We start from the raw sequence: 57,671 nt of genomic DNA, 5'->3' as shown, positions 1-57,671 counted from the left end.
TGTAACTACAGAGCTTTTCTGCGAATTTCAATGCAGGAGGCTCTTTTTTGTTCAACGAATCTCCTTCTTGACTTAAGTAAAAGAGTACCGTACAGTCAAACTAACGACCGGTAGTTAGTCAGGGGGTGTCATGCATTGTCTTATGACAAGATCAAGCAAGCAGCGATGAAGCATTTTGCACGCAGCGGCTATGAAGGAGCATCGTTGGCGGACATTGCCTCAGAGGTCGGGATTAAGAAGCCGTCTCTGTATAACCATTTCGCGGGCAAGGAACAGTTGTTCCTCTCCGTACTGGGCGATATTAGCGAAGATTATAAGAGATTTCTCTTATCCAAATTGACGCAGATGGAGCACTTGTCTCCGGAACGGCAGCTGTTCGGCATGTATCGGGCTTACATCGAGTATTTTACTTTCGACTCCGTTCGAACCGATTTTTGGAAAAGAGTAATGCTGTTTCCACCCGCCTCGCTTACCGACAAAATCGTGCAGCTTGTCGGCGAGGTGGAGCAGCTGATAGCTCCCAGGCTTGCAGCATTGTTCCGGGATGGCATAAGCCGAAGTACGATCCGGGAGAATGATCCGAATGAGCTGGTCACCTTTTTTTATTCGTTGGTGAACGGATACATGATGGGCTTAATGATGACCGGACCGCATGATTTTACGAACAAGCTGGATCGGATATGGACGATGTTCTGGCAAGGGATCGGCAGCGGACGATGGGAGACGGAGGGGAACCGGGATGGCTAAACGGAAGTTCATCGTCATCGGAGGCGGCATCGCCGGCTTATGTACGGCAATTGCGCTTCGAAACAAAGGATTTGAAGCGGAAGTGTACGAGAGCGCCGTTCAACTGAAGGAAGCCGGGGCGGGTCTCGGAGTCGGGGCGAATGCGCTGAAAGCGATGCAGCGGCTCGGCATGGGCGACAAGCTGATGGAGAGGGGCAAGGTGCTTAAGGCGGCGCGTATTGTGAACGAAAAAGGAGAACTGATAGCCAAGACGGACTCGGTCAAAGTCAGCAGCTTGTTCGGTACCGATAATATTACGATTCATCGGGCCGATCTACTCCATGTTCTTGCGAAATCGTTGCCGGACAGCTGCATTCAGACGAATAAGAAATGTGTGGGCATTAGTCGGCAGCCTGACGGGGGAGTTCGTGTCAGCTTCCAGGACGGAACGACGGCCTCCGGCGATGGGTTGATTGCCGCTGACGGCATACGCTCCTCCATCCGGCAGCAGTTGATTCCCGCAGCCGCGCCGAGATACGCCGGGTATACGTGCTGGCGGTCTGTCGTAACGGGGGTTCCGGCGGGCTATGAAGCCGGCGCATTTACGGAAACGTGGGGAAGCAAAGGGCGTTTCGGCATAGTGCCCTTGAAAGATGACCGCATTTATTGGTTTGCATGTGTGAATGCCGCTTCGCCACGCGATCCGAAGCTTGCCGGCTTTCGCACGCAAGAGCTAATCGAACATTTCTCGGGGTATCATGCGACGATTAGGGAGCTTCTTGAGAAGACGGATGACGGCGCTCTGCTCCATAACGATATTTATGACCTTAAGCCGATTCGGCGATTTGCTTTCGGTTCCGTTGTATTAATCGGGGACGCCGCCCACGCGACGACGCCGAACCTGGGTCAGGGGGCCGGGCAGGCGATGGAGGATGCCGTGTTTGTTGCGGAGTGTCTGGAGCGCTATTCGTCCGTGGAGGAAGCTTTTGCCCGGTTCGAGCAGCTGAGGCTGCCCCGTACGCGCAAAATTGTGAATACGTCATGGACACTCGGGAAAGTCGCCCAGCTCGAGTCGAAGCTTCTATGCAGTTTAAGAAACGGGCTGTTCCGAGCGATTCCGGCCAAGGTGAACGAAAGGCAATTGCGGTTCCTGCTCGATGTTCGGTTCGATATTTAGCGATAAATGAAAAAAGCACTGTCATTTCGACAATGGCTTCTCTTCGTCTTCCCGCTTATCTTTGGCTTTCTCTTCAACCGGATGATCGGGTTCATCAAACGGAATTCGGTCCTCTTCATAATACATCGGCTTGCGCACCTCCTTGTACTGAACTGTTATCAGTATAAGGCGCATTCGTTAAGCCGGTGTTAAGCCGATGTGGATCAAATGTTAAAATTCAACCTTTCATATGAGGTTGAATCGAATCCGCCAACCGAGCGGCCAATCGCTCGGGATCGCCCGTATCTGCACTCGTTAACGTGACCTTGATGCACCGTTCGTCCAAATCGAACGCTTCTTCGAACAGACCGATCAGCCCGCTCGCCCTACGGTCGATCTCGATATAGAAGTCGACCTTCTCCCGGCTTTCCGCTAAGTAATACACTTCGATCTCGTCCAGCAGGGAGCGGAGCCTCGGCTTGAACTCGAATTCCTGCACGAACGGAAACTCCGGCCGTATATGCGGTACACGGAGCAACGACACTTCCTTGAGACGGAAACCGAGCAGGCTGACCGCATCGAAAAAAGCGCCGACAATCGGATGCGGCAATATTTGCACATAGTCCCGGTCTTTCCGGTTCGGCGCCATCTCCACGTCCGCCTCGCTTTCCAACCAAACTTTCGACGAGCCAGCAGAAATCGGGGCAGAGTAGGGGATCCGGAAACGGAACGGTACCGTCCGTTCTTTCCCGGGCAGTAACGTCAAGTTCGTATCCAGCCTATAGCGGTAAATGATGCCGCTCTCTCGGACGATTTGTTTATGCTGTTCGCACATAAAGTCGGCAATGAGATGAAGCTGAATACTGTTGATTTGCTTGGAGCCGTGATCGCTTCTCAGTACGACGGCGCCCGTTAGCTCGTCTCCGACCCGAACGGCAGTCGCGTCCAGCATGGTGTTGATATGTATGCCGGCGGCGCCGGTTCTTTCCATCATCCGTATATAGATCGACATCGTCCCGCTCCTCTCTCGATATTGTAATCGTAACGAAGATGAGCTGGCGTTTCAACACATGATTAGGAAAATGCAAAAAATATCGGAAATTGATGGAACCATGTCCGTTCTTGTCCGTACATATGGATGTGCGTAATCCCGGATAGGAGAGGCGCAATCATACATTTTGTCGGGAGGTTTTACGGTATGGGATTGTTTGATATATTCAAGGGTGACAAGAGCACGGAAGGCATGACACCGCACTTCGCGTTCGCGACTTCGCTGCTGTACATGATGCAATCGGATGGAGAAATGGACCACGAGGAAGTAGGACAACTGCTCGCCGTACTTGGCGGAGAGGAACAAAACGGCGTTATCGGCGTAGGCGCGAACAATCGCCAGCTGCTGGACCGTGCCGTGAAGTACATACGGAACAATCCGATCGAGAAGTTTTTGAAAGAAGCCGCTCCGATTCTGACCGACGCCCAGAAAATGTGCATCCTGGTCAACCTGGTCGATTCCTCGCTCGCCGACGGTCAGCCCGAGCAAGAAGAGCAGCAGCTGTTCGCCAAGTTTTTGGACGGATTCGGCATTTCGGAAGAGCGGTTCACTCCATTCTTTGAAGTGATCGTGCTGAAAAACGACCGTTCCGTGTTTTTGAACCAAAATCATCCGAAAAACCAACCGGGGTACGAAGTATCGCTCCACGTTTAAAACATAAGCAATGGCTCAAGGGCTGCCTGTACGCGTGAATAGTGCGCTGCGGGCCGGCCTTTTTTTCTGCCGCTTTACAACATTTCGCCGCTTGCGTTATAGTTGGAACTGATAGTTTCACGAACGGAGGTGTATGGATGATGTCCGATAATAAAAAATCTTTAGCGGAAGCGATCAAGCAAAAACTCGCCCAGAAGAAAGAAGCGCAATCGGCTGCCAATAAGCAGCAAAAGCATGCGCCAAGCCAGAACCAGCAAATGAAAAGCCAAATTCATAAAGTGCAAAACAATCAAAAAAGACGGACAGGCGTATAATAGCTATACATGGCCCGTCCTTCGGAAGTGCGCCGCAAGAGAAGAAAGCCGATCTCCTGCCAGCGCATTTTTTGTGTCTGTTCCTACCAAATGCTTGGAAGCACTTTGATCTCCCGGTCGATCCGGGACAGGAAGGCATAGTTCGGATTGAAGGTGAAGATGCGCTTCATGCGGTGATGAAGCAGGACGACGGCGTTCAATGCTTCGTTCAAGGAAAACCGGCAATCCGGATATTCGATCAGCAGCCGCCTTGCTTCCCTTTCCAGATCGGGACCGCCGGGAATAACGGTCAGGACGTTCTGCTGCACGGCTTTGTCCACCGTATTGAGGAACATTTCCGCGTCGGCATAATCGAAATGATTGCGCAGCCATTGATGCGTCTCGAACAGGACATAGTTGGTCGTCGAGAGCGGCCGGTCCAAGTCATCCAGCTCATAGAACATCGAGCGCGCCTGCAAATAGTACGGATCTTCCGGGTTCATGAACGCCATCCATGCGGACTGCTCGAGAAACACCGATTGTGCCGAATAGATATGCTCAGGCGTATTCATCTTGGATAACCTCCGCTTCATGGGATTGCCGTCTCCGGCCGGTCAACGCATCCAATGCAAGCAGCGGGTTGCGCTCGATTTGCTCGATATTGGATTTATACATCCGTTCCGGACCTCTCAGCGCCAGCTGCTGCTTCAGCATATAGTGGACGACGGCAGCAACTGTCGTATTCCTGGCTTCGGCCAGCTGCCGGCATCGCTCGTAATAATCGGGCTCAAGCTCGACGATCGGCGAATCCGCCGTTTGATCGAGATCGCCGTCGCTGTCGTGTCCGATAAACTGGGTCGCGGCTTCTTTCCACTTTTTGAATTGGTTATGCATAAATTGTTTGGAGCTGCTCAAGGGGATCACCTTCCGCTTTGCAAGAGTTTGAACCGATTTTAGGCATTATCTCTATAACTTTCGGGGAAAAACGTCGTTTTAAGGGCGCGGTGGCGCCAATTTTTGTCGAAAGAACTCGAGGCAGCTCGTTATGAACTACGGCTGACTTTGGAGCGTTCAAGACATCATGTATAATAAGAGGGAAAGCTACTATAAAGGATGGTTCGATGATTGAAATTACGGCTTATACAGTAGAGTCCATTCCCGACAAATTCGGGATTATCCCCGGGAAACGGTATGAATTTATGCTCGAGATCGAAGTGTCCGAGGAGGATGAGTTATTTTCCGAGGGAGGCCTGTATTTGCGGGTCATCTATAAAGAGGAGGATGGCCGGACCGGCATCGTCAAGTACGAGTTTATCGAGCGAAGCACGAACAAGTATTTGGACTTCGAGCTGGAGAGCGAGGAAGTAGCTCTGGTGGAGTCGTTTTGCAAGGAGCATTATTTGGAGTCGGAAGAGCAGAATTGAGTTCGCGGCGGGCGCGCAGGGTTAACAGTCACGCTACTATTATGAAGAGGCGGGGGACGAATCGATGTCTTATCGGATGCATGCGGATATGACGCTCGGTAAAGTGAAGTTGAAAGTCAGCGATCTGCGTCGTTCGCTTGATTTTTATCTGAACGTAGTTGGCTTCCGGATTTTGAAGCAAGAGGGACATGCCGCGGAACTGACGGTAGATGGCGAGAACGCGCTAGTGGAATTGCTGGAAATTCCCGACGCTGTCGTCACCCCGCGCAGGAGCTCGGCGGGGCTGTATCATTTCGCCATCCTACTGCCGACCCGCAAAGACTTGGGGCTTCAGCTGCGCAGAATGATCGAGTCCAACATCCGCATCGGCCAATCGGATCATGGCGTGAGCGAAGCTTTGTATATAACCGATCCGGATCTGAACGGGATCGAAATATATCGCGACCGTCCGAGAGAGCAGTGGCAATACGATGAGGCAGACCAAGTCAAAATGGGAGGAGACCCGATCGACTGGGACGGTCTGCTGCGGGAGGCCGAAGGAAGCGATTGGACGGGACTTCCTTCGGGGACGACGATAGGTCACGTTCATTTCCATGCTTCCAGTATGACGGAATCCAGACGGTTTTATTGCGATTTGCTCGGCTTCGATCTGATGCTCGATGCGACGAAGGGCTTCGGAGCCATATTCATCTCGGCGGGCGGATACCACCATCATATCGGCTTGAACATATGGGCGGGAGAGGGGGCTCCGGCTGTGCCGGCTAACGGTACCGGTCTCGACTATTTCACTATCGATCTTCCGGACGACGCCGAGCTCGGCAAAATTACGAATCGGCTGGCGGAGGCCGGAGTACCGATAGAGGAAAAAAGCGGCGCCTCGTTCGTATCCGATCCTTCCGGGATCAGGCTGAAGCTGATGTCCTCGAAATCTTGATTGCTGTTACCCATAAATAAACAAAGAAAGCCTGCTCGTACTGAGAGGCTTTCTTTGTTGTCGTATTTGTTGCCGTTATCCTTCGGTGGCCGGAATCCATGCCGTCGAATCGTTCGACGATCCGACAGGGGCGGCAGCGGACAGTCCGCCGAGCCAACGGACGGAGGACGCGGACGTACCGTTCAGGACGACGAACCCGACCAGTACCATAGCCAGGCCGATTCCGGAAGCGATCCATGAACGCTGGTACGCGGTCAAGGTCGGGAGCAGCACGTTGAGCACTACATCGTCATTAAATATTTCGATACCGTATCGGGACAGGACGATATAGACGAGCGGCGACAAAATGATGCACGTCCCGCACAGCGGAAACACCACGGCCGCAGCAAATTGCAGTACGGCAATCGGAAGCTTCAACAGCCAATACAGCAGCGGGGCATACCGCTTGCTCTGTGTGAACATGTCTCTGTAACGGAACGTGTCCGGAACGGCCGGAGCGGGCAGCTCTTCGGCTGCAGCTGGAGACAGCAGGCGGCGCTGCAAATCGAGATCGAACCTCATGAATCCGTGAGCCGCCCGCAGCGTTGCGTGAAGGATCGGCAGTCCGATCCATAACGGAGTCAGAGCCAGTCCGAGCGCGGTGAAAGTTACGGTCAATACGAATCCGATAATGCTGATCGGGAGCGTGAGGAATAGCATATACAAGGTTTGTTTTCTGTAGCGGTTTAAGCTTTTCACGATTCATCCATCCTTGCGGTCGTTTTTCCCCATTGTAAAGGAAAAGCGGCCGGGCCGATACGGACTTGCGCTTTGGCAGTACCCCGACTTTGGTCCGGTTCGGAGGCTATTCACCAGGCAGCTTGGCCGGCTTATTGCCGAACCATTTCATGTACAGCTTTTCGTACGTACCGTTTTTCGTTACGTCCTCGATCGCGCTGTTCACGCTGCCGATGTAACGGTTCCGTTTCTTGCCGGCGATCGCATAGCTTTCTTTGTTCAGCACTTCCCCGACCATTTTTACTTTGCCGTTTCCGGCGCTCTGCATATATTGATGTACGTTCCGTTCATCGAAAATGACGCAGTCCACCTTATTGGCGATAAGGTCTTCATAGGCTTCGCCGATATCCGGGTAGCCCTTGACTTCCTTCAACCCCGGTATGGCGCCCGTAAAAGTATAAGCCGTTGTGTCGAGCTTCGTGGCCACCGTCTTTCCTTTCAGATCGTCCTTGCTCTTGATGTCCGCTCTATCTTGGGCCGTTAGCATAACCAATCCGGTTTGGAAGTACGGGTCGGAGAAAGCCAATTCATCCTTGCGCGCCTTGTTGACTGTCATCCCCGCTATGACCAGGTCGACCTTTCCGGATTTCAGAGCCGGAGACAGCTCCCTGGATTCCATCGGCACGAGCTCGTAACGGATGCCCGCCTTTTGGGCGATCTCCTGCCACAGCTCGACCTCGAACCCTTTGTTTTCTCCGCCTTCCGTGTAAGTAAAAGGTCGAAAATTATTTTCCATGCCCACCTTGAGAACTTTGTTCTGATTACACCCAGTCAGCACGACTATCGCAGTCAGCAGCACAACTCCGATCCATCTGCGCACTATGCAGTTCATCGCATACCCTCCTTGATCTTCCAAGAACGTTGAATAAAGGTAGGTTTTGTCAGTTTGCTTCACATTATGCATATTGGCAAACCGGAGTAAGCGCGCCTTGTTATGCTTTTTAAAGCCGGAATCGATTGTTAGTACAGGTTTAATATGGTAAAGTTATAGTAATATATGGTACCCCTTCCATCCCGGTTTTATCATTTCCTCTATTCTCACTTTAGTTTTTTTAAAGCCTCCTTGTCCTATTATGCATCCATGAACCATTCTCATATGAAGCCAAGCCGACAATTACAAAAGGGGCGTGAAGTTTATTGAAAAAATTAGTATTGGGAAGCGTTTTACTACTCGGTGTCAGCCCATTAATCGGCTGTTCGGTCTCTAAAGGCAAAGAAGCCGCGACTGTTCCGGCCGATATTAAGTCCAAAGAATTGGTTATTGTATTACAGGAAGGAACGATGGTGTCTTCCAAGTATCGTGTAACTTCGATCGAGAAGAGCGCCAAGCTTTTTGAGGAAGCAAATCCGGGGGTAAAAGTTACAGTAGAACAGATTGCATCGAAAGGGTACACAAATGCGCTCATTGAGCGTCTTACTAACAAAAAACCGCCCGATCTCGTATTTGGCAGTTTCAATGCACCACTAAATGAACGGGAGCCATTCGCTGATCTGCTTCCTTTTTTTAAAGCGGATAAAATGACGACGGACGACTTGTACGAGACGATGATCGGCATGGCGACTGTGAAAGGAAAGCTGCAGGGCATTCCAATGGCCCCGAACCCACTCGCTGTATTTTACAACAAGGAATGGTTCGATAAAGCCGGAATACCATATCCCGCCAAGGACTGGACATGGGAACAATTTATGAATTTGTCCATCAAACTGCAAGCGGCCAATCGGATTCCCGGCAAAGATGTATTCGGAAGCGCCGTTCCAATCGATGTGCAGCTATTCGAATCGTTGGCGCAAAGCAGCGGACAAAGCGTGGTTTCTCCGGATGGCAATCGGGTGAGCGGTTATTTAAACAGCAAACCGGTCGCGGAAGCATTAACCAAGCTGCTCTATCACATGAATACGAGCAAAGCGAGTAAAAGTGTGTCGAGCTATAACTCGGTTCTAACGGAATTGAATACGTTTAATGCGGGAATGGGTATAGGGATTGCGACGATGTTCTCCTTTCTGGAGGAAAACCCCAACACGGCAGGGAAGTTTGGATTTGCGGCTTTGCCGCGGCTTGAGAAAGGAGTTCGGGCCAATGCGCTCACTTTCAGTTTATTGTCTATTGCCGCAAGCTCCAAGCAAAAAGAATTGGCGTGGAAGTTTATGAAGGATGTGATCCTGAACGGCGACAGCCAGTTTCAGAAAGATTGGGGCAAGCAGGAGCTGCTAACGACGAAATCGGCGATACAAAAGTCCGGGCAGCACCTGATCCCGGGAATGAATGTCCTGATCGATGAATTTAATTACGCTTTCAAACCTATTACTTATCGGAATGCGGCCTTAAGCTCGGTCCAGCTTGCGGATAAGCGTTTGTTTGCATCGACGACCGAAGCGGAAGTGATGGCCGCCTTGGCGGATCTCGCGGAAGAAATCGATAAGCAGTTGAAGGACAAAAAATAAAGTTTAAAAGGAAAATCCAATACCAGTCCGACGTCCCGGTAGATCGTAGAATCTATCGGGATTATTTATGCCGTTAATGATCGATTGGAACCGGTATGCCTCCTTTGTCCGGACTCATACAATAGCAGTGATAGCCGCATAATCCGGGGGAGGGAATTGTTTGAGGGAGAAATACGCTTTCTTGCTATCGTTGAAAACGATACAATTTGAAATCGAGGAACTGACCGAGTATGCGAAGACGTATCCGGAATGCTGCGAGCTTCTTTGCGAGAAATTGAATGAAGTCAGCAATTTTATACGAAACGAAGACAACGAGCGGCTATGGGGAAGATGGGGAAACGATGAAGCAATCCAGCAGTGCGGCGCCAAACTGCGGGAAACGACCGCCCGAGCGCTATGTACGGTGGAGAAGCTTCAATCGATCCATACATATGGCAATCCGGTAAAGCTGTCCGATTATGGCGCCGATTTGGCCGCCTCAGTCAAGGAGGAGACGCAAGCCTTTCAGATCGGCCGCGAATCCAAAGTATTGTTCATCGGGGCAGGCTCGTTCCCGATATCGGCCATGACCATAGCGCTGGAAACCGGGGCGGAAGTGCTGTGCTCGGATATCGATGCCGAAGCGGTATGCCTTGGAAGACACATGGTGCAGCATGCAGGGTTGGAGAGCAATATCCGGTACACGGCGACGCATTGGACGGAACGCTCCTTTCTCCAGAAAGCTACGCATATCGTCATCGCTTCCCTTGTCCCTTCCAAAAGCGAAGTCATCGATAGGTTGAAGCCGCTCCTGCACGCCGAAGCGAAAATCATGGTCAGGTACGGGAACGGCTTGAAATCTTTATTTAATTATCCATTGGAGGAGGATTTGTCCGAAGCTTGGGAAGTAGATACCTATAAGAGGAAAAACGGCATGTACGACACGCTGGTGCTGGAAGCGAAAGCAAGCTTGGTCAATCTGTAATTGGAGTAGTTTGTAGGGGAACGGAACATGGGCGCAATCCATGCGGCCCTCTTCGTGCTGCCCGCTAAGTTTCGAGCAGAACTTGCCCCGTCAAGCTCGTATCGTACCCCTGCATATGGTACAAATCGTTGCGGAACCGCTCCGATCGTATGATCTGTCGGACTTGTTCGATCCATTGGAGATTGTCTGGAGTCTTCAGCATGACTAGATCATATCGTTCGTTAATAAGAGGGATAAAATCGACTCCGCCTACCAGTTGGGCGGTTTTTTCAACGCCGATTCCGATATCCGCTTCTCCGGATGCGACTTTACCGGCCACGCTCAGGTGGTTTGTTTCCTCATGCTCATATCCGTTAATACGCTGTCGGGGGATGCCATGCATGCGCATTTGCTCGTCCAGCAGTACTCTTGCTCCGGAACCCCGTTCGCGATTGACGATTCGCAGTTCGGGGCGGTTCAAGTCCGTCCAACCAGTTATTCGTTTCGGATTTCCTTGCCGCACATACAGTCCCGCCGTGCGTGATACCAGGTTTACAACCATGTAGGATAAGCCGACGAGAAGTTTGCGGATGAACGGGAGATTGTACTCGCCTGTATCGCCGTCGAGCAAGTGAGTGCTGACGATATCGGCCTCGCCGCGGTACATCGAGATCAGGCTATCCATACTTCCGACATAAGAACGAAGCGCTCTGAAGCCGGGAATGTTGCTCTCGATGTACCTGGCCAATAGATCAAGGCACACGTCCTGACCGGTTATGACGAGGGACCGATTAACCGTTCCGGAAACCGGATTGCCAATCATCGCAGAGCGTTCTATCGGACCGGAATTGAATACTGCCGGACGACCGCCTTTGGCTTGGGCTTTGTAGGTCTCCAGATCGACCGCATCAATTCGCATTTGCTTGCCTACGCGATAAGCGGGCAAAATCCCTTTTTTGATAAGATCGTAAACGGTCAATTTGGATATTTTCAATAGTTTCGCAATTTCTTCGGTCGTATAGGAAATGTCGGATGTCATGGATTCCTCCGTGCGTACGATCTTTATACTTCTCATCATAAGGCGGCAAATGATTTCTTTCAATCCATTTTGTTTACGGAAAAGGTTGGACTCATTATAATTAGTTATAGTTCGTTATATTTAATTATAATTAGTTAGTTGGATGTGTTGAGGGGATGGATCTAATGATTAGAAGTAAAGGATACGGTTATCTCGTAATTATGCTGGCTATAGGCATGCTGATAGCCGGCGGCTGTACGGCAAAACAAGAACAAGTGCGGAAGGGCGCTGAGACCGATCGAGTGGAGCTGACCGTATCGGCGGCAGCGAGTCTGACGGATGCATTGAATGAGATAAAGACCGCGTACGAGAGCAAGAACAAATCGGTCAAGCTGAACTATAACTTCGGCGCTTCCGGCGCGCTGCAGCAGCAAATCGAACAAGGAGCTCCGGCGGACTTATTTCTCTCAGCTGCAACGAAAAACATGAAAGCTCTCGTGGACAAACAGCTGATCGATCCGTCCCGGAACAAAAACTTGCTGATCAACGAATTGGTTGCGGTAGTGCCGGCTGACAGCAAGGCGCTTGTCCGCAGCATGGACGATTTGACAAAGCCGGATATCAAGCATCTTGCTGTTGGCGAACCTGCGACGGTTCCGGCAGGCACTTATGCGAAGGAAGCTCTGTCCAACTCCAAATTGTGGGACGGGCTCGCGCCCAAACTCGTGTATGCCAAAGATGTCCGCCAAGTGCTAACCTATGTGGAGACCGGCAATGCCGAGGCCGGCTTCGTCTATAAAACCGACGCGCTCGGCTCGTCAAAGGTGAAGGTGGCATTCAGCGCGGATCCGAAATCGTATACGCCGATCGAGTACCCGGCCGGCATCGTAAAAGCTACTAAGCACGATAAAGAGGCAGCCGATTTTTACGCGTATCTTCAATCGAAGGACGCTCTTGACGTTTTCGTGAAATTCGGCTTTTCCGTACCGAAATGATGGATACGATCGATTGGAACGTATTTTTATCGCCGATTGTATTGTCTTTGAAGGTTTCTCTCGCGTCCAGCCTTCTCGTATTGGCACTAGGCGGGCTATCGGCATGGGGGATGTCGCGGCGCAGCTTCAGAGGGAAGACACTCCTGGAAACGCTGCTCTTGCTGCCGCTCGTCCTACCTCCGACGGTTGTAGGGTTCATACTGCTCGTCATGCTTGGCAAAAAAAGCTGGATCGGGTACGTGATGGACAGCTTATTCCATCAATCGGTCGTTTTCACTTGGGGAGCCGCCGTAATCGCTTCGGTTGTAGTGAGCTTCCCTCTCGTGTACCAGACGATGAAAACCGGCTTTGCTTCGATCAGCGCCGATCTCCAGGATGCGGCAAGATCAATGGGGGCGGGGGAATGGCAAGTGTTCAGGATGGTTACGCTGCCGCTTGCCTGGCGTTCGGCCGTCGCCGCCTATATTTTGGGCTTCGCCCGCGGATTGGGAGAGTTCGGCGCCACGCTTATGATTGCAGGGAACATTCCGGGTAAAACGCAAACGCTCCCTACGGCGATCTACGTAGCTGTCGAATCGGGCAACCATGCGCTTGCTTGGTGGTGGACCGGCGCGATCGTGATGATTTCGTTTCTCATGCTGTTTGCGGTTTCCAATAGAAGATAGTATAAATGGTATAACATGATTATCCCCGAATAATACTCTACAGGATGCCGATAAGACGGCAAGGAGGAGTGGATATGTCCGATTCCAACAAAGCGGGGAAAGGGTCTCCGCGAGCGGTCAGAGCGATCGTAACGGGCGCTACCGGAATGGTAGGCGAAGGGGTCGTTCACGAATGTTTGAACCATCCGGGCGTCGAGGCGGTTCTCGTCATCAACCGGAAACCGTGCGGCATCACTCATCCGAAATTGAAGGAGCTCCTAGTACGCGATTTCTTCGATCTGGCCTCGATCGCAAACGAGCTGACGGGGTACAATGCGGTCTTCTTTTGCTTGGGGGTGTCTTCGGTCGGTTTGCAGGAAAATGAGTATCATCGCCTGACATACGAGCTGACTCTACATGCGGCGGAGACGTTCCTCAGATTGAATCCGGGCATCGTGTTCTGCTATGTATCCGGTTCCGGAACCGATAGCACGGAACAAGGCAAAAGAATGTGGGCACGGGTGAAAGGGAAGACGGAAAACCGGCTCCTGCAGCTCCCTTTCCGCAAAGCTTACATGTTCCGAATCGGCTATGTGCATCCGACGAAAGGATTGCATAACACGCATAAGTATTATTATGCTTTGGCCTGGCTGTATCCGTTATGGAGAGCCGTATTTCCAAACTATGTCTCCACGCTGCGGGATGTCGGAATCGCGATGATCAACACGGTGAACAAAGGGTATGATAAATCGGTGCTAGAGGTAAGGGATATTAACGCCTTGGCGAGAAAATAAGCGGCTGCCCTCCGCGCCGATGAAACGATACAAGCCTTGACCTGACAACAGGCCAAGGCTTTCTTTCATCCGATCATCAAAATGTCCCGGAGCTCCTGCTCGGTCAAGGACGATAACGATTCCCCGCCCGGCTGGATCACTTCTTCGATCAAATTCTTTTTCCTCTGCTGCAGCTCATACATTTTGTCCTCCACTGTGCCTTCGGTAATAAGGCGGATGACCTGCACGACGTTCTTCTGGCCGATGCGATGCGCGCGATCCATCGCCTGCTGCTCTACGGCGGGATTCCACCACAGATCGTACAAAATAACCGTGTCCGCTCCGGTCAGGTTCAATCCGGTACCGCCGGCTTTCAGGGAGATGAGGAACAAGTCGCGCTCACCTTCGTTAAATCGGTTGCACAGCTCTACCCGTTCGGAAGCGGGCGTTTGGCCGTCCAAATAAAAGTACGGAACCTCCTGCCGGCCAAGCTCGCGCGAGATCAACCCGAGCATCCCGGTAAATTGCGAGAATACGAGCACGCGCCGGCCCGCATTTCTGCATTCCTCCACAAGCTCCAGCAGCTGCTCGAATTTGGCCGAGCTTCCGGCATAGCCTTCGACGAACAGGGCGGGATGGCAGCACAGCTGGCGAAGGCGGGTCAAGCCCGCCAATATTTTAATGCGGTTTTTGTGAAAAGTATCCTCGTCCAGATGCTTTAATGCTTCCTTTCGAAGCTTGGCCAAATAAGCCGCGTACAGCTTCTTCTGTTCCGGAAGCAGCCCCGACGCTTGCGTCGTTTCGATTTTTTCCGGCAGCTCCTTCAATACATCGGTTTTTACCCGGCGCAGCAGAAACGGCCGCACCCGTTTGGCCACGACATCCCGAGGCATCTCGTTGAATGCTTTCCGGTCCGGGAACAGTCCGGGGAATACCGCATCGAAGATCGACCACAGCTCTCCCAGCGTATTTTCAACCGGGGTTCCGGTCAATGCGAATCGTTGACGGGCATTCAGCCGCTTTACGACCTGCGCCGTCTGGGTGGTGTAGTTTTTGAACATTTGAGCCTCGTCCAGAAAGAGCGTATGGAACGAATGTTTCGCATACAGATCGATGTCTCTGCGCAATAGTGGGTAGGAGGTGATAAGAACGTCCGTCTGCGAGATATGATTTATTGCTGCGCTTCGTTCCGTTTTGTCGCCGTCCGCGATAACGACCCGCAGCTCCGGCGCGAATTTGTCCAGCTCGTTCCGCCAGTTATAGACGAGGGAAGCCGGGGCGACGATGACGGCCGGCATACCCGACTCTCTGATTTCGGGGAGTACGGAGACGATGAATGCGATGCTTTGCACCGTCTTGCCAAGACCCATATCGTCCGCCAGAATGCCGCCGAACCGGTAGAGAGCCATCGTCTTCATCCATTGGAACCCGTATTTCTGGTAATCCCGCAGCACGGGAACGAGACTGTCGGGTACTGGGAAATCCAGATGATCCGGGTTGCGCATGTGCTCCAAGAGCCGGCGGAACGATTTGCCGAGCTTGACGGCGTGCCACTGCCTCTCCGTATCCAGCATGCGAACTCCGCGGACCACGGGTAAGTAAAATTCCGTTCCTTTGACCTCCATAGTACGGATGCCCAGCTCGTTCATGACGCGTACGATTTCTTGAAATTCCGCGCTTTCGAGCGGCAATAAGGCGCCGTTAGGCAGCCGGTAATAGTTGCGTTTCTCCTCGAGCGTTTGCAGCACTTTGCGGATTTCCGACTCCGGAATTCCTTCTATATCGAAGCGGATTTCAAGCCAGTCCGTTCGCTCATCGACATCGACCGTAATGTTCGGAGGGGAGTGCTTGACGTAAATTCTCGCTTTTACGGCCGAGGTGGCGTACACCTGCAGCAGCTTCTCCAATTCGGGAACGATATGGTACAGAAACTCGTACTCGTCGTCTTCGTCCTCCATGAAATAGCCGCTTTCCGTCTTGGCAAACGAACTCCGCTCCATAAGCTCCAATATTCGCCGCTCCTTGTCGCCATCCCGCATAATGATGCGCTCGGATCCGCCCCTCCGGCCGTTTCCTTCCAACGGGTTCAAGACGATATCGCCGTATTGAAATTCGAGAGCGGCCAGCAGCCGATCTTTTACCCGGTCCAAATACAGCTTGGCCTTAAGCGGAATATGAACGATCCGGTCGGACACCGACTGGGCGATGCGGACGGTGCCTAGTTTCATGAGGCCGGGTACGACCTTTTCCATAAAAGGCTCCATCTGCTCCTGCGGAATGTGGATCCGATTTCGGCCGGAACGCTCCAGCATTTGCTTCAGCTCCTGCAGACGGTTGCATCGGTCGGCCGGAACTTTCAGCAGCTTTCCTTCGGATACAACAATTTCGTACGACTCCAGGACCATGATGTTGTCCAACCCCCGCACATCCAACCGGTAGCCGTCAGTCTCGGCCTGGTCAAACTCGAAGTGGAGCGGAAGCGGCTCGTCGGCTATCCGGATCCCGTCGAATAGGCCTTCGCTGTACTCCAGCTGTACGGACGGAGCAGAGGCAAGCGCGGGGAGCAACGATTCCCATGAGAATGGGGGAATCCCGATCATCCGATCGCCGCTCATCCGGTTCGCCAAGGCGGAATAACCGCTCGAAGCTTCGCGGTACAAGTTCTCATTGCGAACCACTTGGATGAGCTGCCGAATAACCGCATCGTCCTGTTCTCGAAACCGATGAAGCTCGGGAACATAAGTGAAATGCTTGGAAAATGCGAAGGCTTGTCCCCGTTCGATCCTTTCCAGAAATAGTCGGAGGTGCGGAACGACGTATGTCTTTTTCGACCCGACCTTCATTTCGATGCCGAACATATATTTCCAATTGCCGTATGGATATACTCTGCAAATAAACTCCGCTTGAAGAGGCGCTCTTGTATCGAACATGGATCTCGTTCCGCTGGGACGTTGCGGTTTATCGCTGAATAAACCCATGATGCTGTTCGCCAGATGCAGATCTTCGTGCGCAAATTCGGTATGGATCATCAAAGCGGCGATATGTTTGCAATACGAAGCGGTCTCGCGATAGACGGGACAAGTACAATCCGCTTCTGCCACATCCCCGTTTCGATCCATTTCGACAAATACTTTATGGCTGCCATTATCCCTTACGACAGCTTCATAGAATAGAGCATCCTGATCGTAATGAGTGACCGCCACTTTACCGGACTCATAGCAGGCCGCTCCTTCGTTATATACGGTTTCACCGCACAGCAGCTTGATAACCCGCTGAGTCAACCGGTTGCTCATCGCTTACTCCATCCTTTGAAAGAAATTCGTTCTAGCACCGATCATGTATTTTATTATGATAACAGATTCGGGGGGAAAGAAAAGTTTTGAACGATTCAACGGACTAACAGAGTCTGTCGATTAACTCGATCTATAGGGAGTGGAAAGTGAAAAAGATACCTTCTGGCGAGTTTTGGATTTAAACCTCCAACCGCTAAATCAGTATAATCAAGGAGTTTAAAACAAGCTGTCTGAGTAAAAGAAGGTATCTTTTCACTTGGAACGGCGCGCTTCACTTCGCTAAGAAGTTAATCGACAGTCTCTAACATCCTTGTAAATGACAAACAATTCTCAATATTTCGTTAAAAAGGAGGAGAGAAGAAGGTTATAATGGGCTTGTATTGGAACAAATCGGGAGGGGATCATCGGGCATGAACGGCGGCGGGATTAAAATTTTTGCGGGGAGTATGCATAGCCAAATGGAATCGGACTAAGATCATTCTTGATATAGGCCTAAAGTTCCTTTTGTTCGCTTGTAAGGATATGGTAAAATCCATTGCGGATAGGAGGAGAGAGAAATATGATAAAACGTACGAAACTGGCACGAACAGCTGCGGCTGCCCTGCTTGCCGGCATGCTCCTGCTTGCGGGATGCGGCCAGAAGCCGGAAGATCCGGGCTCTAAACCGGCTGCGGCAACGAATGCGGCGGAACCGGCCGGGAAAGCGGATAGCGGTGCATCGAAGCCCGCCGAGTCCGCGAAGCCGCTGGCCGGTGCCGACGTGTTCGCGAAAACGATGGAGGCTGCCGCGAAGCTGGACAGCTTCACGATGACGATGAACACAAAGCAAAATGTAGAACAGGGCGCAACGAAGATGGACATTCAGTCCAAAATCGACATGGATGTGATCATGAAGCCGCAAATGTCGTTCAAGCAAGCGATGTCGATGAGCATGTCGGGTCAGGAAATGAAAATGGACATGTATATGACGAAGGACGGCTTCTTCATGAAGGAATCGACTACCGGCCAATGGATGAAGCTGCCGAAAGCCCAGATGGATCAGATGATGAGCATGATATCCGACGAACAGCTCGATCCGTCGAAGCAGTTCGCGAAGCTGAAACAGTTTGCGAACGATTTCTCCATCACCGAGAGCGGCGGCGATTACAACGTTAAGCTGTCGGCGAACGGCGAGAAATTCAATGAATTTATCAAGAACGAGATCAAGAGCAGCATGGGCAAGGATCCGGCGATGGGCGAGATGCTTACGCAAAGCATGTCCGCCATGAACATCAAAAATATGGAATATACGTTTACAGTCGACAAGAAGACGTACTACCCGAAAGGCATGAAAGTGAATATGGATCTGGAAATGGATAATCAAGGCCAAAAGATGCGCCTCGTGCAAAATATCGACGGCACTTATTCGAACTATAACGGCGTGAAAGAAATTGTCGTGCCGAAGGAAGCGCTGGATGCGAAGCCGGTAGGTGCAATGTAAATAAAGATTATAGAGCCTGGACACCGATGTCCAGGCTCTTTTCTTTTCCCCGCCACAATACCCGGTCCTAACGGTCATCGTGCAGCGGAAGCGTTATTGTAAACGTAGTCCCTTTCCATTTCTCGCTTTGGACGTCGATCGAGCCCTGCATTTTCCGGATAATGCTGAATGAAACCATCGTACCTAGTCCGGTGCCTTTATCTTTGGTCGAATAATAAGGCGTACCGAGCCGGTTGATCTGCTCCACGCTCATGCCTATGCCGTTGTCGCGGATGATCACCAGAGCGGACTTCTTATGCTTGTGCACCTCGAATTCCAGAACGCCATCCTCCGACATCGCTTCAATGGCGTTTTTGCCGATATTGATGATCGCCTGCCGCAGCTTGTACTTGTCTCCGTAAATCAGCACGTTTCGATCTTTGATCGTCGATATAATCTCGATGTTCTGATAGTTCGCATACGAATTCAAAATGTTGCAGGCATAATGGATTTCTTGCTCCAGCTCGATCACTTCATTATTTTCCGGGTCCGGCTTGGCGAGGGAGAGATAGTCGGAGATGATTTTCTGGGCCCGGTCCAGCTCTTCCAGACATATTTTCTGATAATAGATTTTCTTCTCCTGGTTCAGATCGCCGCTTCCCAGCAGTTGAATAAACCCTCTGACCGAGGTCAGAGGATTCCGGATTTCATGCGCAACGGAGGCGGCGATGTCGCTGATGATTTTGATTTTTTCGCTATTGTTCATTTTTTGTTGAATGTAGTAATTCGTTTTGAAATATTCGGTGAACCAAATGTACAGGCCGCAAAAAATGCTTTGGAATACAATCAGAAACAAAGAGGAGAAGAAATCGTTTGCAAAGAGCAACGTAATATCATCCGTCAATAGAAAATAAAACACAAGAACGAACATTCTTGTTGCAAAGCATAGTGCGATAGCGGAAGCGACTTTCTGAAATAATGTCTCGGGTTTGTAATATTTTAGGAACGAAATGATGAGAAGAGCGGTGGGAGCGATCGATAACAAATACGGGAGCGTATTGGGGACTCCCTGCAGAAAGCGGAATGCGACCATTTCTGTAAATAATAGGATCGAGACAGAAATTCCGCCCAATAAGGAGCCGATGACAACAGGAATAACTCGAAAATCAAAGATCATGCCGTTGACTTTAACCGGGAAAGACATCGTACATACCAAAGTAATCGAAAACAAGAGGAGGATCAAGAAGTTGAAGACGACCTTTTTGTTTTCTATTTTGAGCAAATGAGGGTAAAACACGATCGGAAATAGGATAAGAAAAACGTTGAGCAAAAAATCTTTAAGGTACCCGATCATTCTTCTCCCCCAAATACAATGTCGGAGCTGCTTCAGTAGAGAGTTGCTATTCCCAAAGTTTATTATAGCAAGAATGACCGCATAGTAAAGAAGTAAATAGATCGGAATTTCCGGACTTGAGATCTGTTTCATCGTGGAAAGTACATAACCTGTTATGTACCGGTAATAAAAATTTGCCAAAATGAGACAAAACCCCTTTCCAATATCGGGGTATTCTGCCAAAATAGGAGTAGTCATACCCCGATACTCACCTCAAAGCCTCTTGTACCGACTGCTCATGTAACATCATCCGGCGGGGAATGGACATGCCCGCATCCAGATTTGACCACGAAACTACCTCGTAAAGGAGGGGATTGATACTAGACCGAGCCAACCGATGTGCAGCAAGACGCGCATGAAAGAAAGAGAATATCCGGAGCGGAGTAGAAACCATCAGACTGGATAAAGGGCTGGTGGAAAATGAAGCGGTTTGCTTCCAAACGAATGTTACGATATGTTGCTCTGTACATGGCGATATTGCTCTGCTCCGGCGTGGTGACTTTTTACCCGCCAAGTACTGCCAGAGGAGAAGGTGCCGTATTGCTGAACGGAGGCTTCGAAGAGATTGCATCGGGAAGACCGAAAGACTGGACATACATAAGCGGAACGGTCACATCGACTGCAGAGCAAGTGCGGGGAGGAAGCTCAAGCGTCAAGCTTGTCGATTCGAGTGCGACTTCGTCGACGGCGCTGCGCAGCGTGAAGATGCCCGTCACAGCCGGTCAAACGTATAAGGCCTCCGTATATTCATACAACGTCCAAGGTGTTTCTCAGTTGTATCTCGAGTTCTGGGATGGAAACAACAATTACACGCAGATTTTTACGGGCACCAATTCGACTTTAAATCAGTGGGGACAAATCACGGTGAGCGGAGTCGCACCGGCAGGCACGGTTTACGCAAGCTTGCGGCTGTATTTGCATGTCGCCAATATCGGAACCGCTTACTTCGACGATGCTTCATTCGAGCAAGTGTTGACCGGTCCCCAGCCTTCGCTGTTGAACGGGGATTTGGAGCTGCTCGACAACGGGCGTCCGAAATATTGGAGCATGCCTGCGACCGCCCTATCGAGCACGGAACAGAAGCGTTCCGGTTCATACAGCGTCAAGGTTAACGACCCGACGAGTACGGCTGGAGTGACGGTTCGAAGCAATCAAATAGCGGTTACGCCCGGGCAGAAATATGACGCATCCGTATGGTCTTACAATTTGCAAGGCGTTTCGGAGCTGTACCTCGAATTTTGGGACGCGAATAACAGCTACACGTCGATCCTTACCGCAATGAACTCTACGCTCAATCAATGGAGCCAATTGCGCATCAGGGGCGTAGCGCCCAACAATACCGCATATGTAACGGTGAGGTTTTATTTACATAGCGCAAACGTCGGCACCGCTTATTTCGACGATGCGACGTTCGGTGCCGCTCCTCCCGATCCGGTGTCGAACTTGAACAACGGGAGCTTCGAGCTCGCCGTACAGAACAAGCCGGTGAACTGGACCGAGACGGACGGAGCGATCGAACAATCCGGCGATTTGGCCCGGGACGGCGCGAAAAGCGTGAAGATCGCCTATACGGGCAACGGCGCTTCTCCCGGCCTGCTCAGCCAACCGGTTAACGTTACACCGGGGGAACGCTATGATGCTACCGTTTATTCTTATACGTACATGCAGCAAGCCGTTTCCTCCTTGATTTTGGAATTTCGGGATGCGAACGGCGTGCCGGTCGGCAGCGTAACGTCGGAAGACAACGCTTACAACGAGTGGAAGCCGTTGCAGGCAGGCGGCATAGCTCCTGTCGGAGCGGCAACGGCGCGACTGAAGCTCGCGATGAAATCAGGACAACCCGGTACGGCTTATTTCGACGATGCCGTGTTCCGGCGAGCCGATACCGTAACGAACCGGAAAACGCGGACCACTTATTACACGCCTGCCAAAGTCGCCGCCGCGAGACAAAACGCGCTTCAGTACAAATGGGCGACAGACATTCGCAACAGTGCGGTTGCGAGAGCCGACAAGTATGTGGCCAAAGGGCTGCCATTTCTATGGGATCTCGTCCCGGGTCCCAACTTGCCGAGAAGCTACGGCGTGAACCAGACGCTCGGCAGTCCGATTACCGGAAGGGAAATCGATAAGTTCGGCAACTACCCGTACAAGGCGGACCCGTTGAACGAGCCTTGGAAAATCGTCGATCCGAGCAGCGGCTACAAGTTCCCGACTAACGATTTCGGAGCCTATTACCGCAGCGGGCTCGACGAGCATGGCATCTTTCAACCGAATTTGGCCGATCGCAGTCTGCTCGTCAACACGCTTTATCCGGAGAAAGGACCAACCTGGGGCGTAGACGACGGCTTCGGCTGGGTTAACGAGAAAGGCGAGCGGTATACGTTTGTCGCGTATTATACGCATTGGTTTGTCTGGTATGGATCAGGTATGATTCAGGATGCTCTATCGTCGCTTCGCGACGCGTACTTGTATACCGGAGACGTCAAATACGCGAGAGCCGGGACAGCGCTGCTCGATCGGATCGCCGACGTTTACCCGGATATGGACACGATGCTGCACGACAAGACGATCTATCTCAATTCGCACGGCGGCACCGGCTTGGGAAAGGCTGTGGGTTCGATCTGGGAAACCTCGCTGGTGAAGGAGTTCATCTCTGCATACGACGCGTTTTACCCGGCGATGGACGACTCGCAGCTTACGCAATTTTTGGACGGCAAGTCCAGGCAGTATCGCCTGACGAACAGCAAGAGCACGGCTGGCGGCATTCGCCGCAATATAGAGGACGGCATTATCCGGCAAGTATTTCCGGCCGTGAAGGCGGCGCAAATTCGCGGAAACGACGGAATGCATCAGAGCGCGCTGGCGATGGCCGCCGTCGTATACGACACGCTGCCCGAGACGAAGCAATGGCTCGATTTCACGTTCCAGACGGGAGGCAACACGTCGAATCCGCCGGGCGTAACCGGAGGAAACATTTTGAATACGCTGATCGGGACGGTCGACCGCGACGGGCACGGCAATGAGGCTTCTCCGGGGTACAACTCGCTGTGGTTGTCCACGGACCAGCTGACGGCCGACATTTTGGAAGGATACGATCTGTACCCGGGGGCCGACCTGTATGAGAACGTCAAGTTCCGTAAAATGTTTTCCGCCTTCTATCCGCTTATCTTAAGCGAGAAGTATACGGCGAACATCGGCGATACGGGATCGACCGGCAACCCGGGCATATCGGTGCTAAAGCTGGCGGATATGGTGAAGGCGTTCAACAAATTCGGCGATCCGATTTATGCGCAGTTGGCCTACTTCTTGAACGGCAATCGTGCGGACGGCATCCATTTGGATATATTTTCGGCCAATCCGAACGAAATTGCGGAGCGGATTCGCAGCGCCATTGCCGAACATGGTACGCTGAACATGGATAGCGACAATTTGACGGGGTACGGATTTACGGCTCTCCGCGACGGCAAGAACGAAGTGCTCAGCTTCGGATTGTCTTACGGGTTCCCGTCTATGGAAATCGCTTACAAGAATACGGAGGTCAAGCTGTTCGAGGCATCGGGAACGATGCAGCTCGAGGCGTCGGCACCTGGAGCCGTCGTTACTTACAGCTTCCAAGTACCGAAGACGGACGACTACGAGCTCGATCTGCTCCCGTTCCGCGCACCGTCCTATGGCATTTATCGGATAACCGTCGACGGGCAGCCGATCAAGGAGATGGACTTCTACGGTTCCAATACGAATTTGTTCGAGCCGATCGGCCGTATGACGCTTACCGCGGGTCCGCACCAGATCAGCTTCGAGGGAATCGGCAAGCAGCCGGCCTCGACCAATTACAAAATGGGCGTGCGCAGCTTGAACCTGCTTGATGAGCAGGCTCGACAGGCGCGTGACAATGCCGGTCCGCAAGGCAATACATTGCGCGACTTCTGGATGTACTACGGCCGGAATACCGGCCACGGACATAAGGATACGCTTAACTTGGGCGTGCATGCATTCGGTCTCGACCTGTCTCCGGACCTCGGGTACCCGGAATTCGCCGACAGTATAGACATGCATCGCGCGCAATGGGTCGTCAACACGATCAGCCACAATACCGTCGTGGTGGATAAGAAAATGCAGGCCAACCAATGGGTGGCCGAACCGAAGCATTTCGACGACAGCGGCAAGGTGAAGCTGATCGATGTGGAAGCGCCGAAAGTGTACCCTCAGACGGAGCTGTACAAGCGGACGACCGCCATGATCAAGATCGACGATGCGAACTCGTACGCCGTCGATTTCTTCCGGGTTAAGGGCGGCAGCGACCATTACTTCAGTTTCCATGGGGCGGAAGGAGTCGCTACGGCGGAGGGGCTCAATCTGGTCCAACAGCCTACGGGCACATATGCGGGACCCGATGTGGAATACGGCGAGCGTGTTGATGACGTTGCCGGAGCCGGATATAAAGGAAGCGGTTTCCATTACCTGAAGAACGTATCGAGGGATACGAATCCGGCCGGACAATTCAGCATCGACTGGAAGGCGGTCGACACATGGAAGGTGCTGCCGACACCTGCCGATATTCATCTCCGGTTGACGATGCTCGGCGACGTGGACGATGTGGCGCTGGCCGACGGCGTTCCGCCGCAGAATAAGCCGGGCAACCCGAAGACGCTGCGTTACTTCGTCGCCCATCGCAACGGCACGAACCTGGACAGCCTGTTCACATCTGTGATCGAGCCGTACAAGGATAACCGTACGATCGCCTCTATCGTACCTGTCCCCGTTAAAGCCGGCGGTACTGTGGCAAGCGGCAACGAGGTGAAAGCAGTGAAGGTGACTCTTACAAACGGAAGGGTCGATTATATCGTCAACGCCTTGAACACAGATACGCTGTATACGGTCGACGACAAGCTGCAATTCAAAGGGTTTATGGGCGTTTATTCGGAAAAAGACGGCCAGCCCGTATACCGTTACGTGCACGACGGATCGTATATCGCTCCGCTTGGCGAAACGGTTGCCAATGCGGCCGGCGCTTTGCAAGGAACGGTCGTGAGCTTTACTAACACTCCTTCCGTGCAAAACGAGATCGTTGTAAACATAAATGCGGCAGGTGTAAACCTGGCCGATCTGGCCGGAAGCACCCTATACGTCGCCAATGACGGTGTTCGCAATGCCGCATACCGGATTATCGGGGCGACGGACCTCGGCGGAGGACGCTACAAGCTCGATATCGGAGACAGCACCTTAATCCGATCCTTTGTCAATCCGAATGATTTCAGCAAAGGATATGTATACGATATTTCCGTCGGGGCGGCATTCCGAATTCCGTTGACGCGGGAAGCGTATCCGCTGCAAACGTCAGCAAGCGTTGCGGGAGAACAGCGCCAGGGCTGGTATACCGGTGAGGCTACCGTTACTCTGCAAGTGTACGGAAACGCAAACAGCGTCAGCTCAACGGTTTACAGCCTCAATGGCGGCGTCAGCTGGGCCGGTTATACGACGCCGGTCGTGTTGAGAGACAGCGGGGTCCACGAGCTGCAGTACCGTTCTACGGACTTGGCTGGCAACGTCGAACCTGCGAATTCGTTGACGGTCAAAATTGACCGGCTGCCTCCCGTCACGCAGCCTCATGTGAGCGGGGCAATCGGCGAGGGAGGATGGCGCATCGCACCTGTATCGGTAACGTTAAGCACGTATGATGTCCATTCCGGGGTTGCATCGACGGACTATGCATTGACCGTAATTGCGAGCACCTACGGTCAACAAAGCCACGGCTTTGTTCCTTACACCGGACCGATTGCCCTCGACGAAGGCAAATTCCGTCTGCAGTTCCGTTCTACGGATAAAGCGGGAAATGTCGAGCAGATTCAGTCCGCCGATGTGTTCGTCGATCGGACAGCGCCGGCATTTACCTTGTTCATGAACGGCGCGCCCGTCGTACCCGGGACGATTGTAGAAGACAGCCACACCGTTGCGTTTACCCTGCAGGCGAGCGACGGGATGTCGGGAGTAGCACAGCGGACTGTCCTTGTCGATGGCGCAGTCTATACGGAAGGGACAGTGATCGGCTGGGCCGGGCAGCCGGGTGATCATACGCTGCAAGTCTCGGTCCGGGATCAAGCGGGCAACCGTTCGGAGTCGGCATACACGATCACCGTGACGACAAGTCCGGCTTCCGTGCTCTCCTTGATCGCGAGCTATGTTCAAGCCGGACAATTGCAGCATTCTCTTGAGGCCAAGCTGACCAATTCGATGAGGCAGGCGGAGCATCATTGGAGCGGCGGGAGAAAGAGCCAGGCGCTGCATTTCCTGGATAAATTTCTGCAGGACATTGACGGGGATAGCGGCGTCCCGGCTTCCGTCAAGCCCGCGCTTCAAGCCGACGCCATCGCATTACAGCAGCTCTGGAATGCCGGAAGCTAAGCACGATTAAAAAGGAAGGAACCAAGCCCGTAAGGGCAAGGTTCCTTCCTTTTTTGTGCTGACGTTTTGCTGTATCCGCTTACTTTTTCATAGCCTTCGCTTCTTCAATTTTCTTGTTCGTAGCTTCTGCGGCTTCACGCAAGGCGGTGTTGATATCTACGCCCTTCGTGGCGATGTTCGTAAGCGCTGCATTCAGCTGCCCCGAAGCGACGACTTGATACTCGGTAATGTTGGACATTTTCGCATGCTTAGGGAACAAGGCGGCCACGTTTTGTCCGGTATATTTAGGCAGGTCTTTTCCGTATTGGGCATACATCTTCGTATCCGCGAGAGAAGTCGCAAGGCCCCTGGCGTTCAGCGAAGCCTGGAATTCATCGGATACGATAAACTTCATGACTTCAAAGGAAGCGTCGCGGTGTTTGCTGATCGAGCTCATATACCAGTAGTTCGGGAACGATTGCGGGCCTACGCCGCGAATATCCGGAAAATCGGGAATTTTAATGACGCCCCAATTTTTGACGCCATCGCCCGGGGTGAATCCGCAGCAGCCCGTATAGTTCGTGGCCATCGCTACGGTTCCTTTCGTGTTGAAGTTGGCAACGGTTGCTTGTGCAACATCGTGTCCCGGAATCGTCATGAATCTCGTAAGCGTTTGCACGATCTTCTTCCATGGGTCGGTTTCGAAGCTCGCTTTATGCGTTTTCGGATCGACCAGGTCCAAGGAATATTGGTTGACTTGCAAATAGCTGTTGTTGTCGTTGGCGAATCCGTAGTATTGGATGTCTCCGTCTTTGCGCGTCAGCTTGACCGCCAAATCGTACAATTCGTCCCAAGTGATGCCTTCCTTCGGATAAGGGACGGCGAATTTATCGAACAAATCTTTGTTGTAATACAAGCCGGATGTTCCGACGAAGGCGGGCAGACCGTATATTCCACCGTTAGCCATCTGCCGCTGCAGCTCGATCGTAGTCGGTTCGAATCGGTTCAGATCGAATTTATTTTTGGAGATCAGATCGGTGATGTCGTTCTGCAGGTTCAGGTTGAGAAGCGAAATATGGAAATTGGTGTACGCTCCGAATGCGATATCGAGCGGGCCCTTCGTGCCGATGTAGTCAGTAATGCTCGCTTCCGATGGGAAGTGGACCTTGAATTTGATATGCGGAAACTTCGGATACAAATATTTGCCGTACGTGTTGTCGAACCATTCCATGTTTTGGCCGCTCAGGCTGTACAAGTGCAGTTCGATCGGCTCCTGAGGTTTTTGCTGCGCTTCCCCTGATTCAGGCGACTTGGTTTGCGTTCCGGAGCTTTGGCTCCCCGAGCAGGCCGAGACTACGACGGAAGTGAGTGCAAGCATGGCGATCATGGTCCCGTAAAAAGATTTTTTTGCCATTATGGATTCCTCCTATAAGTTCTATTCCTGACCATTCGAATCTGGATTGCGGAGCGGTAATGCCGAGAACATTTCCGTTGCTTTCTGCAAGTCGACCCCTTTGTATTAACAAATTGAAACAACCTTGTGCCAAAAATCCGGGGCGCGGAAAACTTCGATGGAGAAACATACGGCCATACTCAAAGGTATGTGCTGCTGTAAGAACGCTTACAAAATTCCTCTAGTTACGGCCGATAGAGGAAATCACCTCCTTGATAGATCGTAATACATGACAAAAAGGTAGGAGTGGATGTTGCCTGTTTCGTACATGTATCTAAATCTGTGCTGATTCCATTATATTTTATTGGGAGTTAATTACAAGATGCATACTGGTATGATTTGAGTCTATAACATGTCTGTAAATCAGAAACGGTTGATTTCTTTTCCAGTTGCTCCTATATAATGAGATGAGCTCATGGCGATTTCACCCAAAGTAACAGGTCTGGTACATGAGATGCATTAATTTTGTTTATGCGAACCGACAAAGGGAGGTGACGGTCCGGAAGCGGCGCTTGGAGAGCGGCATACACCGCTATCTTGCGTATCGCAGGACCGGAGCATGATGAATCAGAAGACGAGAGCAACCTACTATACGCCACAAAAAGTAGCGGCAGCGAGGCAAAACGTCCTGAAATTCGATTGGGCGAAAAGCTTGAGCGATGCGGCGGTGAACAAAGCGGACAAATGTCTCGCAAACGGACTGGACTTCCTGTGGGAATCGGTTACGGCACAAACGCTGCCCCGAAGCTACGGCGTCAATCAGGTGCTCGGCAGTCCCATCACCGGTCGCGACGTTGACCGGTTCGGCAATTACCCGTACAAGGCCGATCCGATTCAAACCCCTTGGAAAATCGTCGATCCGAGCAGCGGCTATACGTTTCCGACCAACGATTTCGGAGCCTATTACCGCAGCGGTCTGGATGGGCACGGAGTTTTCCGCACGGAGCTGGCCGATCGCAGCTTGCTTGTCAATACGCTCTATCCGGACAAAGGACCGACTTGGGGCGTCGACGACGGCTTCGGCTGGAAAGATGAAAAAGGCGACCTCTATACATTTGTATCGTATTATTTGCACTGGTATGTATGGTACAGCCCAGCAAGCATAGTCGAAGGGGCTTTGGCCGCATTCCGGGACGCTTACTTGTATACAGGCACGTTGAAGTATGCGCAGGCCGGAATCGTAATCCTTGACCGGATCGCCGATTTATACCCGGAAATGGATATATCCGCCTATGACCGGAGCGTGTATCTGAATTCGGACGGGCGCAAAAATACCGGCAAGGTTATCGGCTCGATATGGGAAACCTCCATGGTCAAAACGTTCATCAGCGCGTATGACGCTTTCTTCCCGGCTATGGACGAACCGGCTGTCGTACAGTTTCTGGAAGCGAAAGCCCGGAAGCATCGGCTGGCCAATCCGAAGAGCAGCGGAGCGGATATTCGCAGAAATGTGGAGGAAGGCATTATTTTGCAAATATATCCGGCGGTCAAAGCCGCACAAATATGCGGCAATGACGGGATGCATCAGAGTGCTCTAGCCATGGCCGCTGTCGTCTACGATACACTGCCGGCCACGAAGGAATGGCTCGACTTCGTGTTTCAAACCGGCGGTTTGGCGAGGAACCCTTTTGCGGTGACGGGCGGGAACGTACTGAACTCTTTGGTGTGCGATGTCGATCGCGACGGCAACGGCAACGAGGCATCTCCGGGCTATAACGGAATATGGCTTAAAATGCATCAGCTGACGGCGGATATACTGGATGGGTACGATTTGTATCCGGGGGCGGATCTGTACAAGAACGCCAAGCTTCGCAAAATGTTCTCGGCCTTTTATCCGCTTATTCTGAGCGATATATACACGGTTAACATCGGGGACACCGCGGCTGCCGGAAATCCGTACATGCAAGTCGCCTTGCCCGACATGGTGAAAGCGTTCGACAAATTCGGCGACCCGATCTATGCACAGCTCGCTTATTTTCTAAACGGCAACAAGGCGGAAAGCTTGCATCTCGACGTGTTCTCGTCCGAGCCGGATCAGATTGCCGATCGGGTAAGCTGGGTTATTGCGGAATACGGACCGCTTGACCTGAAGAGCTGCAATTTGACCGGTTACGGGTTTGTCGCGCTGCGCGACGGTCAATCCCGGGAGCGGACGCAGCGCGACTTGTGGATGTACTACGGCCGCAATACGGGACACGGACACAGAGATACTCTTAATATCGGCATGCATGCATTCGGTCTCGATCTGACACCGGATCTCGGCTATCCGGAGTTTGCCGACATCTTCGATATGCACCGGGCGCATTGGGTCATCAATACGATCAGCCACAATACGGTCGTCGTCGACAAGCGCAAGCAGGAGCCGCAATGGGTAGCCGAGCCGCGGCATTTCGACGATACGGAGCTAGTCAAGTTGATGGATGCGGAAGCGCCTAAAGTGTATCCGCAAACGGAGCTGTACAAGCGTACGACCGCGATGATTCGCGTCGATGAATCCGATTCGTACGCCGTGGACTTCTTCCGGGTAAAGGGTGGGGAAGACCATTATTTCAGCTTTCACGGTGCGGAAGGCACGGTCGAGACGAAAGGGCTTGAACTGTTCGAGCAACCGACCGGGACCTATGCCGGTCCGGATATTGCCTATGGTCAGCGGTCGGATGACGTGGAAGGCAACAGCTATAACGGCAGCGGTTTCCATTATTTGAGAAACGTATTGCGCAGCACCGGTACCGCACCGCAGTTCAGCGCGGACTGGAGCGTCAAGGATACTTGGAACATTTACGGCGGAGGAGCCGGCTCGGATACGGATGTACATTTGCGGATCACGATGCTGGGAGAACTATCGGATGTGGCCTTGGCGGACGGAATCCCCCCTCAGAACAAGCCGGGCAATCCGAAATCGCTTCGCTACTTGATCGCTCATCGCGAAGGAACGAAGCTGGACAGTTTGTTCGCTTCCGTCATCGAGCCGTACAAAGGCCGCAGATTCGTTGCTTCGATCGAACCGGCCGTCATGAAAGCCGGCGATGCGGTCGTATCCGGCAGCGAGGCATGCGCAATCAAGGTGAAATTGGCTAACGGCCGTGTGGACTATGTAGTCAACTCGATTACTCCGGATATTACGTACACGGTAGACGACAAGCTGCGGTTCCAGGGCTTCTTCGGTGTATTTTCGGAAAAAGACGGTCAGCCGGTCTCCGTTTATTTGCACGACGGCTCCGTATTAGCCCGGATCGATACGCCAACCGAACCGGCAATCGGCTCGTTGACCGGGACCCTAATGAGCTTCACCGAGACGTTGTCGGTGCAAAATGAGCTGACCGTCAGGATGGAAGCGAGAGGGACACAACCTTCCGAATGGATCGGCAAAACCATATTTGTTGAGAACGACGGCGTACGCAATGCCTCATATCCGATCAAGGGCGTGACCGAGCTCGGCGACAACCGATATAAGCTGGATATCGGAGACTTGACGTTGATCCGCGCATACGCCGATCGGAACGACCTAAGCAAAGGGTACGTTTATGATGTCGCCGCCGGAGCCAAGTTCCGGATTCCGTTGACTCGTCTTGAGGTGTTCTAGTTTTCAAGCGATATCCTGAACCGCCGAATGGCGGTTCTTTTTTGCATCGATAAAGGTTAACTCCATTAAATAATAGAGCCGCCTTGACTCTTCCGTGGCGGAAGACCTTATAATTTGCGTAGCCGAAGCAACGAAAGGAGGAGCAATCGACTATGGAAAGCTTAATAAGCATCGGCCAGCTATCCACCAATATCGGCGTATCGATCAGAACGATCAGATACTATGAAGAAGTAGGTATTCTGAAGCCTGCCAAAACGTCCGAGTCCAACTACCGCTACTATGGACGTGACGAGATGGACAAGCTGCAGCTGATCTTATTTTTGAAGAACTTGGGATTTTCGTTGCAATCGATTAGAGCGGCACTTGCAGATGACGGGCGAGCCTCGATTCTTGCCAAAGTAAGGGAGCGGCAATCATCGCTTGATGCCGAGCTGCAACAGATGCTTCTCAAGAAAGAACTGCTGGAATCCGTCGTTTCTGCCATAGAAGCCGCCGGCGCAAGTGACCTTGGCGCGATCGACTCGATCAGGGGAGTCATGTTAAGCAGAAGGGATGAGATCGATATCGTATCCGACGTTAGTTTGCCGATCAAGGTTGTCGGGGTTGGCGAACGTGTAATTAATGCCATTAATGAAATTGCGGATAACGGGGCGAAGGTGGACATTCTTTACGTGGATTGCGACGAGCAATCGCTTGCCGCCGCAAAAACAAATAGAAAAATCCGGTCTGCCGTCATAGGCTCTGAGCTAAACGACGCGTTGAAAGGCAGCGATATGTTGTTTCTGGTAACTGCGCCGGGAGAAGACCGTTCGGTTCTAGCGGCAGCGGCAACCATTGCCGGCGAGGCGCGTAGAATGGGTATACTTACGATCGGCATTATGGATAGGGCCATTCGTTTAGAGTCGGAACAAGATAGGACTACTCTTAACGATAACGTGGATATGATGCTGCAAGTACCTAACCGGTCGACAGTGTCTACGGACGAATTTTTTAAGCACGCCGTGACTTGCCTATCATCGCTGCTTACAGGGGAAATCATCCGTATCGATCTTGAGCATATCAAGTTGTTGGTTCGGGAAAAGGGGGCGGCCTATTTCGGTATCGGCAAAGCTTCAGGGAAAGACCGGGCGAAGCGCGCCGTAGAATATGCTGTTGCCAGCAGCTCCGGCTTCCAATCCGGAATCGGCCAGGCCGACAGCATTATTTTAAACATTACCGGTTCGAATGATTTGACGTTATCGGAAGCGAAGTTAATAGCGGAGACCGTGCGGGCAAAATCGAAGGCAGGGGCAAACATCCTGTTTGGAACGGTTATCGAGAAAGAGGTTCAAGACGGAATCCTTGTCACAATCGTTGCCGCCGGATTCGAGGAGTCGATGCATACTTGACAGGTTGGCTGTAGGATATAAAAAGCCGGTTGTTTCGCGCAACCGGCTAGTCCGCTCATCATTTTTCGGTTTTACCGCCAAATTCCCGATCGAGTGCGAGTTGCACACGAGTTTGCATCGACTTCAAGCCGCCCGCAATCCTTTTCCGGCCGTAGATCATATCGGTCAACTCTTCAGTTCTGATCGATAAAATTTGTTCGTACAGCTGCTGTGTAAAGGGACTTTGGCCAAACGGAATCGGTCGGAGCGCATAGAAAGGGTCCAGCTTGCGGCCGTCCATCGTCTTCGCGGCATCTAGTCGAATCGATAACGTTTTAGGCTTCGTTCTCTCCAACTCGGCAGCCATGGCCGGACCGGTTATATATTTCAAAAACTCCCAGGCGGCTTCTTTATTGGGGGAGTCGGACATGATAGCGAATAGGTCAGCCGCGAAAACATCGGAAGATTGGCCCGGTTTTTGCGGGTGGCTTGGTGCGGTGACGATGTCCCAAGAAAATGACGGAATTCCGAGAGAAGCTGCCTCCTTCAAACTCAATATGAGACTGGGAGGCGCGATCGCCATGGCCGCTTCCCCGGCGATAAATTTGCTTTTGAGCAATGATTCCGCTTTCGATTTTGATGGTTCCCGCTTCTCGGGCGGAAGATAAATCGCGCTGCCAAAGGCGCCGATTACTTCCTCGAACGCCGAACGATAAGCCTCGGATGTATACTTCACCTCGCGCATATCATCGCTATAAGCCGATATTCCGACTCCGTCCACATATCGATCGATAAAAAATCGGTGCGGTAAATAGTGGTCCAGATCCAGTCCGAACAATGGCCTTTCTTTGTTATCGGCCTTGGCGATTGTTTTCGACAACTGCAGCATTCCGCTCCAGCTCATGTCATTGGACGGATACGCAATACGAAGCCGGTCGAACAAATCTTTGTTATAATACAAGGCTACGGTTTGAAAAGTAGGAGAAAGGGCTACGAGCTTGCCGTCACCCAAATTACGGATTACTTCCAGGGCGCTGGCGGAAAACTGGCTTTGTTCGATACGGTCTTGCTTCATAAGGTGAGTCAATTCGATCAGCTTCCCGGTCTTATTCAGCTCCCGAATGATGCCGGAACCGTAAACGAGGTCGGGCTTTTGTTCCAATATTGCGGAGTCGGTCACGTTCGTCGTTTTTCCGCCGCTGAATAGCATCATCGGAATGATCTGAATTTCGACATTCGGATAATGACTTTTGAACGAATCTCCGTATTCCTTCATGAATTGCTGCTCGCTAAAGTACATGATCCTTACGACTTTCTTCGCATTTTCCTGTGGAGGCGCCGTCGTCTGTGCTGTTTTGCTCTGGCATCCCGTCAGCGCCAACCATACAGCTGCTCCAATACCTAATGCACGGCACCACCTGTTTTTTTTCATATGGCGGTTGCACTCCTTCTCATCTTCTTGTTATGACGCGGCACGATCTGGTTTCTTCTATTCTTTTGCAGGTAACGCCACAGAAGTTGCCGAATGTCCGTTGAGCATAAGATTCATAAGCGAGAACGTTCTCATGGCAAAATTTGCTTTTAAGTTAAGTCTGTACCCGCCTCGGATGCGCTCGGCAAACCCCAGCTCGATACAAGGCTCCATCGTTCCTTGAAAATCGAAGTCTTCCGGCAATACGGCACGCAGTTTGCTTTCCGGTATCGCATGATCTTGAGGATTTGCCAGTTTATCCGGTATGAGTGCAGCAAGCAGCCGAAGAAGATCCGCAGGTATGACATTCAAAGGGAAATCCGTGTCTTTCGCGAGAGCCGCTTTGGATTGCTGCAAATACGTTTCGGTTGCGATCAGTACGGCTTTCTGTTTCACCCAACAAGTCACGCTACGGTAATCCATGCTTAAGTAAGGAGTATCCTCTATTTCTCTGCCCTTTGGCTGGCGATAGTTCCGAGGCTTCAAGGAATATATGATTTGACCCAAGAAATCGATCCGGTCTTCTTCTTTCAGCTTGGGAAGCTCCGCTTCGATCTGCGGCAGCAAATGCTGCAAACTTCCTTTGTTCCCCAGTAAATAATCGATCGTAAAGCCCAGCTCCTTGGCCATGCAGGGCAACAGGGAGATATCCGGCAGCGAATCGCCTTTCTCCCATTTCGATACGGCTTGCGCCGATACTCCGAGACAGCTGCCGAGCTGCTCCTGCGTCCAATTTTTTTTCAACCGGTATTCATGTATAATGGCGCCAACCTTGCATGGGTCAACCACTTATGGAACAACCTCCTTGTCGTTGGTAGTATTACCTATTATAAGGGTTATCCCTGCTATTGGTAATGGAGGTTTGTTTTTCTACTCAACCGGCAGTTTAAGAACCCGAATCAGAAGAAAAGCTTCGATAAAAAAATATTTCCCAGCACTTTCCTAACGAACATATGTTTGGTATAATAGAAATATTAACCAAAGAAATGAGGGATTTCGTTGAATGAAGTTCAAAGTAACCTTGACCAGCTAATACCATTCGGAAACATTACGATGTCGAGAACGGATGAAGGTTTCTTAACGATCGTTTGCCCTGATGATACTGGCGTTGCCGTTTTTCCGGAAGCGGTTTCAATTCCGGCGCGAATCGATTTGACGGCCAAAACGAATTCAACGAATATCCGCATCAAATTCGGTAGCGGACAAGTGATATTGAATTGGGAATGCATAACCGGCGAGCTGCGCATCCATGATCCGATGCTCGGGTTTTCATACGGTGTCGGCGGTAAAGGCAAAGTTCCCGTGAATGAGTTTGTTCGCATCAGCTGGATTTTGGACGTCGATTACATGCTGCTGCTGGTTGATGGGGAAGTAAGGGCGTTCAGCGAAGACGAGCCCTATATGAAAGTGTTAAAATCCGGCTTGCCGAAAGCTCCCGAATCTCTGGTCGGCATTTGTTCGGCGTGGGGGTCGGCCGTCACGGTGAAGCAATTGAACGTATCGAAGTGGGGACGCGATAACGGTAGCGTGACGCCTCTGGCACTGCTGCTTGACAAAAACAATGTGTTTGTGAAGCCGAACGAGAGCTTTACGCTTGAAAGCCGCTTCTTCCCGCATACGGCACGGCCTTATAAGATTGTGTGGAGCGTTTCCGACGAGAAAACTTTACATATCGATCGTACAACGGACGAACAAATTACGGTGACGGCATTAAAGCAAGGGATCGCTACGATTACATGCAAGGACGATTCCGGCAAGATTGCAGCGTCCTGTACGGTCCGATGCGTAGTGCCTAACCTGCGGACGAACCTCAACAACTTGAAGCCGGTAAACGGGGATTGGTCGGAAGACTATATCGGCCTTATCGGAGTCGGTTCCGGAGATTGCTTTATGTTATCGTCGAATGAAGCAGCTGATTTTACATACGAAGCGGACGTATGCATCGAGGCCGGCATAGCCGCGGCATTAGTATTCAGATCGGCTCCGAACGCCTCGGGGTTTTACTGTGCCAATATCGACATTTCGGGATTTGTCAAGCTATGGAGACCGGGCAAAGATATCCGAGTGGCGCATACGGAAATCAAACGCAATACGTACTATCATCTTAAAGTTTCGGTTAGCGGCGACAATATCAAAGTTTATTTGGATGGGCGTATGGTGATTGACGCTCATGACGGGACCTATCGCAGCGGGTTGTTAGGGTTGAACATTTTTTATGGAACGGGTTTATTCCAAAATGTAAATTATTCCGAACTATAACGCGATTGGGATGGGAGAAATGAAGATGACCGATGCGGATGTTCTCCATGAAACGAAGCGGGGACCTAAGCTGCTGAATTTGCCGTGCATTTATTTGCCGGCCAAGCACCCTTACACAACGGCAAAATGGTACGCCGAATTATTTGATATGGAAGCGGCCGATTTTGCCCCGCTGGATCCTCATGCGGATCTCGTAGTGTTGAAAATGTCCGACGATATTCCTGGCGGAGCCTCGATTTTTTTCGTACAATCCAACGATAAGTTTTCTATGAATTTCAACAACATTCGTGGGCATAACCACGCTATACTGATGTTTCAGGTGAAGGATATCGAAGAGATTGCGGAACGGATGAGAGATAGAGGCGTCGAATTCGCTGCTGATGGAATCAAAGACCGCGGCGGCTGTGGCAAGGAGATCGCTTTCTACGATCCGGACGGAAGAAAAATTGAAATTAACGACTATGGCACGAAATAAATCCGTATTTTGACAAAACGGCGCCGGTCCGGATGCTTGCGCAGGATGCGGTCCATGCCGGCAAACAAAGGAGTCAAACGGTGAAGGAAGCTTTGCTTCGACAATGGGGTCGCTCCGACCCGCACAATGAGACAGATGCCCGATTAGTCGAACGGTCCCGCCAAGGCGATCACGACGCTTTCGGCGAACTTGTGCGACGGCATCGGCCCAAAGCGCACGGATGGGCATCGAGAATGACTCTGGACCCTTATATGGCCGACGATATCGTTCAGGAAGCGCTGCTTCTGGCGTTCATGCACCTAAGTTCTTTGGTGGATATCGGCCGATTCGTGCCGTGGCTGCATCGGATTGTACGCAACCAAGCGATGATGAAGCTTAGACGCGGGGGCCCTTATCGGAATGAGCGGCCCTTCACGAGCCTCGTGACGGTAATCCGGCCGGACCAGGTCGAATGGGAAATCACGGAGAACATGCTTGCCGGCATGACCCGGGATACTTCCGATCCGTCGATTCACGGCAATCCGGAGCAATATGTGCTGCGCAAAGAGACGCTGGAAACGGTAATCGGTCTGTTCGGCTGCTTAAGCCGTCGCGAGAGAGCGATATTCGAAGCCTATTACTTCAAACATTTGTCGCCTAGGGAAATCGCCCGGATGTTCGATACGTCGACGGCCAGCATCTACAAGACGATTTCCCGGACCCGCCAGAAGCTTAAGCTGGAGCGGATCCGAGTATACAGAGCGAGCATTTAAAATCGACGGCGATAAGAAATCGGGCTTACGGCTGTGGAGCGGCTTCAGATATCTATATTAACTTTGCGACGGGGGCGTTCCATAACTTCCTCTAAATCGCGGTCGCTCATCCTTGAATTACGTCGATAGACGTTTTTCTTATTGAAAGAAGCCGATGCAATTACACGTTAAACCCATGAGGGAGGGCGGACACGCCGAAAAAACTATAGCGGACAATCAGCCGGCCCATCTCGCGCAGACGGGCCGGTTATTTGACATGTTCCTGCAACGAAAATAGTTATAAAATGGCATCATATCGAAAAAAATGTTCGACCGTTGTTGCGAGCGAACCCGCTTTTGGCATCTAATAGTATGTCGCGAATCGGAAAGGGGTGCGCATGTTGAGGATCGAGCGGCAATGGCCGAGCGCGAGGGAACCGGACGATGGGGAAATGGCGGACAGGGCGCTTTCCGGAGATACGGAGGCGTTTGGAGTCCTGATTCGGAGGCATCGGGAGAAGACGCTGCAATCGGTCAAGTCCATGACGCGGGACGACTGGCTGGCCGAAGATATCGTTCAGGAGGCGTTGATCAAAGCTTTTCTGCACGTCGGTCAACTGGTCGAGCCGAATCGTTTTCTGGGCTGGTTGAAGCAAATTGCCCGGAATGAAGCCAATATGAAGTTGAGGCGCGGGGGACCGTACCGCCGCGAGAAGCCGTTTGCCAGTTTTGGAACTTCAGGCGAGCGGTATTCAACGGGTCATGACGGGGACATGCTGGAAAAGCTGCTGAATCGGCTGGATACATCCGAGCAGAAGCGAGGTTTGGAGCTAGAGCCGATAGAAACGCTTCTCAGAAAAGAATCGGTCCGGTTTATCCGCTCTCTGCTCCATTGCTTGAACGAACGGGAGCGAGGCATGTTCGAAGCGTATTTCTTTATGAACTGTTCGGCGGAAGAAGTCTCCTCCATGTTCAATACGACCGCAGGCAGCGTACATACTTACTTGAGCCGTTCCAAGAAGAAGCTTCGGGATGCGGCTGTCAACCGGCGCGAAGATTTCGCTTCAAGCGGCTTCCGTTCATCCAGCAGGAGAAGGGTGCTTGCCGCTCCGGTGGGCAGACCGGAAGCCGCGGCGACGTTTGTCGACCGTACTCGTAAACTGCTGCGAAGCAGGGGAGAGAATACGGACATTACCGATTGGATGGGCCGCAGCGGATTCGCCTTTCGGTTGAAAATATCTCGCAAAACGACTTATGCGGACGGGGCGTTCGTGTTCGATTGGAAGCAAGAACTAAACCGATTGCTCATGGAGCATGGATACGAGCCCGACTTTCTGTGCGGACAGCTCGAAGGCTCTCCGATCCCGCTCCATTCGGTCGCCATGCTGTATGATGTCGTACCGTTCGACGCGGAGGAGATCATCGGCTTCGTGCGCCGAGCTATCGATTGCGGAAGTCCGGTGCTATTCTTCGACACATACGTGAATCGGCCGTACGTACATGAATGGAATTTAATATACGGGTACGACGATTATAGCTGCACAGTGGAATTGACGGATGTACTCCCGCCTTACAGGAAAACGCTGACTTACGAGCAATTGGCCGCCTCGCCTCTCCGGTTTTTGTGTTCCGCGAGAAAAACGAACCGCCAGCCGACCAAGACGGATCCGTGCGAGGCGATCCGGAGCATCGTTATGTATGCCGAAGAAGGGGATGGCTTCCGGGGAGACAACAGCTACAGCTCCTATACGATGGGAATTGGCGCGTACGAATGTTGGGTCGGCCATCTGGAGTCGGGTCCGCGGCTCGCCAACGCATACGGACACCGGTATTTGACTCATGTATATGCCAATGCAAGAGCATATGCCGGACGGTATATCCGTTCGCTCGAATTGCCGGGCAGCTGGGAAGAGGAGCTGGGGAAGGCGGCGGAGCACTATGATCTATCTGCGAAGCTTCTTGCCGAGGCAAGCTCGCTTTGCCCGTTCGACGATCATTCCGTCGGGAGCTGGTCGGAGCCGGTCATCGGGAGAACGATCGGGCTTCTGCAACAAGCCCACGATTCGGAGCGGCAAGCGATAGGTTTGCTCGAAAAGGTTTGCAAAACGAATGAATCCATTATCCGTCATAAGGGGATCCGATACGATGAATAACGTACAACTGACTATTGTCACTCAAGCAAACGGCGAAGGATTGAAGGCGCTGCTCGCCAGTGTCGCGCAATTCGAATCAAAGCGAAGCGATGTTCAAGTACATATAGAGCAAGCGAACGGAAACTATGAAGTGCTGAACCGATTGAAGAGCGGAGAGCCGGGAGACCTCGTCCAAATGTCGGAGAGCGTGTTCGGCCCGTATTTACGCGATGGATTTGTTGTCGATTTGCTTCCTTTCCTTCAGCGCGATAACGGGCTTTCGCAGGACGATTTTTATCGAGGGGCGCTGGAAGGACCGTCGGCGAACGGCGAACTTGCTGCGCTTCCGATCGATATTCATGTTCCGTTCATTTTATTCCGGAAAAAAGCGTTCGCAGAGGTGGGCATACCGGAGCCGGATGGCAGCTGGACGATAGAACAGTTCAGGGAAACGGCGCTTCAACTAACGGGAGAAGGCCGGTATGGGTTCCGCCTCCATATCGACATCGAATGGTTCGAACCGTTCGTGCTGCGCGGCGGCGGCGCATACTTATCTGCGGACGGATCCACTGCGCAAGGGTATCTGAATAGTCCGGAGACAGCTGCGGCGCTGCAGGAAATCGTCGACTGGTTCCGGGTGCACAAGATCGTGCCAATGCCGGGCGAGGTAAGGGAAAATGCTTTCAGCGAACGGTTTGCCATGAATTTCGATTTCTCGTGGTGCATCCCGCACGTCTTACACAACCATGCCGGCGAATACGGGGCAGTCGGACTGCCGTGCAAGGCCAATGGACGGGATACGAACATGATGTACATGGGCGGATACGGGATATCGTCCGGATGCGAGCATCCCGATGCCGCGTGGGAGCTGCTCAAGGAGCTGTCCGTCCCGCCATCCGGCAGACCGCTCAGCCAGCTCCCGCCTACGAAGCCGCTTGCCCGCAGGTTAGGCTCGGATATATCTCCATTCATGGCGTGCGCGCTCGGGGAGCTGGATAAAGCGACGAAAAGCGGCTTCTACTTAAGCCAGAAATGGAATGCGAACCGGCAGATCGTCAATCAGGATTTGAAGCTGATGATTACGGATGGAATCGATGTTCGATCGACCTTGGAGAAATGGGCCGGACTGATCGGATGAGAAGGAGAGTCGGTGGCGTTCCAGCCTCCGACTTTTTTTCTTTCTATGGAGTTAACAGCACGCCATGCAGATGGTATGCTAGACAAGACAGATGTTTATTGGACATAATGGGGAAATTTTCTGTATTTATCAAAGGGGCGAAAGGCGGTCACGTTCATATGGACAATCCGGTCATCCGGTTGGGAAGGCTGCACCAGTGCACGTTCGAGCAAGCTTTGGAGCTGAGACAGAGAGGGTTCGAAGGATACCACGACGAGATGAGGAAGCATTATCCGAACTTTCCGCAAGCCGCCGCTCCGGCACCGGGAGCGTTGGACCGGCTGCTGGACGGCTTCGGTTCGGAAGGGATCCGGCCCGAGCTGTCGATCGTCGGCTACGTGAACGAGAAGCCGGTAGGGTTTGTCTTTATCGCGATCAAAACGGTCGATGGCAAGAAGCTGGCATGGAACGGGGGAACCGGCGTATTCCCGGAATATCGCGGTTATGGGCTGGCCAAGCTGATGATGCAGGAAGCGCAGCGTGTCATCCGGGAGCAGGAAGTGGACCGGGCGGTTTTGGAAGTTGTAGCCAAAAACAAGCCTGCTGTTACCGCATACGTGAAAGGCGGGTTCCGTATCGCGGACCGCATCGTCGGCATGACCCGGGAGGAAGCGCTGACAGCGCCTTTTTTAAGCGGGAAAACACCCGAAGGAGTTCGTCTTCAATACGGGGTGCCCGCGGATGTAGCCCGGCTACCGTTCTATCGCGATAAAGTCGCTTGGGGGTGCATGTGGCATTATATGAAGAGGGGCGAATCGTTGATCGTATACGACGCGGAGGACAAAGCTATTGCGTACGCCTTGTTCCAACGCTCCCGCAAGGCGGACGGGCAGCTGCAGTCCGTTATGCTCCGCCAATGCGAGGTAAGCCCTGAACGTAGCGACCGGGATACGTTGTTCAGACTGCTGCTAACGGAGCTGTACGGCCCGTACGACGTGCCCTGTGTCCGTAAGACAGGAGATTTGTCCATGGCGAATCCCGAACCGATCCGGGCGCTGGAGGAAGCGGGCTTTACGCTGAACTACGAGCAATATTTAATGCTGCTGGAGAAGGAAGAGGAGTCGCAATAATAGGCAAGACTACGCTGAATGATCTTATACCCACCATCCGAAGCTGCCGACCGGCAGCTTTTCTTTTTTTTTGCCGCGACAAACTCTTAATCGGTTATGTTCCTTGCGTCCGACCATCTGCTCATTCCGCTTACCTGAATCGGTCTTTGAATTTCCGCGTAATTATTGTCGATATCGGCACGGATCGAATCCAACAGATGAAGCGCATAGCTTCTGTCTTTCCGATCGGGAATCGAATGGCATAAATCTTCGAGCAGTTTCAATCTTGTTTCCGTGACGTATCTCATATAAGTACTCCTCGCAGGTTGCTAGATTCTACATCTTTCGTTAGACGGAGTCCGTTTATGTCGAAAAGAATGGATTCGCTGCCGTTCTTGTCTTTCGAAATCGCAGATGCCCTGCAAAAAAGTGTATCTAAATCATCATTTCCTGCATTTGATTCGAATGATAAACGTCTTACTATTAGATCAAGCAAGACGACATACTAGTAAATCCGAAAACGTAAGAAGAAACAGGCAAAAGGGGGCCGATTTGTTTTGAACCATCGAAAAGAAATCCATTATAGCCGCATCGCAAGGCCGTTGACGGCAGCTTCTATAGTGGCGGCAATCGCCTTATTGACGGCTTGCGGTCCGAACGCGGAGAAAGAAAACGCGTCCGATAAGTCCGCCCAGCAGCAGCCGGTCAAGAAAGAGAACGTCGAGCTCGTATTTGCTTCCGACTCAGGATGGACCGTCGAAGCGTTTAACGAACGGTTCGGCGATACGATGAGGAAGAAGTTCCCGGATTACAAAATCAAATACATTCCGACCGGTGCGGGGACGTCGCTGCCGGAACTGGTTGCGGCCGGACAGCAAATCGACGTCTTTTGGGGAGCGGCAAGCACGACGATCGGGCGGATGAAAGAATTCAAGCTCGAGCTCGATATGAATGAGCTGAATAAAAAGCATGGTGTAAATGTAAGCGCTATCGACAAAGCGACGATGGACTCCATCCGCACTTTGTCCGACGAGAACAAGCTCTATGCGCTGCCGCTTATTTCCAACACCGGCGCTTTGTATTACAATAAATTGCTATTCGATAAATTCGGCGTGAGCTACCCCCAAGACGGCATGAACTGGGATCAAGTGCTGGAAGTGGCCAAGAAGTTGAAGCGGGTGGACGGGGGTACGACTTACTACGGAATCGGTTACGTGTATGCAAACCATATGATCTCTTCCTCGATCGCGCTTCCGCACGTCGATCAGAAGACGAACAAGGCGACTATCGTATCCGACGAGCGTTGGAAGATCGTGTTCGATAAAATACTCCAGATGCGGGAAACGGCGGACAAGAAAAAAATATATACGAACGAATTTCTTAAAGAGCAAAACACGGGGATGCTCGACGCCTTGGCCAACTTGTTCCAAAATACGGACATGTCCGCGATCAACTGGGATATGGTTACGTATCCGATCTACAAAGAATCGGCGAACAAAGGACCGCAGCCGATTCCGACGCTGTTCGGCATTACGTCCACGAGCAAATTCAAGGACGAGGCGATGGAAGTGCTCAAGCATATGCTGACGGAGGAAGTGCAGCTCGCCTATTCGGAGAGAGCGATCATTCCGGTTGTCCTGAACGACAAAATTATTAACGCTTTCGGCACGAAAAGCAGCATTTCGGGTAAAAACCTCAAGTCTATTATTAAGAACGGCTTCTCTCCGATGTCGTGGAAAAGCCCGCTCGAATCAAAAATATCGCCGATTTATTCCAGAGCGACGGACGACTACGTCGACGGCAAAGGTGATCTGAATACGATCATGAGAAACGCGGAGACGGAAATCAATAAGCTGCTTAGCGAGGAAACCAAGAAGTAAAGTTTCGTGATCATAGCTTTATGAGACAGGCTGCTGGAACACTGCGGCCTGTTTCTTTGCGTCATTTTACCGAAAGCAGTGACCTGATATATGGTTCTATCTCCGATGGTTCCGTCGTCGTTTCGTATCTATCGTATACTTGGCCGTCCCGGTCTATCAAAAATTTGGAGAAATTCCACTTGATCCCGTCACCGGCGTATAGGTCCGGATGCTTTTCCTGCAGAAAGCTTTGCATCCATAGTCCGTTCGGCGACTCGATATCGAAGCCTCGAAACGGAGCTTGCCGCACGAGATATTGAAACAAAGGATGAGCGGATGATCCTTGGACATCTACTTTCTCGAATAAAGGAAACGTCACTCCGAAGGTGCTTTCACAATAATTTTGAACTTCCGAATTGCTCCCGGGTTCTTTCCCGTTGAATTGATTGCAAGGAAAGCCGAGAATTTCAAAGCCTTGCTCGCGGTACTTATCATAAAGATTCTGGAGCTCGGCGAACTGTCGGGAATAGCTGCACCTGCTGGCCGTATTGACAAGGAGCAGAACTTTACCGCTGTGGCTGGACAATTCGACGCACTTTCCGCTCATGGCGTTTACTTGAAAATCATAAATAGACATCATATCATTTCTCCTTCATTTCCACTATGATTGTAAATATATAGTACGTTCCTATTGTTTATTGGTCAAATATATAAAAACAATAATCGTTATAGTTATTACTAATAACAGGAAAGGATGAACGAGGTGACCCACAATCGCAACGAACGATCCGGGGTAAACGGAAACAAGCCGATCGTGCCGGAAGCATTACGCATCGAACATGGTGACGACGCTTGGAATACGTTTGCCGGCTCCATCAGCGGAGACAGTGCGGCGCTGGAGCAGTTGCTGAGTCAGAATCCCGGTCTGGCCAATTGTTCATGGGGATATTACACGCCTTTGCATTTTGCCGTCAGGTTCGGACATTCCGATGCAGTCAAACTGCTGCTTCGCTATGGGGCGGATGCGACCGAGAAAACGTTAGGGTGGCAAGACACGCCTCTAACCAAAGCTCAAGATCGGGAATATGTAGCCATCGCGCGTATGCTGGAGGAGCACCTGTCGCGAAACTATCAGACGTCGCCGGCCGGAAGCGGTATCGCGGAGCTGATCAAAGCTGGCCTGCCAGACAAGGCGCTGAACGAATTGGACAACCGCCCGGATTTGATTCATAGCGGCGATGAACGCGGCAACACACCGCTGCACTGGGCGGTCCTTACCAGGCAAATCGGGCTCATTGACGAATTGCTCCGACGCGGAGCGGACTTTCAAGCCGCGAGAGCGGACGGCGCGACGCCGCATCAGCTTGCCGTCGAAGGCGATTATTGGTTCCGGGCCAATCGCGACTTAAATCCGCAAGCGCTGCGCAATCAATGGTTTCTGCAAGGATATGTGGTCGCCCGAAGCGGCGTATACGACATATGGACCGCCGCCGCCGTAGGGGATTCTGAACATATGGCCGCATTGCTGAGGGAAGACCCGTCACTCGTGAACCGGAAAAATAGCGTGGACAAAAGACCGCTGAGCTACGCGGCCAGGCAAGGGCATACGGCTGCGGTCAAGCTGCTGCTGGCGCACGGGGCCGACCCGAACATGGATGAAAGGGGGGCGGCGCGCGGAAGTGCGCTATGGGGCGCCGTTATGGACGGGCATATGGAGTGCGTCAAACTGCTGCTTGAGCAAGGCGCGGATCCGAACGGCTCCGTGGAGGCGGGGGCAAGCCCGTTAGGCCTAGCGATAAAGAAGGGCTATCATGAAATGGTCAGCTTGCTCTATTCGTACGGAGCTTCGATGACGTTGGATTTGGCTTGCTGGACCGGGCGAATCGATTTGGCTGCCGAAATTATTAAAGGCTCTCCTTCTTCGGTAAATGAGGGCGGCGATTACGGACCGCTCTGCATGGCGGCAGGATACGGGCATATGGACATTGTCAAAATGCTGATCCGCAGCGGAGCGGATTTGAATGCACCATGGTACGCGAACAACTATATCGGCTATGCCGTCGATACCGGGATGGACATGGTAAGCTATTTGCTTGATTCGGGAGCCGACCCGAACAACGCGAACTGGCTCGGCGTTACGTATCTCCATAAAGCGGCATGGCTCGGCAACGTCCCGTTCGCGAGGCTGCTGCTGAAGTATGGAGCCGATCTCCATGCGGTCGAGGCGGAATACGATTCGACTCCGCTCGGATGGGCGGCGAAGTTCGGTCAAACGGAGATGGTCCGGTTTTTGCTGGAGCATGGGGCCGACCCGAGCTTGCCTTCGGATACGGCTTGGGCGCATCCGGTTGCATGGGCGAAACGCAAAGGACACGAAGAGATCGTTGCGCTGCTCGCGCGCAAGGCGTAATCATGGAATCGCAAAGCGAATACAAGCAACGGCCGGCCTGGCATAGGTCGGCCTTTTTTTTGTTTATGGAAATCGTCGGTCCAGGGGTATCGGCTGCAGCCGCTTTTTGCCATATTGGTACAATCATCTCTACCGAAATCGCCATTATGGCAAATGAAGCGTATTCATGCTTCAAGCCGCTCTTTAGCTTCGTCGTGCAAGCGCTTCATTTCAAAAGTTAATTTTATTATAGACATAAGTAAGGCGAGCGCTTTATCTCTAATAGGCGGGCCGTACTGTGCAGGCATCCTACACGCAGCAATTGCAGGCTATTGTCGCAATTCTTTCGTAAAGTTTAAAGATACGTCGTTATTCTAATGAAAATGGAGGCTGCAATCGCTTGTAATTGTCCAAACAGCCATAATTGGCTCATTTTGAGAGGCGGAAATCGGGCGATGGAACTTTATACCATTTGACGACAACTAACCTAACATCCAGGAAAAAGAACTTAATGAACGATAGTTTTCACGAAGACCTCATTCTTTTACTTAAACTTAATTTAAATATTGACAGAAGTATACTCCCGATATTATGCTAATGATTAGAAAGAGATGCACCTTAGTGACTTGAAGCGTAATTAGCGTTGGTAATGAACGGTGAGAGCAGCTGTCATATCGCGGAACTATCGGGGTGCTACTACATAGTAGTCAAATCATTCGCATCGATCTTATCGGATTCGTGCGAGCGTCGACCGAACCAATCGGAGACACCGGTATTTCGCATCCAATTGCGGACGGTGTTTCTTTTTGTGTTCCGGATGTACCGGCTGACCAAAGAGATCCAAGGGGGAATGAAGCAAATGGAAAATGAGCTAGTGCGGCGAGAAGACGAGACTAACCGGAATCAAGGCATTGCCGACGACGGCACCTTCGACCGGGCGGAATCGTTTGAGGGAGAAGACGTACCGGCTGCATGGCAAGCGAAAGGTGAAGGCGCGCTTAGTATATCCGGCGTACATTACAAGCACGGGAGGCAGTCGCTGAAATGGCAATGGGGCCGCAATAGCAAGCTTGTCGCGAGCAAGCCCCGCTTCTTGGAACAGGCCGGACGCAGCAGAAACGGCGGCATGCGAATATGGATCTACATGGAGTCGGCAATTGAGGGAGCGCTTACATTCCGTCTGGGGAGCGCAAAGGAATTGGAAAACGGCCACCCGCGGTGCGAATTCGAGATCCGCACCCATTTTACCGGCTGGCGCGGCATCAATATTCATTTCCGTGAAGATGGAGGGAGCGGAAAGGAGTCTCTCTGGAGTACCGATACGGCGCTGGACACGATGGAGATAACACCGCCCGCCGATCGGGATGAAGGCGCCGTGTTCTTCGATGTAGTCGAATTTGTCGATCACATCCCGGCATCGCGTTCTTCCGATTACCAGATTCCGTTCCTTCGCCAGAAGACGAACAAAGGCAAAGGCGGATCATGGGACCGTTCCTTCCACTTCAGCCGGCAAAGTCCGCAGCTTCCGCTTCCCGAGACGATATCGCCCGAGCAGGTTCAGGCGTTTGCGACGATCGCCCGGAGAATGGAAGATTGGGTATACGGGGTAAACCCGGATTTATCCAGAGAACCGCTGCAAATACGGCATGAAGCTTTGCAGACGTTTGTCCGGCAAGGGCTGAGAAACTATGACGAGCTTCGGTTGAAGCGGGATGATAACGGTTACATTACAGGCGTCCCCTTGTTCTCGAGCCGCTCCGCTCACGGACCCGAGTTCGGCGCTACCGTATCCCGCAAAATTTTCTTGCCGCTAGTGTTCGATTACAAAATCAACGGCAGCATCGAAAGCAAGCAAAAGGCGCTCGAGCTGTTCGATCATTTCCACGATCAGGGCTGGGCTGCCGGCAGCGGGCTGGAGACGCTCGATCATGAAACGAACCGGAATAACGGATACTTTTTCGCCTTCTTCCTAATGCGCGAGCATCTCCGCGAGACAGGCCGGCTGGAGCGGGAGATGGCGACGGCGCACTGGTTTCTGAACATGGGCAAAACGTACGGGACACCCGGCGTCGATTATTTGGAAACGACCGCAGACGAGGTGCGCACCCGGTTCGTCTACAAGCTGCAAGTTGTTCTGGCGATGGACGACACGCCCGAGAAAGTAAGGCATATGCAGGGACTGCTCGCTTGGATGAATCATGCACTGGCCGTCGCTCCGGGATTCGCGGGTACGATCAAGCACGATTATATGGGCTTCCATCATCGTGGGGTGTATATGAGCGCCTATGCGCCTAACGCTTACCATACCGCCGCCCTGATCGTGTATTTGCTGCACGGAACGCCGTTCGCTTTATCCGCACAATCCGTCGACAACTTGAGGCAATCGCTGCTTACCTTGAGAACCGTAACGAACAAATATGACGTTCCCGTCGGAATAGGCGGAAGATTCCCGACCAAGGGAGGGATTACGAACGAAATATTGCCCGCATACGCCTACATGGCGCTGGCCGGAGATCCGATCGACCGGGAGATGGCGGCCGTATTCATGCGATTGTGGGAGCCGGAGTCCGACTATTTGAAGGAAAAGCTGTTTCCCGAAGCGAGCTCCGACAGCGTGCAATATATCGATACGCTCGGAGGCGTGCAGCTCATGCTGCAGCTCGCGGATCAGGGTCACCTGGCGGAGGACAGCCCGAACGGTTGTTGGGTTAAGCCTTCCTCTGCACTCGCGGTGCTGCGGCGGGAAGACTGGATGGTATCGACGAAGGGCTGGAGCCAATATGTGTTCGACTTCGAAGCGCACGGGCGCCGAAATACGGAATCGGTTCACAAGTTCACCGAAGGCGAGAACGTATACGGGCGATATATCAGCTATGGAGCGATGCAAATTTTGTCGGCCGGCAGCCCGATCAATGCGGTGGACAGCGGATATGCACTCGATCACGGCTGGGATTGGCGCCGCTGGCCCGGAACGACGGCGAAGCGGGTGCCGCTTGAAGAGATGAAGGTCGGCAAGAACGGGTCGGAGAACGGCATGTTCAATGAAAATACCCGTTCGTTCAGCGACGAATCGTTCGTCGGCGGCGTGACGAGCGAGGATCGGGACGGAATATTCGCCATGAAGCTGCATGACACCGTTTTCGACCCGAGCTTCCGCGCCGTTAAATCGTATTTTTATTTCGGCAGCCAGATTGTGGCGCTCGGTACGAACATTTGTAACGAAGACGACGAGCATCGGACGGAGACGACCTTGTTCCAATCCTATATGCCCGAGCCGCGCATGCCGATCGAAGTGCAATCTATCCCGATTAATCAATTTCCGTATATATGGCAAAACGAGAAGTCAGGCCCGGTCTGGTTCACCGACCCTTACGGAAACGGCTACATAGTCCCAGATCCCCGGGGGCTCCATATCGAGCGGGATATACAGCAATCGATCGATCATCGAGGGGTTCATGAGACGACAGGCAGCTATACGACGGCTTGGATCGATCATGGACTGCAGCCTCATGGCGCCGAGTACGAATACGCCATATTGATTCAGACAACGCCCGACAAATTAGCCGAATTTGCAAGTAATCCTCCTTACAAGGTCGTTAGCAATAATGGCAAAGCTCACATCGTGGAGCATGCGGGAATGCGGGCCACGGGATATGCCGTCTTCGACGAGACGGCGGATTTGGCAGAGGGTTTGTTGAGCAAGACGAGCGCACCGATTACAGCCTTCGTTAAGGAGAGGGCGGGAAGTCTCGTCGTAAGCGTAGCCGATCCCGATCTGCGTCTGCCTAGAAAACCGAACCAGCGCATGGAAGATCATGTCGCGTGGACCGAGAGCAAGGCGGAGAAAGTGACGATCGAGCTGCAAGGAAAATGGAAGATCCGGGAGCAAACCAAAGGAGAGTTTCCGGCTGTGATCGCGGAATACGGCGACAGCTCCACGATTATCGAATTCGTCTGCCGTAACGGCGATACTACGGAATTGGTATTAATCGAATATAGGGGGAACGAAAGATGAGAAAACGATGGAAGCTGGCCATACTGTCTATGTCGATTACCGCCCTGCTTGCAGGCTGCTCGGGAGGACAAACGAGCGGCAGCGAAGGCAAGAAACAGACGGAAGCCCCTCAAGCTCCGGTGAAACTGATCGTCTACACGTACAGCTCAAGCTTGACCGACGCCGAATTTCAGCAATACTTTGTTGAACCGGTTCAGCGCAAATATCCGCACATCTCGTTCACGCTGATCAACCGGAACGGCGATGAGAATACGCCCGAGAAGTTGATGGCAACGGGCACGTACCCGGATATTTTGCTGGTCAGCAACATTTACATCGGCATGTTCAACCAGCTCGGGATGAATATGGATTTAAGCGAAATGGTGCAGAAGACGAAAATGAACGTAAGCAAGTTCGATCCCGGCGCGATGGATGCGATTAGACAGTTCGGTACGAAAAGCCAGCTGTTCGCGATTCCGTTCTCGATGAACTACGGCATGACCGCGTACAACAAAGACATTTTCGATCAATTCGGCGTATCGTATCCGAAGGACAAGATGACGTGGAACGAGATGCTTGATCTGGGCAAGAAGCTGACCCGGAAGGAGAAAGGAATCTCTTATATCGGCATCGATCCGGGGCCCGTGGATCAGATGAAGGAGCAATATTCGCTGCCATACGTCGACGAGAAACAGGAGAAGCCGGTCATTAATACGGACGGCTATCAGAAGCTGTTCTCGCTGCTCAAGCAGTTTTATGAAGTACCCGGCTATATCGGTGACAAAGCGAAGTTTGACTATGGCCGCAATGCATTCGTGAAAGACCGGAACTTGGCCATGCTGCCGACCTGGGGCAACGGGGTGCTCGGCACGTTGGAAGAAACCGCCCAGCAAGGGGTACAGCTGAATTGGGATCTCGTGACGCAGCCCGTCTTCGCGGATCGGCCCGATTACGGCAGACCGGCGAACATGCCCGTCTTTATGGTTTTCCCGAAAAGCCCGAACAAAGATGCCGCGTTCCGCGTCATCGAGACTCTCGTCTCGGACGAAGTGCAAACCGCCTTGAACAAAAAGGGACGTTTGACCGTGCTGAACGACGAGAATATTAAGAAGCAATTCGCATCCGAGCTGAAAAGCTTCCAAGGGAAAAACGTTCAGGCCGTCTTCAAGCTGAAGCAGGCGCCCGGCACTGTATTGACCGATTACGACGTGGAGCTGAAGAAAATCGTTCAAGAAGCCGCCAAGGATATGGCCCAGAACGGCAAAGACGTCAACACGGCGCTGCGTGAGGCGCAAGATAAGGCGGTAAAGAAGATGGCCGAGCTGAAATCGAAATAAGCGAGCGGCGCAACCGGAATATCGATGATGAGACGGGAGGATGGCACGATGGGAATCCGAATCCGAAGATGGGCCGGCGCGGCGGTTCCGCTGGCGATTGTCGCGGCAATGGCGGCTGGCTGCGGCAGTAGTGGCGAACCGGCGGCGGGCAACGATGCCGGTAAAAATGCTCCGAAGGAGAAGCAGGAACCGGTTACGCTGCGGTTTTATACCGGGGACAAAGATTACGCACAGCGGTTCAAGACGGAAATCGCCGATAAAGTCAAACAAAAGTATCCTTACATTTCGTTCGAGTTCCAAGGCGCGGACAGCGGCAAAGAGATCCAGGATTTGGTCGTAGCGAAGGAAACTCCGGACATTTATTATCAGGGTACTTCCGCTTTGGACAATCAGCTGGTGAAGCTGAATTTGCATTACGATTTGGCCGAACTGGTCAAGACGAACAAGTTCGATCTGAACCGGATCGATCCCGCCTATATGGATGTGATCAAAAGCGCCTCCGCCACCTACGGGGGCACGTATTACGGCCTTCCCGTCACCGCATTTACACCGGTATTGTTTTACAACAAAGACATCTTCGACAAGTTCGGTGTCGCTTACCCGAAGGACGACATGACGTGGGACGACGCATATGAATTGGCGAAGCGGCTGACCCGGTATCAGGATGGAGTGCAGTATCGCGGCATAACGATGAATTTCCCGTACTTGCTCGACAACAATCAGTTGGGCGCTCCGTACTTTCATCTGACGGAGAACAAGGCGGCCGTCAACACGGACGCCTGGAAGTCGATCTTTACGACGCTGACGCGGTTTTATTTGCTGCCGATGAACGCCAAGCTGGAGAAGCTGAGCCGGGTCAAAGAGGTGCAGGCGTTCACGGGGACGCGCGTGTCGGCGATGCATGCCGACGTAACCGCGGCAATCGAAAGCTTCCCGGACGATTTCACCCGCTGGGATATGGTATCGATGCCGACAATGAAAGAAGCGCCGGGCATCAACTTTCAGACGAATCCGCGGTTTTACTACATCATGAGCTCGAGCAAGCATAAGCAGGAAGCGTTCCGCGTCATCGATTTCGTACTGTCGGAAGAGATGCAGATGGCGGCGAGCAAGGCAGGCAAAGCGACGGTCCTGACTAATCCGGACATCCGGAAAGCGTACGGCGAAAGCTTCGACAAAATCAAAGGAAAGCACGTCGAGGCACTTTACGCGAATAAGCATGTCAAGCCGTCTCCTCCGCGCGATCCGAAGCTGGTAACGGTTCCGGTTACTTCGTTCGTCAACGACGAGTTCAACAACGTTCTTTCAGGTCAGAAAGATGTCAATACCGCCCTGCGCAATATGGATGACGCAATCAATAAGGCGATAGCGGCGGAAATGGCCAAGTGAACGGAGAGCTGCGGCCCATACGTAAAAAAATGCCCCCCCGATGTAAGTTATGACTTCTTTTTCGCCCGCAATGACAGCGGTTACACTGAAACTGAAGTTGCATATCAATATTGATTTCAGGGGGGATCGGTTTGAAACGTTGGTTCATGATCGGAGCTTTGGCCGTGTCCGTAGCGCTGTCCGGGTGCACATCCGGCGGCGGGGACAAGGGCCAGGCAGCGGACAAGAAAGAGGAAGTCACGATTAAAGTAGCCGGCTTCAGCGATTTTTTCAAAGGCGATGACAGTCCGGGCATGAAAGTCGTCAAGGAGTTCAACGAGAAGAACAAGGGTAAAATCAACGTCGTCGTCCAGTATATGCCGAGCTCGCAGTACAGCACCGCCATACAGGCGGCGATAGCCGGTAAAGACCTGCCTGACATCTTCCTTACTCCGCAGGGGATGGATTTGCGACAAATCGTCAAGAACGGCTGGGCCAAGCCGATCGACGAGTATGTGTCCAAAGGCTTCAAGGACCGGTTCACGCAAGGCTCCTTCGAAGACGGCGTGAACGTGTTCGACGGCAAGGCATACAGCTGGCCGCTAGGGGGTCAAAACCTTCGTTCGATGCTGTATTACAACAAAAAAGTGATGAAGGACGCCGGTCTGGACCCAAACAAGCCGCCCAAAACATGGGACGAGCTGAGAGAAATGTCGAAGGTGATTACCCAGAAGGGGAAGGGCGACGTGTACGGTCTCATCTTCCCCGGGGGAGAGCCGACGCCGCTCGATCAAATTGTGATGGGGCTGACGGCCGGTTCGATTCCGACGCACGGCGACTTGCCAGGCTTCAACTTGAAAACCGGGAAGTACGTTTTCGATTCGAAGGAATGGATCGATGCCGTCAAGCTGCTGCAGGCGATGAAGAAGGATGGATCGATACTGCCTTCCTCGTATTCGCTGAAAGCGCCGGAGGCAACGGTGCTGTTCGGGGAAAACAAAGCGGCATTTTTCATCGACGCCAGATACCGGATGTGGCAAGTAAAGCGCGACGTTCCGAAGGCTGAGTTCGATATGTCTCCGGTACCGCAGCAGGACGGCAAAGAACCGTTTTACGGGTATTCGCTCGCAAGTAGAAGCGGGTATATGATATCATCCCACTCCAAGCATCCGGAAGCGGCCGGAAAGTTCATCGACGAGGCGTTCGCTTCGAAGCAGTTTTTCACGAACACGATCCAAAGCGGCGTCAGCATGACTCCGATCGACGAGCTGAATAAAGACAAATCGCTGTATCCTTATCCGGAATTCCAGACGTTCTATAACCTGCACCTGAACTCGATGAGGCTCGGCCCGAGCATGACGAAGCGCAATCCGAACACGGCGACGGTCGTCGCGGAGTTGGGCGAGATGAGGCAGTCGAAGGTGAAGCCGATATTCGGCGATCTGCTCGTCATGCTGCTGCTCGAGGATAAGAACAACGTCGAGACGGTGTTGAAAGATTACAACAACAAGCTGAACGCCGGTCTCCAGGAAGCGATCGACAAAGTGAAGAAGAGCGGCGCGGACGTCAGCTTGAACGATTTTACGTTCCCGAATTGGGAGCCGAGCAAAGACTACACCGACGACTACTATACGAAGTTAAAATAATCGATCCGGAAGGATGGGCAGCGCATGAACGTATTGGTCATCATGTCCGACGAGCATTCCAACAGCGTGATGGGCTGCAACGGGCATCAGGTAGCCAAAACCGCCACTCTCGACCGGTTGGCGCAGGAAGGGACCGTGTTTACGCGGGCTTATACGAATTGCCCTGTTTGTACGCCGGCGCGTGCAAGCTTCTTCGCCGGACGTTATGTGCACGAATTGGGAACATGGGATAACGCGACGCCGTACGACGGCAAACAGCCGGGGATGTCGCATCATTTGGCGAAGCATGGGCAGACGATGCACAGCTTCGGCAAGCTCGACCTGCATCCGGACGGCCAATATGAAGGGTTATCCGCAAGCCGCCCAGGACACCGCAAGCGCATCGATATCGGAGCGTTTTTCCGGCAAACGGGTGAAGCGAAGCCTCTCGTAGAGGAACGATACAAACGGATCGGAATACGGGAAGGGCAGAGCAACGATCAGCGGATTTTGGCCGAGACGGTGGAATGGCTGAAGCAGCGCTCGAATAAAGGGCGGACGGAGTCGCAAGAGCCGTGGTTTCTGTACGTCGGCTTCTCGCATCCGCACTTTCCGTTCTATGTGAAGCAGCAATATTGGGATTACTACGATAAGCTTATTACCGAAGTACCCGAATCGCTGAACAGGCCGTTTACCGAATTGAACGCGCCGCTGCAGTCGCTCCGCCACTATTTCCGCTCCGATGCGATTGATGAAGAGACGATCCGCCGCATGCACGTCGGCTATTATGCGCTTGTCCAAGAATTGGACGACAACATCGGCACGATCATCCGTACGCTCGAGGAAGAGGGCATGTACGACGATACGCTCATTATATATACGAGCGACCACGGCGAGCAGCTCGGACGGCATGGGCTGTGGTTCAAGTGCAGCATGTACGAGGAAACCGCCAACGTGCCGATGATCGTGAAAGGACCGCAAATCGCTCAAGGGCAGCGGGTCGATATTCCGGTCTCGCTCGTAGACATATACCCTACGGTATGCGAAGCGTTGAATGTCCCGCATCCGGAAGGCTTGCCGGGGAGATCGCTGCTGAAGCTGGGACGCGGGGAACAGGACAAAGAACGCAACGACTTCGTCTTCAGCGAGTACCATGCACATGGAATGCCGGTCGGCATGTACATGATCCGCTGGCGGCAGTGGAAATATGTCTACTACACGGACGGTGTTCAACCGCAGCTATTCGATCTGGAGAACGATCCGGAAGAAATGCGCGATCTTGTCGCTAGTTCCGGGGAGTCGCCGGCGATTCGGGAGGTGCTCGCGGCATGCGAGGCGAGGCTAAGAAGCGTCTGCGACCCCGATGAGGCGGAGAAGCGCGCCAAGACGTATCAGGCGAAAGTGAAGCGAGAGCTCGGACTCGAACGGTTCGATGTGGGGGACCCGGCTTCGAGCGGCTACGTGGACAGAGAATACGCGGTGCCGCATCCCGAGTATGCGGTGAAGCATCAATAATTGGGTCGGGCAGTCGCTTTTCGCAGGACTGCCTCTTTGTTTGGACCGAACTGCCGGCATGTAAAAATATTCCCCCCTCATGTAAAGCGCGACTGCCTTATGGAACCTTAATGACAGCGATTACAATAAACCTATACAAGGAAGGGGGAACTATACCATGACCGCAGTCAAGGGTGTCGCATCCATTAGCCGGAACAATCGCAATAAACTGCTGTTTTGCTATTTGTTTATTTTGCCGCAGCTCGTGCTTTTTCTCGCATTTACGATTTACCCGATTGTTATGAGTTACGTGTACAGCTTCTTTAACTGGAGCGGGTACGGAGCCGTAACCGATTTCATCGGCTTCGCCAATTATGCGGAGACGATCGCCGACCCGTTTTTTTGGAACGCGTTCAAGAACAGCTTCATCTTCATGTTCTTCGTCGTGCTCGTCCAAGTTCCGCTCGCGCTGTTCGTCGCGATTTTGCTGAATTCGTCGTGGCTGAAGGGCGCGACCGTATACCGGACGATTTATTTCTTGCCTGTCGTGACGACGACGGCCGTGATCGGGATCGTGATGCGGTTCATTTTCGGGGCTTACAAGGGGCTTGTCAACGAGCTGCTGATGGCGGTCGGCATTCTCGAGAAGCCGGTCGATTGGCTCGGTTCGATGGATACGGCGATGATGATCATCATTCTCGTAGGCATATGGAAGACATTCGGCATGAAGATGGTATACTGGCTGGCGGCGCTGCAATCGCTGCCGAAGGAGCTGTTCGAAGCGGCGAAAGTGGACGGGGCCGGGTGGTTCCAAACGTTCCGCTATGTGATGCTGCCGCTGCTAGCGCCCGTGGGCAGCGTCATTCTGCTTCTGTCCGCGGTGAATGCGCTGCACGTCTTCGATCTCGTGAAGTCGATGACGAACGGCGGGCCGGCTTTTCATACGGATATGGTCGACTTGTACATATACCGTTACGCCTTCGAGGGCGGGGGGATGCCAAGAGCGGGTTTCGCGTCCGCCGCCGGAGTCGTATACGGCTTCGCCATTTTATTCGTTTCACTCGCGCTCGGGTTCATCGTGAAAAAAACAGGCGGCCGACAATCGTCGCATTGAGGGGGGAACGGAATGCGGTTAACGGTGCAAGCAAAACAGATAGCGCGCTGGTGCGTTCATCTCGTATTAATCGTCTTCGGACTGATCTGGATATATCCGTTCATCTGGATGATATCTTCGTCGCTCAAGACGAATTCGGAGTATATTTCGAAAGGCTATAGCTTCCTGCCGGACAAGCTCCAGTTCGCCAACTACGCGAGAGCGTGGGAAACTGCCAAGTTTTCCACATACTTTCTCAATACGGTCATCGTCTCGGTGTTCGTCGTGGCAATCGTAGTCGCGGTGTGCGCCATGACCGGATACGTGCTCGGAAGATACCGTTTTCCCGGCAGAGTCGTCTTTTTGTCGCTTATAACGGCTACCTTGTTCATGCCGAAAGGGTATACGATCATTCCGATCTACTTCCTGATCAATTCGCTCGGACTCAACAATACGCTC

44 protein-coding genes and 1 pseudogene (2 of these 45 running past the window's edge) are annotated in these 57,671 nt (G+C 52.3%); 31 read left to right on the top strand and 14 right to left on the bottom strand.

Annotation, left to right across the window (positions count from 1 at the left end; all coding sequences use genetic code 11):
- From FE783_RS10950 to FE783_RS10940, 3 genes are all read left to right on the top strand, one after another.
- Nucleotides 1–5, top strand: partial view of a TVP38/TMEM64 family protein gene (locus FE783_RS10950; RefSeq protein ID WP_138879387.1) — the end only. Its footprint begins 625 nt before the window's first position; the window shows 5 of its 630 coding nt (coding positions 626–630); its start codon lies off the left edge, out of view; its stop codon occupies nt 3–5.
- 130 nt (nt 6–135) lie between these two features.
- A complete protein-coding gene (locus FE783_RS10945) occupies nt 136–747 on the top strand; it encodes a TetR/AcrR family transcriptional regulator (RefSeq protein ID WP_138879386.1) in 612 nt (203 codons plus the stop codon).
- A complete protein-coding gene (locus FE783_RS10940; RefSeq protein ID WP_138879385.1) occupies nt 740–1,903 on the top strand; it encodes an FAD-dependent monooxygenase in 1,164 nt (387 codons plus the stop codon). The genes FE783_RS10945 and FE783_RS10940 overlap by 8 nt, the downstream gene beginning before the upstream one ends.
- A gap of 217 nt (nt 1,904–2,120) precedes the next feature.
- Here FE783_RS10940 and FE783_RS10935 read toward each other — a convergent pair whose 3' ends face one another.
- A complete protein-coding gene (locus FE783_RS10935; protein ID WP_138879384.1) occupies nt 2,121–2,894 on the bottom strand; it encodes a sporulation protein in 774 nt (257 codons plus the stop codon).
- Nucleotides 2,895–3,080: 186 nt separating this feature from the next.
- Here FE783_RS10935 and FE783_RS10930 point away from each other — a divergent pair, with 186 nt between their 5' ends.
- Together FE783_RS10930 and FE783_RS37470 are read left to right on the top strand one after the other, a co-directional pair.
- A complete protein-coding gene (locus FE783_RS10930; RefSeq protein WP_138879383.1) occupies nt 3,081–3,587 on the top strand; it encodes a tellurite resistance TerB family protein in 507 nt (168 codons plus the stop codon).
- 137 nt (nt 3,588–3,724) lie between these two features.
- A complete protein-coding gene (locus FE783_RS37470; protein WP_158301732.1) occupies nt 3,725–3,901 on the top strand; it encodes a hypothetical protein in 177 nt (58 codons plus the stop codon).
- 83 nt (nt 3,902–3,984) lie between these two features.
- Here the strand turns inward: FE783_RS37470 and FE783_RS10925 are convergent, their stop codons facing one another.
- Together FE783_RS10925 and FE783_RS10920 are read right to left on the bottom strand one after the other, a co-directional pair.
- Complete coding sequence (locus FE783_RS10925) at nt 3,985–4,452, bottom strand: type II toxin-antitoxin system VapC family toxin (RefSeq protein WP_138879382.1); 468 nt, start codon at nt 4,450–4,452, stop codon at nt 3,985–3,987.
- Complete coding sequence (locus FE783_RS10920) at nt 4,439–4,795, bottom strand: hypothetical protein (protein WP_138879381.1); 357 nt, start codon at nt 4,793–4,795, stop codon at nt 4,439–4,441. The genes FE783_RS10925 and FE783_RS10920 overlap by 14 nt, the downstream gene beginning before the upstream one ends.
- 206 nt (nt 4,796–5,001) lie before the next feature.
- On the opposite strand from FE783_RS10920, the gene FE783_RS10915 reads away from it, so the two are divergent.
- A complete protein-coding gene (locus FE783_RS10915; RefSeq protein WP_138879380.1) occupies nt 5,002–5,304 on the top strand; it encodes a DUF6509 family protein in 303 nt (100 codons plus the stop codon).
- A gap of 64 nt (nt 5,305–5,368) precedes the next feature.
- The gene (locus FE783_RS10910) at nt 5,369–6,238 is read left to right on the top strand and encodes a VOC family protein (RefSeq protein ID WP_138879379.1); all 870 of its coding nucleotides are present in this window, start codon (nt 5,369–5,371) and stop codon (nt 6,236–6,238) included.
- A 75-nt stretch (nt 6,239–6,313) separates the two neighbouring features.
- Here the strand turns inward: FE783_RS10910 and FE783_RS10905 are convergent, their stop codons facing one another.
- Both FE783_RS10905 and FE783_RS10900 read right to left on the bottom strand, forming a co-directional pair.
- Nucleotides 6,314–6,976 carry a sensor domain-containing protein gene (locus tag FE783_RS10905; RefSeq protein WP_138879378.1) on the bottom strand — a complete coding sequence of 221 codons (663 nt, stop codon included), beginning with the start codon at nt 6,974–6,976 and terminating at the stop codon, nt 6,314–6,316.
- A gap of 106 nt (nt 6,977–7,082) precedes the next feature.
- Complete coding sequence (locus tag FE783_RS10900; RefSeq protein ID WP_138879377.1) at nt 7,083–7,847, bottom strand: transporter substrate-binding domain-containing protein; 765 nt, start codon at nt 7,845–7,847, stop codon at nt 7,083–7,085.
- 305 nt (nt 7,848–8,152) lie between these two features.
- Between FE783_RS10900 and FE783_RS10895 the strand changes: the two genes are divergently transcribed.
- A complete protein-coding gene (locus FE783_RS10895) occupies nt 8,153–9,457 on the top strand; it encodes an extracellular solute-binding protein (protein ID WP_138879376.1) in 1,305 nt (434 codons plus the stop codon).
- A 160-nt stretch (nt 9,458–9,617) separates the two neighbouring features.
- Nucleotides 9,618–10,421 carry a nicotianamine synthase family protein gene (locus FE783_RS10890; RefSeq protein ID WP_138879375.1) on the top strand — a complete coding sequence of 268 codons (804 nt, stop codon included), beginning with the start codon at nt 9,618–9,620 and terminating at the stop codon, nt 10,419–10,421.
- A gap of 64 nt (nt 10,422–10,485) precedes the next feature.
- Here FE783_RS10890 and FE783_RS10885 read toward each other — a convergent pair whose 3' ends face one another.
- Nucleotides 10,486–11,439, bottom strand: coding sequence for a helix-turn-helix transcriptional regulator (locus FE783_RS10885; RefSeq protein WP_138879374.1), 954 nt, complete (start codon nt 11,437–11,439; stop codon nt 10,486–10,488).
- Nucleotides 11,440–11,603: 164 nt separating this feature from the next.
- Here FE783_RS10885 and modA point away from each other — a divergent pair, with 164 nt between their 5' ends.
- The 3 genes from modA to FE783_RS10870 all read left to right on the top strand — a co-directional run bounded on the left by modA (nt 11,604) and on the right by FE783_RS10870 (nt 13,851).
- Nucleotides 11,604–12,413 carry a molybdate ABC transporter substrate-binding protein gene (gene modA / locus FE783_RS10880; RefSeq protein WP_138879373.1) on the top strand — a complete coding sequence of 270 codons (810 nt, stop codon included), beginning with the start codon at nt 11,604–11,606 and terminating at the stop codon, nt 12,411–12,413.
- Nucleotides 12,413–13,078, top strand: a complete 666-nt coding sequence (modB, locus tag FE783_RS10875; protein ID WP_138879673.1) for a molybdate ABC transporter permease subunit — start codon at nt 12,413–12,415, stop codon at nt 13,076–13,078. The genes modA and modB overlap by 1 nt, the downstream gene beginning before the upstream one ends.
- Nucleotides 13,079–13,152: 74 nt before the next feature.
- A complete protein-coding gene (locus tag FE783_RS10870) occupies nt 13,153–13,851 on the top strand; it encodes an NAD-dependent epimerase/dehydratase family protein (RefSeq protein ID WP_138879372.1) in 699 nt (232 codons plus the stop codon).
- A gap of 65 nt (nt 13,852–13,916) precedes the next feature.
- Here the strand turns inward: FE783_RS10870 and FE783_RS10865 are convergent, their stop codons facing one another.
- Complete coding sequence (locus tag FE783_RS10865; RefSeq protein WP_138879371.1) at nt 13,917–17,123, bottom strand: DEAD/DEAH box helicase; 3,207 nt, start codon at nt 17,121–17,123, stop codon at nt 13,917–13,919.
- Nucleotides 17,124–17,682: 559 nt separating this feature from the next.
- Between FE783_RS10865 and FE783_RS10860 the strand changes: the two genes are divergently transcribed.
- Nucleotides 17,683–18,603 (top strand): DUF6612 family protein, encoded by a 921-nt coding sequence (locus tag FE783_RS10860; protein ID WP_138879370.1) that lies wholly within the window; start codon nt 17,683–17,685, stop codon nt 18,601–18,603.
- A 67-nt stretch (nt 18,604–18,670) separates the two neighbouring features.
- Here the strand turns inward: FE783_RS10860 and FE783_RS38280 are convergent, their stop codons facing one another.
- Both FE783_RS38280 and FE783_RS38955 read right to left on the bottom strand, forming a co-directional pair.
- Complete coding sequence (locus FE783_RS38280) at nt 18,671–19,468, bottom strand: sensor histidine kinase (protein WP_238402988.1); 798 nt, start codon at nt 19,466–19,468, stop codon at nt 18,671–18,673.
- A gap of 12 nt (nt 19,469–19,480) precedes the next feature.
- Nucleotides 19,481–19,936, bottom strand: a pseudogene (locus tag FE783_RS38955) (LytS/YhcK type 5TM receptor domain-containing protein); the annotation flags it as partial.
- Nucleotides 19,937–20,515: 579 nt separating this feature from the next.
- Between FE783_RS38955 and FE783_RS10850 the strand changes: the two are divergent.
- Nucleotides 20,516–26,377 carry an OmpL47-type beta-barrel domain-containing protein gene (locus FE783_RS10850; protein ID WP_158301730.1) on the top strand — a complete coding sequence of 1,954 codons (5,862 nt, stop codon included), beginning with the start codon at nt 20,516–20,518 and terminating at the stop codon, nt 26,375–26,377.
- 79 nt (nt 26,378–26,456) lie between these two features.
- Here FE783_RS10850 and FE783_RS10845 read toward each other — a convergent pair whose 3' ends face one another.
- Nucleotides 26,457–27,770 carry an ABC transporter substrate-binding protein gene (locus FE783_RS10845; protein ID WP_138879367.1) on the bottom strand — a complete coding sequence of 438 codons (1,314 nt, stop codon included), beginning with the start codon at nt 27,768–27,770 and terminating at the stop codon, nt 26,457–26,459.
- A gap of 598 nt (nt 27,771–28,368) precedes the next feature.
- On the opposite strand from FE783_RS10845, the gene FE783_RS10840 reads away from it, so the two are divergent.
- Nucleotides 28,369–31,392: a heparinase II/III domain-containing protein gene (locus tag FE783_RS10840; protein WP_138879366.1), complete on the top strand. Its 3,024-nt coding sequence runs from the start codon at nt 28,369–28,371 to the stop codon at nt 31,390–31,392.
- Between the two features lie 152 nt (nt 31,393–31,544).
- Entirely contained in the window at nt 31,545–32,780 is a 1,236-nt protein-coding gene (locus FE783_RS10835; RefSeq protein WP_138879365.1) for a MerR family transcriptional regulator, read from the top strand.
- Nucleotides 32,781–32,838: 58 nt separating this feature from the next.
- On the opposite strand, the gene FE783_RS10830 is transcribed toward FE783_RS10835, so the two are convergent.
- A complete protein-coding gene (locus tag FE783_RS10830; RefSeq protein WP_138879364.1) occupies nt 32,839–34,191 on the bottom strand; it encodes an ABC transporter substrate-binding protein in 1,353 nt (450 codons plus the stop codon).
- 57 nt (nt 34,192–34,248) lie between these two features.
- Nucleotides 34,249–35,019: a helix-turn-helix domain-containing protein gene (locus tag FE783_RS10825; protein WP_138879363.1), complete on the bottom strand. Its 771-nt coding sequence runs from the start codon at nt 35,017–35,019 to the stop codon at nt 34,249–34,251.
- A 264-nt stretch (nt 35,020–35,283) separates the two neighbouring features.
- Between FE783_RS10825 and FE783_RS10820 the strand changes: the two genes are divergently transcribed.
- The 6 genes from FE783_RS10820 to FE783_RS10795 all read left to right on the top strand — a co-directional run bounded on the left by FE783_RS10820 (nt 35,284) and on the right by FE783_RS10795 (nt 42,074).
- Entirely contained in the window at nt 35,284–36,489 is a 1,206-nt protein-coding gene (locus FE783_RS10820) for an Ig-like domain-containing protein (RefSeq protein WP_138879362.1), read from the top strand.
- A 25-nt stretch (nt 36,490–36,514) separates the two neighbouring features.
- Nucleotides 36,515–36,964, top strand: a complete 450-nt coding sequence (locus FE783_RS10815; RefSeq protein ID WP_158301729.1) for a VOC family protein — start codon at nt 36,515–36,517, stop codon at nt 36,962–36,964.
- A gap of 80 nt (nt 36,965–37,044) precedes the next feature.
- Complete coding sequence (locus tag FE783_RS10810; protein WP_158301728.1) at nt 37,045–37,716, top strand: RNA polymerase sigma factor; 672 nt, start codon at nt 37,045–37,047, stop codon at nt 37,714–37,716.
- Between the two features lie 377 nt (nt 37,717–38,093).
- Complete coding sequence (locus FE783_RS10805) at nt 38,094–39,848, top strand: RNA polymerase sigma factor (protein ID WP_138879359.1); 1,755 nt, start codon at nt 38,094–38,096, stop codon at nt 39,846–39,848.
- A complete protein-coding gene (locus FE783_RS10800) occupies nt 39,841–40,965 on the top strand; it encodes an extracellular solute-binding protein (RefSeq protein ID WP_158301727.1) in 1,125 nt (374 codons plus the stop codon). The genes FE783_RS10805 and FE783_RS10800 overlap by 8 nt, the downstream gene beginning before the upstream one ends.
- 158 nt (nt 40,966–41,123) lie before the next feature.
- Entirely contained in the window at nt 41,124–42,074 is a 951-nt protein-coding gene (locus FE783_RS10795; RefSeq protein ID WP_158301726.1) for a GNAT family N-acetyltransferase, read from the top strand.
- 86 nt (nt 42,075–42,160) lie between these two features.
- On the opposite strand, the gene FE783_RS10790 is transcribed toward FE783_RS10795, so the two are convergent.
- Nucleotides 42,161–42,361: a hypothetical protein gene (locus tag FE783_RS10790; RefSeq protein ID WP_138879356.1), complete on the bottom strand. Its 201-nt coding sequence runs from the start codon at nt 42,359–42,361 to the stop codon at nt 42,161–42,163.
- A 249-nt stretch (nt 42,362–42,610) separates the two neighbouring features.
- Here FE783_RS10790 and FE783_RS10785 point away from each other — a divergent pair, with 249 nt between their 5' ends.
- Nucleotides 42,611–43,933, top strand: a complete 1,323-nt coding sequence (locus FE783_RS10785) for an ABC transporter substrate-binding protein (protein ID WP_138879355.1) — start codon at nt 42,611–42,613, stop codon at nt 43,931–43,933.
- Between the two features lie 61 nt (nt 43,934–43,994).
- Here the strand turns inward: FE783_RS10785 and FE783_RS10780 are convergent, their stop codons facing one another.
- Entirely contained in the window at nt 43,995–44,549 is a 555-nt protein-coding gene (locus FE783_RS10780; RefSeq protein WP_138879672.1) for a glutathione peroxidase, read from the bottom strand.
- Between the two features lie 126 nt (nt 44,550–44,675).
- Between FE783_RS10780 and FE783_RS10775 the strand changes: the two genes are divergently transcribed.
- The 8 genes from FE783_RS10775 to FE783_RS10740 form a co-directional block, all read left to right on the top strand.
- Entirely contained in the window at nt 44,676–46,322 is a 1,647-nt protein-coding gene (locus FE783_RS10775; RefSeq protein WP_158301725.1) for an ankyrin repeat domain-containing protein, read from the top strand.
- 838 nt (nt 46,323–47,160) lie between these two features.
- Nucleotides 47,161–50,316 (top strand): chondroitinase family polysaccharide lyase, encoded by a 3,156-nt coding sequence (locus FE783_RS10770; RefSeq protein WP_158301724.1) that lies wholly within the window; start codon nt 47,161–47,163, stop codon nt 50,314–50,316.
- Nucleotides 50,313–51,632, top strand: a complete 1,320-nt coding sequence (locus tag FE783_RS10765) for an ABC transporter substrate-binding protein (protein WP_138879352.1) — start codon at nt 50,313–50,315, stop codon at nt 51,630–51,632. Before FE783_RS10770 ends, FE783_RS10765 begins: the two co-directional genes overlap by 4 nt.
- A 48-nt stretch (nt 51,633–51,680) precedes the next feature.
- A complete protein-coding gene (locus tag FE783_RS10760) occupies nt 51,681–53,021 on the top strand; it encodes an ABC transporter substrate-binding protein (RefSeq protein WP_158301723.1) in 1,341 nt (446 codons plus the stop codon).
- Between the two features lie 131 nt (nt 53,022–53,152).
- A complete protein-coding gene (locus tag FE783_RS10755) occupies nt 53,153–54,646 on the top strand; it encodes an ABC transporter substrate-binding protein (protein ID WP_238402987.1) in 1,494 nt (497 codons plus the stop codon).
- A gap of 24 nt (nt 54,647–54,670) precedes the next feature.
- A complete protein-coding gene (locus tag FE783_RS10750; RefSeq protein WP_138879350.1) occupies nt 54,671–56,140 on the top strand; it encodes a sulfatase family protein in 1,470 nt (489 codons plus the stop codon).
- Between the two features lie 157 nt (nt 56,141–56,297).
- Nucleotides 56,298–57,233, top strand: a complete 936-nt coding sequence (locus FE783_RS10745) for a carbohydrate ABC transporter permease (RefSeq protein WP_138879349.1) — start codon at nt 56,298–56,300, stop codon at nt 57,231–57,233.
- Between the two features lie 12 nt (nt 57,234–57,245).
- Nucleotides 57,246–57,671, top strand: partial view of a carbohydrate ABC transporter permease gene (locus FE783_RS10740; protein ID WP_138879348.1) — the 5' portion only. 417 nt of this gene lie beyond the right edge of the window; the window shows 426 of its 843 coding nt (coding positions 1–426); it begins with the start codon at nt 57,246–57,248; its stop codon lies beyond the right edge, outside the window.

Origin of the sequence: Paenibacillus mesophilus, from assembly GCF_005938385.1 — a bacterium.
GTDB classification, from domain to species: Bacteria; Bacillota; Bacilli; order Paenibacillales; family NBRC-103111; genus Paenibacillus_AB; species Paenibacillus_AB mesophilus.
This window is presented reverse-complemented; position numbering and strand designations above follow the sequence as displayed.

Excerpts from the sequence above, each read along its gene's own strand:
- FE783_RS10800 (WP_158301727.1), top strand. The coding sequence starts at position 39,841 with ATGAATAACGTACAACTGACTATTGTCACTCAAGCAAACGGCGAAGGA.
- FE783_RS10900 (WP_138879377.1), bottom strand. The coding sequence starts at position 7,847 with ATGAACTGCATAGTGCGCAGATGGATCGGAGTTGTGCTGCTGACTGCG.
- FE783_RS10845 (WP_138879367.1), bottom strand. The coding sequence starts at position 27,770 with ATGGCAAAAAAATCTTTTTACGGGACCATGATCGCCATGCTTGCACTC.
- FE783_RS10830 (WP_138879364.1), bottom strand. The coding sequence starts at position 34,191 with ATGAAAAAAAACAGGTGGTGCCGTGCATTAGGTATTGGAGCAGCTGTA.
- FE783_RS10805 (WP_138879359.1), top strand. The coding sequence starts at position 38,094 with ATGTTGAGGATCGAGCGGCAATGGCCGAGCGCGAGGGAACCGGACGAT.
- FE783_RS10750 (WP_138879350.1), top strand. The coding sequence starts at position 54,671 with ATGAACGTATTGGTCATCATGTCCGACGAGCATTCCAACAGCGTGATG.
- FE783_RS10760 (WP_158301723.1), top strand. The coding sequence starts at position 51,681 with ATGGGAATCCGAATCCGAAGATGGGCCGGCGCGGCGGTTCCGCTGGCG.
- modB (WP_138879673.1), top strand. The coding sequence starts at position 12,413 with ATGGATACGATCGATTGGAACGTATTTTTATCGCCGATTGTATTGTCT.
- FE783_RS10940 (WP_138879385.1), top strand. The coding sequence starts at position 740 with ATGGCTAAACGGAAGTTCATCGTCATCGGAGGCGGCATCGCCGGCTTA.
- FE783_RS10870 (WP_138879372.1), top strand. The coding sequence starts at position 13,153 with ATGTCCGATTCCAACAAAGCGGGGAAAGGGTCTCCGCGAGCGGTCAGA.
- FE783_RS10860 (WP_138879370.1), top strand. The coding sequence starts at position 17,683 with ATGATAAAACGTACGAAACTGGCACGAACAGCTGCGGCTGCCCTGCTT.
- FE783_RS10840 (WP_138879366.1), top strand. The coding sequence starts at position 28,369 with ATGATGAATCAGAAGACGAGAGCAACCTACTATACGCCACAAAAAGTA.
- FE783_RS10910 (WP_138879379.1), top strand. The coding sequence starts at position 5,369 with ATGTCTTATCGGATGCATGCGGATATGACGCTCGGTAAAGTGAAGTTG.
- FE783_RS10765 (WP_138879352.1), top strand. The coding sequence starts at position 50,313 with ATGAGAAAACGATGGAAGCTGGCCATACTGTCTATGTCGATTACCGCC.
- FE783_RS10795 (WP_158301726.1), top strand. The coding sequence starts at position 41,124 with ATGGACAATCCGGTCATCCGGTTGGGAAGGCTGCACCAGTGCACGTTC.
- FE783_RS10865 (WP_138879371.1), bottom strand. The coding sequence starts at position 17,123 with ATGAGCAACCGGTTGACTCAGCGGGTTATCAAGCTGCTGTGCGGTGAA.
- FE783_RS10935 (WP_138879384.1), bottom strand. The coding sequence starts at position 2,894 with ATGTCGATCTATATACGGATGATGGAAAGAACCGGCGCCGCCGGCATA.
- modA (WP_138879373.1), top strand. The coding sequence starts at position 11,604 with ATGATTAGAAGTAAAGGATACGGTTATCTCGTAATTATGCTGGCTATA.
- FE783_RS10835 (WP_138879365.1), top strand. The coding sequence starts at position 31,545 with ATGGAAAGCTTAATAAGCATCGGCCAGCTATCCACCAATATCGGCGTA.
- FE783_RS10820 (WP_138879362.1), top strand. The coding sequence starts at position 35,284 with ATGTCGAGAACGGATGAAGGTTTCTTAACGATCGTTTGCCCTGATGAT.
- FE783_RS10930 (WP_138879383.1), top strand. The coding sequence starts at position 3,081 with ATGGGATTGTTTGATATATTCAAGGGTGACAAGAGCACGGAAGGCATG.
- FE783_RS37470 (WP_158301732.1), top strand. The coding sequence starts at position 3,725 with ATGATGTCCGATAATAAAAAATCTTTAGCGGAAGCGATCAAGCAAAAA.
- FE783_RS10780 (WP_138879672.1), bottom strand. The coding sequence starts at position 44,549 with ATGTCTATTTATGATTTTCAAGTAAACGCCATGAGCGGAAAGTGCGTC.
- FE783_RS10790 (WP_138879356.1), bottom strand. The coding sequence starts at position 42,361 with ATGAGATACGTCACGGAAACAAGATTGAAACTGCTCGAAGATTTATGC.
- FE783_RS10770 (WP_158301724.1), top strand. The coding sequence starts at position 47,161 with ATGGAAAATGAGCTAGTGCGGCGAGAAGACGAGACTAACCGGAATCAA.
- FE783_RS10815 (WP_158301729.1), top strand. The coding sequence starts at position 36,515 with ATGACCGATGCGGATGTTCTCCATGAAACGAAGCGGGGACCTAAGCTG.
- FE783_RS10925 (WP_138879382.1), bottom strand. The coding sequence starts at position 4,452 with ATGAATACGCCTGAGCATATCTATTCGGCACAATCGGTGTTTCTCGAG.
- FE783_RS10745 (WP_138879349.1), top strand. The coding sequence starts at position 56,298 with ATGACCGCAGTCAAGGGTGTCGCATCCATTAGCCGGAACAATCGCAAT.
- FE783_RS10885 (WP_138879374.1), bottom strand. The coding sequence starts at position 11,439 with ATGACATCCGACATTTCCTATACGACCGAAGAAATTGCGAAACTATTG.
- FE783_RS10915 (WP_138879380.1), top strand. The coding sequence starts at position 5,002 with ATGATTGAAATTACGGCTTATACAGTAGAGTCCATTCCCGACAAATTC.